The organism is Klebsiella sp., assembly GCF_027492335.1.
Classification (GTDB): Bacteria; Pseudomonadota; Gammaproteobacteria; order Enterobacterales; family Enterobacteriaceae; genus Klebsiella; species Klebsiella huaxiensis.
Window position 1 is genome coordinate 1 of sequence record NZ_JAPUEW010000063.1, and the last position, 54,500, is coordinate 54,500.

The 54,500-nt window shown below is 54.4% G+C and carries 52 protein-coding genes, 1 other RNA gene and 2 pseudogenes; 24 read left to right on the top strand and 31 right to left on the bottom strand.

The genetic code is table 11. The annotated features are described in order from the left end of the window. From recJ to xerD, 3 genes are all read right to left on the bottom strand, one after another. Nucleotides 1–1,216: single-stranded-DNA-specific exonuclease RecJ (gene recJ, locus QVF11_RS18685; protein WP_287858658.1), on the bottom strand; the 1,216-nt coding region annotated here is incomplete at its 3' end. Nucleotides 1,217–1,221: 5 nt separating this feature from the next. Further along, a complete protein-coding gene (gene dsbC / locus QVF11_RS18690) occupies nucleotides 1,222–1,935 on the bottom strand; it encodes a bifunctional protein-disulfide isomerase/oxidoreductase DsbC (protein WP_112216525.1) in 714 nt (237 codons plus the stop codon). A 23-nt stretch (nucleotides 1,936–1,958) separates the two neighbouring features. Then, nucleotides 1,959–2,855: a site-specific tyrosine recombinase XerD gene (gene xerD, locus QVF11_RS18695; protein WP_112216526.1), complete on the bottom strand. Its 897-nt coding sequence runs from the start codon at nucleotides 2,853–2,855 to the stop codon at nucleotides 1,959–1,961. Nucleotides 2,856–2,976: 121 nt separating this feature from the next. Between xerD and fldB the strand changes: the two genes are divergently transcribed. Continuing rightward, nucleotides 2,977–3,498: a flavodoxin FldB gene (gene fldB, locus QVF11_RS18700; RefSeq protein WP_112216527.1), complete on the top strand. Its 522-nt coding sequence runs from the start codon at nucleotides 2,977–2,979 to the stop codon at nucleotides 3,496–3,498. Nucleotides 3,499–3,506: 8 nt separating this feature from the next. Here the strand turns inward: fldB and QVF11_RS18705 are convergent, their stop codons facing one another. Both QVF11_RS18705 and sdhE read right to left on the bottom strand, forming a co-directional pair. Continuing rightward, a complete protein-coding gene (locus QVF11_RS18705) occupies nucleotides 3,507–3,917 on the bottom strand; it encodes a protein YgfX (RefSeq protein WP_287858660.1) in 411 nt (136 codons plus the stop codon). Further along, nucleotides 3,898–4,164: an FAD assembly factor SdhE gene (sdhE, locus tag QVF11_RS18710; protein WP_112216528.1), complete on the bottom strand. Its 267-nt coding sequence runs from the start codon at nucleotides 4,162–4,164 to the stop codon at nucleotides 3,898–3,900. The genes QVF11_RS18705 and sdhE overlap by 20 nt, the downstream gene beginning before the upstream one ends. A 243-nt stretch (nucleotides 4,165–4,407) precedes the next feature. On the opposite strand from sdhE, the gene ygfZ reads away from it, so the two are divergent. The 8 genes from ygfZ (at nucleotide 4,408) to dagF (ending at nucleotide 13,087) form a co-directional block, all read left to right on the top strand. Continuing rightward, nucleotides 4,408–5,391: a tRNA-modifying protein YgfZ gene (gene ygfZ, locus QVF11_RS18715; RefSeq protein ID WP_287858662.1), complete on the top strand. Its 984-nt coding sequence runs from the start codon at nucleotides 4,408–4,410 to the stop codon at nucleotides 5,389–5,391. Between the two features lie 258 nt (nucleotides 5,392–5,649). Continuing rightward, complete coding sequence (gene dagR, locus QVF11_RS18720; RefSeq protein WP_287858663.1) at nucleotides 5,650–8,448, top strand: transcriptional regulator DagR; 2,799 nt, start codon at nucleotides 5,650–5,652, stop codon at nucleotides 8,446–8,448. Nucleotides 8,449–8,568: 120 nt separating this feature from the next. Beyond that, nucleotides 8,569–8,994 (top strand): PTS sugar transporter subunit IIA, encoded by a 426-nt coding sequence (locus QVF11_RS18725; RefSeq protein WP_181484937.1) that lies wholly within the window; start codon nucleotides 8,569–8,571, stop codon nucleotides 8,992–8,994. A 12-nt stretch (nucleotides 8,995–9,006) separates the two neighbouring features. Beyond that, the gene (locus QVF11_RS18730; RefSeq protein ID WP_110276707.1) at nucleotides 9,007–9,492 is read left to right on the top strand and encodes a PTS system mannose/fructose/N-acetylgalactosamine-transporter subunit IIB; all 486 of its coding nucleotides are present in this window, start codon (nucleotides 9,007–9,009) and stop codon (nucleotides 9,490–9,492) included. A gap of 145 nt (nucleotides 9,493–9,637) precedes the next feature. Further along, complete coding sequence (locus tag QVF11_RS18735; protein ID WP_110276708.1) at nucleotides 9,638–10,387, top strand: PTS mannose/fructose/sorbose/N-acetylgalactosamine transporter subunit IIC; 750 nt, start codon at nucleotides 9,638–9,640, stop codon at nucleotides 10,385–10,387. Further along, nucleotides 10,384–11,244 carry a PTS system mannose/fructose/sorbose family transporter subunit IID gene (locus tag QVF11_RS18740; protein WP_167492726.1) on the top strand — a complete coding sequence of 287 codons (861 nt, stop codon included), beginning with the start codon at nucleotides 10,384–10,386 and terminating at the stop codon, nucleotides 11,242–11,244. Before QVF11_RS18735 ends, QVF11_RS18740 begins: the two co-directional genes overlap by 4 nt. A 3-nt stretch (nucleotides 11,245–11,247) precedes the next feature. Continuing rightward, entirely contained in the window at nucleotides 11,248–12,357 is a 1,110-nt protein-coding gene (dgaE, locus tag QVF11_RS18745; protein ID WP_287858666.1) for a D-glucosaminate-6-phosphate ammonia lyase, read from the top strand. After that, nucleotides 12,344–13,087: a 2-dehydro-3-deoxy-phosphogluconate aldolase gene (dagF, locus tag QVF11_RS18750; RefSeq protein ID WP_287858668.1), complete on the top strand. Its 744-nt coding sequence runs from the start codon at nucleotides 12,344–12,346 to the stop codon at nucleotides 13,085–13,087. Before dgaE ends, dagF begins: the two co-directional genes overlap by 14 nt. A gap of 242 nt (nucleotides 13,088–13,329) precedes the next feature. Here the strand turns inward: dagF and trhA are convergent, their stop codons facing one another. Both trhA and yqfB read right to left on the bottom strand, forming a co-directional pair. Continuing rightward, a complete protein-coding gene (gene trhA, locus QVF11_RS18755; RefSeq protein ID WP_287858669.1) occupies nucleotides 13,330–13,989 on the bottom strand; it encodes a PAQR family membrane homeostasis protein TrhA in 660 nt (219 codons plus the stop codon). Between the two features lie 161 nt (nucleotides 13,990–14,150). Next, nucleotides 14,151–14,462 carry a N(4)-acetylcytidine aminohydrolase gene (gene yqfB / locus QVF11_RS18760; protein ID WP_110276712.1) on the bottom strand — a complete coding sequence of 104 codons (312 nt, stop codon included), beginning with the start codon at nucleotides 14,460–14,462 and terminating at the stop codon, nucleotides 14,151–14,153. Between the two features lie 50 nt (nucleotides 14,463–14,512). On the opposite strand from yqfB, the gene QVF11_RS18765 reads away from it, so the two are divergent. The 6 genes from QVF11_RS18765 to QVF11_RS18790 all read left to right on the top strand — a co-directional run bounded on the left by QVF11_RS18765 (nucleotide 14,513) and on the right by QVF11_RS18790 (nucleotide 20,432). After that, on the top strand, nucleotides 14,513–15,241 hold the full coding sequence (locus QVF11_RS18765) for a MurR/RpiR family transcriptional regulator (RefSeq protein ID WP_110276749.1): 729 nt from the start codon (nucleotides 14,513–14,515) through the stop codon (nucleotides 15,239–15,241). 121 nt (nucleotides 15,242–15,362) lie between these two features. Then, on the top strand, nucleotides 15,363–16,796 hold the full coding sequence (bglA, locus tag QVF11_RS18770; protein WP_287858671.1) for a 6-phospho-beta-glucosidase BglA: 1,434 nt from the start codon (nucleotides 15,363–15,365) through the stop codon (nucleotides 16,794–16,796). 126 nt (nucleotides 16,797–16,922) lie between these two features. Then, the gene (locus QVF11_RS18775; protein WP_287858672.1) at nucleotides 16,923–17,282 is read left to right on the top strand and encodes a copper resistance protein; all 360 of its coding nucleotides are present in this window, start codon (nucleotides 16,923–16,925) and stop codon (nucleotides 17,280–17,282) included. 48 nt (nucleotides 17,283–17,330) lie between these two features. Continuing rightward, the gene (locus QVF11_RS18780; RefSeq protein ID WP_287858673.1) at nucleotides 17,331–19,340 is read left to right on the top strand and encodes a protein-disulfide reductase DsbD family protein; all 2,010 of its coding nucleotides are present in this window, start codon (nucleotides 17,331–17,333) and stop codon (nucleotides 19,338–19,340) included. Nucleotides 19,341–19,342: 2 nt separating this feature from the next. Next, complete coding sequence (locus QVF11_RS18785) at nucleotides 19,343–19,942, top strand: DsbA family protein (RefSeq protein WP_110276717.1); 600 nt, start codon at nucleotides 19,343–19,345, stop codon at nucleotides 19,940–19,942. Further along, nucleotides 19,932–20,432, top strand: a complete 501-nt coding sequence (locus QVF11_RS18790) for a protein disulfide oxidoreductase (RefSeq protein WP_287858674.1) — start codon at nucleotides 19,932–19,934, stop codon at nucleotides 20,430–20,432. The genes QVF11_RS18785 and QVF11_RS18790 overlap by 11 nt, the downstream gene beginning before the upstream one ends. Before the next feature lie 187 nt (nucleotides 20,433–20,619). Here QVF11_RS18790 and QVF11_RS18795 read toward each other — a convergent pair whose 3' ends face one another. From QVF11_RS18795 to QVF11_RS18830, 8 genes are all read right to left on the bottom strand, one after another. After that, the gene (locus tag QVF11_RS18795) at nucleotides 20,620–21,363 is read right to left on the bottom strand and encodes an SDR family oxidoreductase (protein ID WP_287858676.1); all 744 of its coding nucleotides are present in this window, start codon (nucleotides 21,361–21,363) and stop codon (nucleotides 20,620–20,622) included. Between the two features lie 60 nt (nucleotides 21,364–21,423). After that, nucleotides 21,424–24,297 carry an aminomethyl-transferring glycine dehydrogenase gene (gene gcvP, locus QVF11_RS18800; protein WP_142512820.1) on the bottom strand — a complete coding sequence of 958 codons (2,874 nt, stop codon included), beginning with the start codon at nucleotides 24,295–24,297 and terminating at the stop codon, nucleotides 21,424–21,426. Nucleotides 24,298–24,544: 247 nt separating this feature from the next. Further along, nucleotides 24,545–24,934: a glycine cleavage system protein GcvH gene (gene gcvH / locus QVF11_RS18805; RefSeq protein WP_110276721.1), complete on the bottom strand. Its 390-nt coding sequence runs from the start codon at nucleotides 24,932–24,934 to the stop codon at nucleotides 24,545–24,547. A gap of 23 nt (nucleotides 24,935–24,957) precedes the next feature. Beyond that, nucleotides 24,958–26,052: a glycine cleavage system aminomethyltransferase GcvT gene (gcvT, locus tag QVF11_RS18810; RefSeq protein WP_142512821.1), complete on the bottom strand. Its 1,095-nt coding sequence runs from the start codon at nucleotides 26,050–26,052 to the stop codon at nucleotides 24,958–24,960. Nucleotides 26,053–26,472: 420 nt separating this feature from the next. Next, nucleotides 26,473–27,675 (bottom strand): FAD-dependent 2-octaprenylphenol hydroxylase, encoded by a 1,203-nt coding sequence (ubiI, locus tag QVF11_RS18815; RefSeq protein WP_112216544.1) that lies wholly within the window; start codon nucleotides 27,673–27,675, stop codon nucleotides 26,473–26,475. A gap of 10 nt (nucleotides 27,676–27,685) precedes the next feature. Further along, a complete protein-coding gene (gene ubiH, locus QVF11_RS18820; protein WP_287858677.1) occupies nucleotides 27,686–28,858 on the bottom strand; it encodes a 2-octaprenyl-6-methoxyphenyl hydroxylase in 1,173 nt (390 codons plus the stop codon). Continuing rightward, entirely contained in the window at nucleotides 28,855–30,171 is a 1,317-nt protein-coding gene (pepP, locus tag QVF11_RS18825) for a Xaa-Pro aminopeptidase (protein WP_287858678.1), read from the bottom strand. The genes ubiH and pepP overlap by 4 nt, the downstream gene beginning before the upstream one ends. A gap of 51 nt (nucleotides 30,172–30,222) precedes the next feature. Continuing rightward, entirely contained in the window at nucleotides 30,223–30,801 is a 579-nt protein-coding gene (locus QVF11_RS18830; RefSeq protein ID WP_130624346.1) for a YecA/YgfB family protein, read from the bottom strand. A 163-nt stretch (nucleotides 30,802–30,964) separates the two neighbouring features. Here QVF11_RS18830 and zapA point away from each other — a divergent pair, with 163 nt between their 5' ends. The 3 genes from zapA (at nucleotide 30,965) to QVF11_RS18845 (ending at nucleotide 32,227) form a co-directional block, all read left to right on the top strand. Beyond that, nucleotides 30,965–31,294: a cell division protein ZapA gene (gene zapA / locus QVF11_RS18835; protein ID WP_110276727.1), complete on the top strand. Its 330-nt coding sequence runs from the start codon at nucleotides 30,965–30,967 to the stop codon at nucleotides 31,292–31,294. 41 nt (nucleotides 31,295–31,335) lie between these two features. Beyond that, a non-coding RNA gene (gene ssrS / locus QVF11_RS18840) (6S RNA) lies at nucleotides 31,336–31,519 on the top strand. Nucleotides 31,520–31,630: 111 nt separating this feature from the next. Continuing rightward, complete coding sequence (locus QVF11_RS18845; RefSeq protein ID WP_112216548.1) at nucleotides 31,631–32,227, top strand: 5-formyltetrahydrofolate cyclo-ligase; 597 nt, start codon at nucleotides 31,631–31,633, stop codon at nucleotides 32,225–32,227. Between the two features lie 379 nt (nucleotides 32,228–32,606). Here the strand turns inward: QVF11_RS18845 and serA are convergent, their stop codons facing one another. After that, the gene (gene serA, locus QVF11_RS18850) at nucleotides 32,607–33,839 is read right to left on the bottom strand and encodes a phosphoglycerate dehydrogenase (RefSeq protein ID WP_112216549.1); all 1,233 of its coding nucleotides are present in this window, start codon (nucleotides 33,837–33,839) and stop codon (nucleotides 32,607–32,609) included. 269 nt (nucleotides 33,840–34,108) lie between these two features. Further along, nucleotides 34,109–34,768, bottom strand: a complete 660-nt coding sequence (gene rpiA, locus QVF11_RS18855) for a ribose-5-phosphate isomerase RpiA (protein WP_110276730.1) — start codon at nucleotides 34,766–34,768, stop codon at nucleotides 34,109–34,111. Between the two features lie 168 nt (nucleotides 34,769–34,936). Here rpiA and argP point away from each other — a divergent pair, with 168 nt between their 5' ends. From argP to QVF11_RS18880, 5 genes are all read left to right on the top strand, one after another. Continuing rightward, entirely contained in the window at nucleotides 34,937–35,830 is an 894-nt protein-coding gene (argP, locus tag QVF11_RS18860) for a DNA-binding transcriptional regulator ArgP (RefSeq protein ID WP_110276731.1), read from the top strand. Nucleotides 35,831–36,030: 200 nt separating this feature from the next. Beyond that, the gene (scpA, locus tag QVF11_RS18865) at nucleotides 36,031–38,175 is read left to right on the top strand and encodes a methylmalonyl-CoA mutase (RefSeq protein ID WP_287858681.1); all 2,145 of its coding nucleotides are present in this window, start codon (nucleotides 36,031–36,033) and stop codon (nucleotides 38,173–38,175) included. Continuing rightward, nucleotides 38,168–39,160: a methylmalonyl Co-A mutase-associated GTPase MeaB gene (gene meaB, locus QVF11_RS18870; protein ID WP_287858683.1), complete on the top strand. Its 993-nt coding sequence runs from the start codon at nucleotides 38,168–38,170 to the stop codon at nucleotides 39,158–39,160. The genes scpA and meaB overlap by 8 nt, the downstream gene beginning before the upstream one ends. A 13-nt stretch (nucleotides 39,161–39,173) precedes the next feature. Next, nucleotides 39,174–39,959, top strand: a complete 786-nt coding sequence (gene scpB / locus QVF11_RS18875) for a methylmalonyl-CoA decarboxylase (RefSeq protein ID WP_287858685.1) — start codon at nucleotides 39,174–39,176, stop codon at nucleotides 39,957–39,959. Between the two features lie 10 nt (nucleotides 39,960–39,969). Beyond that, the gene (locus tag QVF11_RS18880; protein ID WP_142512827.1) at nucleotides 39,970–41,436 is read left to right on the top strand and encodes an acetyl-CoA hydrolase/transferase family protein; all 1,467 of its coding nucleotides are present in this window, start codon (nucleotides 39,970–39,972) and stop codon (nucleotides 41,434–41,436) included. Here the strand turns inward: QVF11_RS18880 and srsR are convergent. The 7 genes from srsR to epd all read right to left on the bottom strand — a co-directional run bounded on the left by srsR (nucleotide 41,433) and on the right by epd (nucleotide 48,589). After that, on the bottom strand, nucleotides 41,433–42,329 hold the full coding sequence (gene srsR / locus QVF11_RS18885) for a LysR family transcriptional regulator SrsR (RefSeq protein ID WP_287858686.1): 897 nt from the start codon (nucleotides 42,327–42,329) through the stop codon (nucleotides 41,433–41,435). The two genes, QVF11_RS18880 and srsR, sit on opposite strands and share 4 nt — an antisense overlap. A 120-nt stretch (nucleotides 42,330–42,449) precedes the next feature. Beyond that, complete coding sequence (locus QVF11_RS18890) at nucleotides 42,450–43,217, bottom strand: oxidative stress defense protein (protein WP_142512829.1); 768 nt, start codon at nucleotides 43,215–43,217, stop codon at nucleotides 42,450–42,452. A 90-nt stretch (nucleotides 43,218–43,307) separates the two neighbouring features. Beyond that, on the bottom strand, nucleotides 43,308–43,943 hold the full coding sequence (gene argO, locus QVF11_RS18895; protein ID WP_287858689.1) for an arginine exporter ArgO: 636 nt from the start codon (nucleotides 43,941–43,943) through the stop codon (nucleotides 43,308–43,310). 189 nt (nucleotides 43,944–44,132) lie between these two features. After that, nucleotides 44,133–44,990 carry a small-conductance mechanosensitive channel MscS gene (mscS, locus tag QVF11_RS18900; protein WP_112216557.1) on the bottom strand — a complete coding sequence of 286 codons (858 nt, stop codon included), beginning with the start codon at nucleotides 44,988–44,990 and terminating at the stop codon, nucleotides 44,133–44,135. A gap of 187 nt (nucleotides 44,991–45,177) precedes the next feature. After that, nucleotides 45,178–46,257, bottom strand: coding sequence for a class II fructose-bisphosphate aldolase (gene fbaA, locus QVF11_RS18905; RefSeq protein ID WP_112216558.1), 1,080 nt, complete (start codon nucleotides 46,255–46,257; stop codon nucleotides 45,178–45,180). Nucleotides 46,258–46,354: 97 nt separating this feature from the next. Beyond that, entirely contained in the window at nucleotides 46,355–47,518 is a 1,164-nt protein-coding gene (gene pgk, locus QVF11_RS18910) for a phosphoglycerate kinase (protein ID WP_112216559.1), read from the bottom strand. A gap of 51 nt (nucleotides 47,519–47,569) precedes the next feature. Then, nucleotides 47,570–48,589, bottom strand: coding sequence for an erythrose-4-phosphate dehydrogenase (gene epd / locus QVF11_RS18915; protein WP_287858692.1), 1,020 nt, complete (start codon nucleotides 48,587–48,589; stop codon nucleotides 47,570–47,572). A 274-nt stretch (nucleotides 48,590–48,863) separates the two neighbouring features. Between epd and QVF11_RS18920 the strand changes: the two are divergent. Continuing rightward, nucleotides 48,864–48,953 (top strand): annotated as a pseudogene (locus tag QVF11_RS18920) (prohibitin family protein); the annotation flags it as partial. A gap of 47 nt (nucleotides 48,954–49,000) precedes the next feature. On the opposite strand, the gene QVF11_RS18925 reads toward QVF11_RS18920, so the two are convergent. From QVF11_RS18925 to QVF11_RS28720, 7 genes and pseudogenes are all read right to left on the bottom strand, one after another. Further along, nucleotides 49,001–49,717 carry a nucleoside/nucleotide kinase family protein gene (locus tag QVF11_RS18925; RefSeq protein WP_287858694.1) on the bottom strand — a complete coding sequence of 239 codons (717 nt, stop codon included), beginning with the start codon at nucleotides 49,715–49,717 and terminating at the stop codon, nucleotides 49,001–49,003. After that, on the bottom strand, nucleotides 49,714–50,223 hold the full coding sequence (locus tag QVF11_RS18930; protein ID WP_112216562.1) for an MltR family transcriptional regulator: 510 nt from the start codon (nucleotides 50,221–50,223) through the stop codon (nucleotides 49,714–49,716). Before QVF11_RS18930 ends, QVF11_RS18925 begins: the two co-directional genes overlap by 4 nt. Before the next feature lie 15 nt (nucleotides 50,224–50,238). Then, nucleotides 50,239–50,960: pseudogene (locus QVF11_RS18935) on the bottom strand (fructose-bisphosphatase class II). Further along, nucleotides 50,957–52,234, bottom strand: a complete 1,278-nt coding sequence (locus tag QVF11_RS18940) for a zinc-binding dehydrogenase (protein WP_287858695.1) — start codon at nucleotides 52,232–52,234, stop codon at nucleotides 50,957–50,959. The pseudogene QVF11_RS18935 and the gene QVF11_RS18940 overlap by 4 nt, the downstream one beginning before the upstream one ends. 25 nt (nucleotides 52,235–52,259) lie before the next feature. Further along, the gene (locus QVF11_RS18945; protein WP_142512833.1) at nucleotides 52,260–53,636 is read right to left on the bottom strand and encodes a PTS mannitol transporter subunit IICB; all 1,377 of its coding nucleotides are present in this window, start codon (nucleotides 53,634–53,636) and stop codon (nucleotides 52,260–52,262) included. Between the two features lie 27 nt (nucleotides 53,637–53,663). Beyond that, entirely contained in the window at nucleotides 53,664–54,107 is a 444-nt protein-coding gene (gene cmtB, locus QVF11_RS18950) for a PTS mannitol transporter subunit IIA (RefSeq protein WP_287858697.1), read from the bottom strand. Between the two features lie 328 nt (nucleotides 54,108–54,435). Then, nucleotides 54,436–54,500: hypothetical protein (locus QVF11_RS28720; protein WP_369816290.1), on the bottom strand; the 65-nt coding region annotated here is incomplete at its 5' end.

A 54,500-nucleotide genomic window follows, 5' to 3' on the forward strand; every position in this document is an offset into this window, starting at 1 on the left:
GCCCCTGAATCGACCGACCGGAGCCTTTTAGCAGTCCGTCTCCGGTGGGCGCAAAGGCGATGACCGGACGATGAAAACGCTCTTTGATGCGTGAAGCCAGGATGCCGACCACGCCCTGATGCCACTGCGGGTGGTACATTGCCAGCCCGCCGGGCAGCGTCTCGCTGCTGCGTTCCAGCTTTTCGCACAAGGTCAGCGCTTCCGCCTGCATTCCCTGTTCTATCTCTTTACGCGTCTGATTTAGCGCATCAAGTTCATTCGCCAGCATTCGCGCTTCGCCGGTGTTGTCACACAGCAGCAGCGCCACACCAACGGACATATCGTCCAGCCTTCCAGCCGCGTTTAGACGCGGGCCGAGAGCAAAGCCGAGATCGCTTGCCGCCAGCTTTTGCGGGTCGCGGTTAGCGATTTCCAGCAGCGCTTTAATCCCCGGACGGCATTTCCCCGCCCGAATACGGCTTAGCCCCTGCCAGGTCAGAATACGGTTGTTGGCATCCAGCGGAACGACGTCCGCCACGGTACCCAGCGCCACCAGGTCGAGTAAATCAGCCAGATTCGGTGGCGTAATACCGCGTTCCTCAAACCAGCCTTTATCACGCAGGAAGGTGCGCAGCGCCAGCATCAGATAAAAGGCCACGCCAACTCCGGCCAGCGATTTCGACGGGAACTCGCAGTCACGCAGGTTAGGGTTAATGATTGCTTCCGCTGCAGGCAGCGTATCTCCCGGCAGGTGGTGATCGGTCACCAGCACCGGAATACCCAGCGCATGAGCATGATCGACGCCAGCGTGGGACGAAATGCCGTTATCAACGGTCATAATCATCTGCGCGCCGCGGGCGTGAGCCTGATCGACCACTTCCGGACTTAGGCCATAACCGTCTTCAAAGCGATTAGGGACCAGGTAAGAGACGTTTCCGTAGCCCAGCGCGCGCAAGGCAAGCACGCTCAACGCCGTACTGGTGGCGCCGTCGGCGTCAAAATCGCCAACCACCACGATGTGCAGTTGTTGCTTAAATGCGCCATAGAGCATTTCTACCGCTTTTTCGACGCCGGTCAGTTGCGCCCACGGCAGCATGCCTTTCACGCCGCGTTCCAGCTCCTGCGCACTGCGCACGCCCCGGCTGGCGTACAGCCGTTGCAGGAGCGGAGGAAGGTCTGGAGGTAAGTCGACGCCGTCAGCCGCCTCCCGGCGGCGTAGTTGTATCTGTTGTTTCACGCGAATCAGTTACCGCTTGTCTGTTTTTGATGCTCATCAAGGAGCGCTTTCAGGTCTTTAGGATCGCGATAGCCCGGCATAAGGGTCCCGTCGCTCAGCACCATCGCCGGGGTGCCGTTAACACCAAGCTGCACGCCGAGTGTGTAGTGTTTAGCGATATCGACATCGCAGCTGGCAGCCTCTACGGCTTTGCCACTCATGGCGTTATCCAGCGCTTTGTTAGGATCTTTGGCGCACCAGATAGCCTTCATATTCTGCTCAGCTTCGCTTTGCAGTCCCTGGCGCGGGAAGGCCAGGTAGCGCACGGTGATGCCCAGTGCGTTGTAGTCGCTCATCTGCTCGTGCAGCTTGTGACAATAGCCACAGGTAATGTCGGTGAAGACGGTGATGACGTGTTTTTCCTGCGGCGCTTTGTAGACAATCATCTCTTTTTCCAGCGCGTTGAGCTTACCGGCCAACAGCGTGTTGGTGACGTTCACCGGGCGCGCGCCGCTAACATCGTACATCGGGCCCTGGATGATGTGCTTACCATCATCAGTGACGTACAGCACGCCGCTATCCGTCAACACGGTGCTGATGCCCTTGACCGGCGAAGACTGCACGTCCGTGCTCTGCACACCCAGCTTAGCCAGCAGCTGTTTAATCGCCGCGCTATCGGCATGTGCTGCACCGGATAAGGTGGTCGCCAGCAGGGTGAACATCAGTAAACCTTTTTTCATACTCAATCCTTTTTATTCAGCACTCACGCACGAGGGTGATGCTGTTGATGAAGTTGTCGCAGACGCTCGGTCGCCACGTGGGTGTAGATCTGCGTCGTGGAGAGATCGCTGTGTCCTAACAGCATCTGCACCACGCGTAAGTCTGCGCCATGGTTAAGTAAATGCGTAGCGAACGCATGGCGCAACACGTGCGGGGAGAGCTTGTCGCTGTCAATCCCCGCCAGTACGGCATAGTGCTTAATCCGATGCCAGAACGTCTGGCGCGTCATCTGCTGCGCACGCTGGCTGGGAAAAAGCACATCGGACGCCACGCCGTTCAGCAGCCAGGGACGCCCGTACTCAAGATAATTCTCAACCCACAGTACCGCCTCTTCGCCTAACGGTACCAGTCGTTCTTTATTGCCTTTACCAATCACGCGCACAACGCCCTGGCGCAGGCTGATGTCGCTCATGGTCAGACCCACCAGTTCTGAGACGCGCAGACCCGTCGCGTACAGTACTTCCAGCATCGCTTTATCGCGCAGCTCCAGCGGTTGTTCAACCACCGGAGCCTGCAGCAGGCGCTCGACCTGAGCCTCGCTCAGATCCTTCGGCAACCTCTGCGGCAGCTTTGGCGATGCCAACAGCGCGCTGGGGTCGTCCTGGCGGATTTTCTCCCGATAAAGATGCTGGAAGAAGCGGCGTACGGCGCTTAGCAAGCGTGCGGTGCTGGTGGCTTTATAGCCGCCGGTTTGCCGCTCCGCCAACAGAGACTGAAGGTCTTCACCGCTGACGCTGGCAAGCGACAGCTCGCGATGATGCAGCCATTCGACCACCATCGTCAGGTCCCGACGGTAGGCGCTTAGCGTGTTCTCCGCCAGATTACGCTCCAGCCATAAAGCATCGAGAAACTGCTCGATTTGTGCGAGATCCTGTTCCACTCCGGCCTCTTTGCTTATTAAAACGGCGTCATTATACCCTAAATAATTCGGGTTGCAGGCTGGCGCAGCCTTTCTGGTAGACTAAGCACAAAGTCACAACAAGAATTGAGACATTTTTGCGATGAACATAGGTCTTTTTTACGGTTCCAGCACCTGCTATACCGAAATGGCAGCGGAAAAAATCCGCGATATCATCGGCCCTGAACTGGTGACGCTGCACAACCTGAAAGATGATTCCCCTGCCCTGATGACGCAATATGACGTGCTGATCCTCGGCATTCCAACCTGGGATTTCGGTGAAATCCAGGAAGATTGGGAGGCCGTCTGGCAACAACTCGATACGCTGGATCTGCAAGATAAGATCGTCGCGCTATACGGTATGGGCGATCAGTTAGGCTACGGCGAATGGTTCCTTGATGCGTTGGGTATGCTGCACGACAAGCTGGCAACCAAAGGCGTGAAATTCATCGGCTATTGGCCAACCGAAGGCTATGAGTTTACCAGTCCGAAACCGGTTATCGCTGACGGGCAGCTGTTTGTTGGGCTGGCGCTGGATGAAACTAACCAGTACGACCTGAGCGATGAACGCATCCAGAACTGGTGCGAGCAAATCCTCGGCGAAATGGCTGAGCAGTTCGCCTGAGGCTTGACTTAATCTTGCGCCGATTTCTGTAACACCAGTCGGCGCAGGTCGCGCCACTCTCCCGCGTCCATACTATCTGCCGCAACCCACAGATGCTGGGTACGGAGGTTTTTTGTATCCCGCAGACGCAACAGCATTCCGCTATTGATCACCCATGGGGTACCGACGATTTCCCACTCCGCTTTTTGCCAGCGCAGTCGGGAGTCCATCAGCAGTTTTATTTCGCCCTGACGGGCGTGAATCCGCCTCTGGCTGCGCACGCAATCAAACACCACCAGCGACAGCAGTATCAGCCATAACGGGGTGTAGCTGAGCGGCCAGGGCATCAGCAGCACGAGTGCCGCCACAACGCCGTGCAGCAGCAGTGAGAACCACTGCGCTCGCCATGAGATGCGTAAATCAGATTGCCACAGGACCACGTTCCCGATTCCGTATCTGAATTAATTTTACCATCCGTTGCATTTCCGCATCAGCCGGTTCGCCATGGTTCATTAACCAGTTGAACAGATCCGGATCGTCGTTTTCCAGCAGGCGGATGAACAACAGCTTGTCGCCATCGCTGAGCGTATCGTACTCGTACTCAAAAAACGGCATGATGGAGATATCGAGTTCACGCATCCCCCGGCGACACGCCCAGTGGATACGAGCTTTATTGTTAATATCCATGTTTACTTCCTACTTATAAATATTTCTTAGTTTAACCCGTTTTCGCCACTGACTTCACAGGAATATCAAGATTCGCGAGCGCGCCTCCATGAAAACCCTAAAATAATCAGGTCTTTCATTATTTCCTGCGGTCTAGCTTCCCGCCATTGAGGGCACAAATGGCTTGCCGAAAGCGCTTGCATTGCACTCTAGCTCTTTTACCATTAGTCACACACTCTGCGTTAAGCTATTCGGGATATGACTATGGCTTTTACACCTTTTCCTCCGCGTCAGCCTTCCTCTTGCGCGCGTCTGCCGTTAACGCTGATGACGCTGGATGACTGGGCGCTGGCGACGATTACCGGTGCGGATGGCGAAAAATATCTGCAAGGGCAGATTACCGCTGATATCAGTCAACTGACCAACGAGCAGCACCTTCTTGCCGCGCATTGCGATGCTAAAGGCAAGATGTGGAGCAACCTGCGCGTTTTCCGTCGTAACGAGGGGTTTGCGTGGATTGAACGCCGCAGCCTGCGCGACGCGCAATTGACTGAACTGAAAAAATACGCGGTGTTCTCTAAAGTGACGATCGCCGCTGATGATGAACTGGTGCTGCTGGGCGTCGCCGGTTTCCAGGCTCGTGCCGCGCTGGCACCGCTGTTTAGCGAACTGCCGAATGCCGACAAACAGGTTGTCAGTGAAGTATCCACCAGCCTGCTGTGGTTTGAGCATCCGGCCGAGCGTTTCCTGCTGGTGACCGATGAGACAACCGCCACCCGCGTCACCGAGGCCTTGCGCGGTGAAGCACAGCTTAACAACAGCCAGCAGTGGCTAGCGCTGAATATTGAAGCCGGACTGCCGGTTATCGACAGCGCCAACAGCGCACAGTTTATTCCGCAAGCGACTAACCTTCAGGCATTGGGCGGCATCAGCTTTAAGAAAGGCTGCTACACCGGTCAGGAAATGGTTGCCCGCGCAAAATTCCGCGGTGCCAACAAGCGTGCTCTGTGGTCCCTGGCGGGGAAAGCCAGCCGCGTGCCGGAAGCCGGGGAGGACCTTGAGCTGAAAATGGGTGAAAACTGGCGCCGTACCGGTACCGTTTTAGCCGCCGTGCAGTTAGACGATGGTCGCCTGCTGGTGCAGGCGGTGATGAATAACGATATGGAGCCCGATAGCGTATTCCGTGTGCGCGATGATGCCGGTAGCCTGAGCATCGAACCGCTGCCGTATTCGCTGGAAGAAGGTTAAGCCTCAATTAAGCCGTCTCCCCGGAGGCGGCGCAATGCGCCTGTCCGGGCTACCCGACAGCAGACGGCTGTGAACTTGTAGCCGGCCATATAGTAACCCCGCCGGGGAATCTCCCGAAAACAATACCGCATCCCGTCATCTCTCAACGGCCATGTCCGTCTTTGAGCTAATGCACCATCTCTGGCCCCAGGCCACTTTCTTGCATAGCAGAATAGTGTATGTTCTGAACAATCATTTATTTCTTAAGCGGTAAAGAGAATGAGACGGATTGAGGTAATACAGGGAGAGCTGGCGCGGCTGACGAGCGGCTTGAGTCTTGCGGATTTAGCGCAGGAGACGGCGTTTACGGCAGAAGCCATCGGCTTTAACCTTGGGCTGGCGCGTAACTCAGTGAGTAAAGATCTCAATCAGTTGTGGAGCGACGGTTTGGTCATTAAGAGCCGTGGCCGTCCGGTGTTCTTCCTGCACCGTCAAGCGGTGGAAACGCTACTGGGACGCACGCTGGAGGAGTCCGAGCGTGAAGTGCGCACAGTTGCCGATCTGCTCCCCCATCAGGAAGATCACTCGACTGATGACCCCTTTAGTGGCCTGATTGGTTATGACCGTAGTCTGCGTGACGCGGTGGAAAAAGGTCGCGCTGCGGTACTTTATCCCCACGGGTTGCATGTACTGTTGACCGGCCCTTCCGGCGTTGGCAAAACCTTCTTTGCCGAACTGATGCATCGCTTTGCCTGCGAACATGCAACGGGAACTACGCCGCCGCTGGTCTACTTTAACTGTGCAGAATATGCCCATAACCCGGAACTGCTCTCCTCGCACCTGTTTGGTCATCGACAGGGAGCATTTACCGGAGCAAACGAGAATAAACCCGGTTTGGTTGAACAGGCCGACGGCGGCTATCTACTACTCGATGAGGTCCACCGTCTGCCGTATGAAGGGCAGGAAAAGCTATTCTCCATTCTCGACAAAGGCCAGTATCGCCCGCTCGGCTCGAGCGCCACTGCGCGCTCAATTTCAGTACGCCTGATTTGTGCGACGACTGAACCGGTCAGCTCGGCGCTGCTGCGCACCTTCCAGCGGCGTATTCAGGTCTGCATCGATCTGCCCGGTATTCGCCAGCGCTCGGTGGAAGAGCAGGTTGAATTGATTGTCGGCTTCTTACAGCGTGAGAGCCGTAAAATCGAGCGCACAATAAGCATCGACAAAACGCTGCTGCTCTGGCTGTTAAATAAACCGCTGGAAGGCAATATTGGCCAGCTCAAGAGTGATATTCAGTTCCTGTGTGCCCAGGCGTGGGCATCAGGGATGACGGAGCATAGCGATACGCTACAGTTGGATAAACGGCTGGCGGAGATGCCGTTTAACGCCGCGCCGGAGCAGCGTCTGCTGGTCGATACGCTATTTGACGGTAAAGAGCGGCTAAGTGTTGATGCGCGCACGCTGCCGGCGTTGAAAACCTCGCTGGCAACGGGAGCGGAGATTGAAGAGAGCGATCTGTTTTACAGCTTCCTGACCCGTGAATACGTCAATCTGCGCAACAGCAACGTCCCGCCAGCTGAAACGCTGGCAATCCTGAAAAATAAGCTCAGTTCAATTTTTGAATATGGTCTCTACAGCCGCGACAATATTGCCCATCCGCCGCGCTATGGCGATCAGATTGAGGAGCGCGTGACGCTGCTGATTGGCTGCGTGGAGCAGGTGCTTACGTTTACGCTGCCAGAAAACCTGGTGAATCCACTGCGTAAGCACTTTCTGGCACTGATTGGCTACGTGCAGCGTGGTCTTATCCCGCAGCTTTACTCCTCCAGCCTGATCCTCGACCGCTGTAAAGATGAATACGACAACGCCACGCTGCTGTGTCGAAAAATCAACGAACTACTGCATATCCAGTGCCCGGCGACGGAAGTGGTCTGGCTATGCCTGTTCCTGAAAGAGTGCCGCCATTACCGTCAGCGCATCGACGCCAGCCCGGACTGCGGGGTGATTTTGATTGCCCATGGTTCGACGACAGCCACCAGCCAGGCGCAGTACGTGAACCGGGTGCTAGAGCGCGAGCTGTTTAGCGCCATCGACATGCCGTTTGAGCAGTCGGTGCATGATACCCTCGAAACGTTAATCCAGATGATCCAGGCCCGACGCTGGCAGCGGCTGATATTGATGGTAGATATCGGTTCACTGATTCATTTTGGCAGTACGATCAGCAAGTTATTTCAGATTGACGTCCTGCTGATGCCCAATATCACTCTGACCAGCCTGCTGGAGTTAGGGCTGGATTTAAGCTATGAAACCAGTGAGTTACCACAGCTGGCGGCGTTAATGCAGAGTAAAGATATCCCCTGCCAGCTCTGCACGCCGCAGCAGGAGAACGGCGGCAAAGTGCTGGTGATCTCCTGCATTACCGGTATGGGCACAGCGGAGAAAATCAAAAAGGTGCTGGAGGAAAGCTTTGGCGAACTGATGTCACAGGACACGCGGATGGTGATCCTCGACTACAACGAGGTGCGCAGTCTGGAGCGGGTCCAGCAGGCGATTAACCCCAGCGAACGGCTGGCGGGAATTGTCGGCACCTTCCAACCCGGCCTGCCGGATATTCCGTTTATCTCACTGGAAGAATTGTTCTCCGAACAGGGGCCGGAGCTGGTGCTAAGCCTGCTGACACCGGATCTCTCAAGCAGTGAACGCCGCCTGGAGATGGAGCGCAGCGCGATGCGTTTTATCAGCGCGCTAACCATGGAAAGCATCATCAACCATATTTCGGTGCTCAATCCTCAGCGCATTCTCAAAGAGATGGAAGGCGTGCTCAACCATCTGACCTCCTCACTTTCGCTGAAACCGAGCCGCCAGGTGACACTGCGCTTCCTGATCCACTGCTGCTGTATGGTCGAGCGTATCGTGATCAACCGCAAACCGTTACAGATGTCGCTGGAGAACAAGCCCGATCTGGATGCCCGGGCGTTTAGTGTCATTAAATCCGCCTTCCTGCCGATCGAAGAGGCTTATGCCATCCGTTTATCCGACGCGGAATATTTTTATATCTACGAACTATTGTATCGCTAACTCCTTATCTGGCGTGGCTCTGCGCCTCGCCAGCCTTCTCTTCTCCCCCATGTGACACAAATTCTGGCACAGCCTTTGCTCTTACTACGTGTGTAAACGTAATAGAGCCAGGAGGCCATTTTGACTACCACTGAACCCTTGTCCCAGATCCTGCTGCTGACGCATGGCGGCTGGGGGCAACAGCTTTGCAACAGCCTGTGCATGGTGACGGGCGAAATCAAAGGCGTGACGGAAATTGCGCTGATGCCCGTCGATACGCTGGGCGAATTTTACCAGCGTGTCGAAGCCGTTGTGAAAACCATGCCTGAAGGCTCACTCATTCTGACCGATTTTGTTGGCGGTACCACCTCAAACGTGGCGGCGCGACTGAGTGCGGATTATCCGGTGGCGGTGGTTTCCGGGCTAAATGCCTCGCTGTTGCTGGAGGCGCTGGACAGGCGTGAAGAGGGGCCGCTCTCTGCCTGCGTGGCCGACCTGGTGGAAGCCGCACGCAGCAGCTGTCTGGACGTTGTCGCCCACGTTCGTCAATTACAACAACCAAAATAAGGGAAAAATATTATGGCTAACATCGTGTTATGTCGCATTGACAGCCGTCTGATTCATGGACAAGTGGTGACAAAGTGGGTCGGACAATCTCAGGCCAACCGGATTGCGGTGGTCAGTGATGAGCTGGACGCCGATCCGTTTATGAAAAACATCTATCTGATGGCCGCACCGCCAAACATTAAAGTGGATTGCTACAGCAATCAGAGCTTTGCGGCATCGTGGAAAGAAAATCAGCTTGGCGATGGCAACGTGCTGGTGCTGTTCCCTTCTCTGGCGGCGATTCAGGAAGCCGTACAGCTGGGGTTTGATGTCTCCGCTATTCAGGTGGGTGGTTTAGGCGGCGGGCCGAACCGCAAAGTCGTTTTCCAGAACATCACGCTGGATGAAAAAGACGTTGGCATTCTTAACGAACTGAAAAGTCGCGGGATTAAGGCAGTATTCCAGACCATTCCGGAAGATAAGCCGCAGTCTCTGGACGATATCCTGAAAAAATTCTAACCATTTAACATACACAAAATCATTCTGGATGCATCGAGGCGGCAACTGAGTGAATTCCCTTGAGCTTACTAAAGTAAGTGACTGGGGTGAGCGAAGGTAGCCAACAAAGAGGCAGCCTGAAGGATGAAGTGTATAGGAAAATATTATGGATACTTTAGTCTTTGCAAGCCTGATGGGATTGTATTACTGGTTTGCCCGATTACGCCTTGGCTACACCTTCTCCGCCATGCTGCTTCAGCCGGTGGTTATCGCCGTCTTCGTCGGCTTGCTGCTCGGCAATATGCAAACGGCAATGATTATTGGTGCGGGCATGCAGCTCGTCTATCTCGGCGTAACTTCGACGCCGGGCGGTAACGTGCCGTCGGACCCGGCGCTGGCCGCCTGTATTGCTATTCCCATTGCCGTGAAGGCCGGGATGGATCCGAACCTGGCAATAGCGCTGGCGATTCCGTTTGGCGTTATCGGCGTATTCCTCGACCAGTTGCGTCGTACGCTGAACGCCGCCTGGGTACATATGGCGGATAAACATGCGGAAACGGCGAATATGGCGGGCATTATGCGCTGCGCCTTCCTCTACCCGGCGCTGCTTGGGCTGGTACTGCGCTTCCCGGTGGTATTTGCCGCCAACTATTTCGGCCAGAACGTGGTGGAAAGTTTCCTCAAGCTGATGCCGCACTGGCTGACCCACTCCTTTGAAATCATGGGCGGGATCCTCCCAGCGCTGGGCTTCGCCATCACCATTATGGTGATCGGTAAAAAGAGCCTGTTGCCATGGTTTATTGGTGGATTCTTCGCGGTGCTCTATCTGAAGGTAGACATCATGGCGATGGCCATCTTCGGCACCTGCGTGGCCTTCCTGATTAAAGGCCTGGCGAAAAATGAAGGAGCAGCATGATGAGCAGCGACGTAATGCAGAATGAACTGGTCGAACGCGCACGAGTAAGCGGCACGCTGACCAAAGCCGATATCACCAAAGCCTGGTTTATCTACTGGTTGGGTGCGGAAGTTTCCAGCTCCTATGAGCGTCTGCAAAGCCTGATTTTCTGCGCCTCGATGACGCCGATCATCAAAAAGCTCTATCCGCAAAAGGAGGAGCAGGTGGAAGCGCTAAAACGCCATCTGAACTTCTTCAACTCGGAACAGACCTTTGGTGCGGTGATTCAGGGGATCTCCATAGCAATGGAGGAGCAAAAAACTCGCGGAGAGCCGATTAGCGACGCCTCGATCACCGGGATTAAAACCGGCCTGATGGGGCCGCTGGCCGGGATGGGCGATTCCATTATCTGGGCCGCCGTGATGCCGCTGTTGATTGCTATTTTTATTCCGTTCGCCGCCAACGGCAGCGCAATGGGCGGTATTGTGCCCTTAATTCTCTATCCGGCGATTACGCTGGCGATCAGCTACGGCATGGTTCATAAAGGCTACACGCTGGGTCGTGACTCAATAATCGGCCTGCTGCAAGGGGGGCGAATTAAAGAACTGATCTACGGCGCGAACGTGCTGGGTTTGATCATGATGGGCGCGCTTTCTGCGAGCTACGTCAAAATCACCACGCCGTTAAAAATCAGCGCCCTGAAAGGCTCTGAGGTGGTCGTCCAGCAGATCCTTGACTCCATCGCTCCGGGCCTGCTGCCGCTGGCAGCGGTATTCGCGGTCTACTTCTACCTGCTGAAGAAAGGGCCGCGTTACACCACCATTTTGCTATCGATTGTCGCGCTGAGCGTGGTCTGTTCGCTGCTGGGAGTACTGTAAGCCATGACGCAGAACATCTATCAACAGCTGGGGCTAAAGCAGGTTATTAACGCCTGCGGCAAGATGACGATTCTGGGCGTCTCCAGCGTCGCGCCACAGGTGATGCTGGCCACGGCTCGGGCGGCTTCAGCCTTTGTGGAAATCGACAGACTGGTGGACCGTACTGGCGAGCTGGTTTCCCGCTTTACCGGCGCTGAGGACAGTTACGTCACTTCCTGCGCCTCGGCGGGCATCGCCATTGCCGTCGCCGCCGCCATTACTCGTGGTGACCAGGCCAGAGTCACGCAGATACCGGACAGCTCCGGTATGGCCAACGAAGTCGTGATGCTGCGTGGGCATAACGTCGACTACGGTGCGCCGATTACCAGCGCCATTCGCCTCGGCGGCGGGCGTGTGGTGGAGGTGGGTTCGAGCAACCTGGCGGCCCGCTGGCAACTGGAGAGCGCGATTACTGACAACACCGCCGCGCTGCTGTATGTGAAATCACACCACTGCGTGCAGAAAGGGATGTTGAGCATTGAAGACTTTGTGCAGGTCGCACAGGTTCGCAACCTGCCGCTGATTATTGATGCCGCCGCCGAGGAGGATTTGCACGCCTGGGTGGCGAGCGGAGCGGATATGGTTGTCTACAGCGGGGCAAAGGCCTTTAACGCGCCCACCTCCGGGTTTATCACCGGTAAGAAACCGTGGATCGCTGCCTGTAAAGCACAGCACCACGGCATAGCCAGGGCGATGAAAATCGGTAAGGAGAATATGGTTGGGCTGGTGTACGCACTGGAAAATTATCATCAGGAGCAGGCGGTAGTGACTGCCGAACAACTGCAGCCAGTGGCGGAGGCAATTTCCGCGATTCGCGGGCTGAGCGCCGATATTGAGCAGGATGAAGCAGGGCGCGCCATCTGGCGTATTCGTATCCGGGTGAATGCGCAGGCGTTAGGTATTGACGCCCGTGAAGTGGAAGCGCAACTGCGCGGCGGCGATATCGCCATTTATGCCCGACGCTATAACCTTCATCAGGGCGTATTTAGCCTTGATCCGCGGACGGTTGCAGAAGGGGAAATGGCATTAATCGTGGCGCGACTTAAGGAGATTGCAGACCATGCAGCAGATTAATTTTTATCGTCAACGTGTGGCGATCAACGTGCTGGCGAAAGATATTGCCAATGCCAGGGAAATCTATGATGCCGCAGATGGCCATGCGGTAATCGGCGTGCTCTCCGCGCAGTTTGCCTCAGTGGAAGACGGCGTTCAGGAGATCAAACGCTGGATGGCGGAGGTGCCGTCCATCTCCGTGGGGCTGGGAGCCGGGGATCCGGCGCAGTATTACAAGGCAGCGATGATCGCGTCGAAGGTACATCCGGCGCACGTCAACCAGACCTTTACCGGCTGCGGTTTCGCGGCAGGGGCACTGGCGGCGACGGGCGGCGAACAGACGCACATCAACGCGCTGGTCAGCCCGACGGGAACACCGGGCGAAGTGCTGATTTCAACAGGAGTCAGCAGTAGTCAGGGAACACCCGCCCGCGTTTCCTGCGATGCGGCGGTACGTATGATGCAGGATTCAGGGGCGCATGCGGCGAAGTTCTTTCCGATGGGCGGTGAGAAGTCGCTACCGGAGCTGTATGTGCTGGCGACAACCGCGGTGCGTAACGGCATGACGCTGATAGAACCAACCGGCGGAATCGATCTCGATAACTTTGGCATTATTTTGCAAAGCTGTCTGGAAGCAGGCGTACCTCGCGTGATGCCTCATGTTTACAGCTCGATAATCGACCCGCAAACCGGCAATACACGACCAGAAGATATCCGCAGATTAATGGATATCGTGAAAGCCGTAGTCTAAATAAAAAACACCAAGCCGTAGCCCTGGCAAGCAAGCCATCACCAACGGAGAATGTCCCGGAGGCGGCGCTGACGCGCCTGTCCGGGCTACCGGACAGCAGACGGCTGCGAACTTGTAACCCGGTCAACGCAGCACCACCGGAAAGATGGCCGCAGGGGATTGGGGACAGTGGAGATTCCCGGAGGCGGCGCTGGCACGCCTGTTCGGGTTACAAAACCACAGCCGGGAAGGCTTCCCGAAATTTAAACCTGCCCGACGTACAGATAAATCGCCAGGAAGTGGCAGACGCTGCCGCCCAATACAAAGCCGTGCCAGATTGCATGGTTGTATGGAATGCGCTTGCAGACGTAGAAAATCACCCCCAGCGAATAGACCACTCCGCCAACGGCCAGCAGCGTCACGCCGCCGACCGCCAGCTTAATCGCCAGTTGATAAACTACAATTAGCGACAGCCAGCCCATGGTCAGGTAGGTCACTAAAGAGAGGATCTTAAAGTGATGCGCGATGGTCAGCTTAAACAGGATCCCCAGCAGCGCCAGGCTCCAGATAACAATCATCAGCCCGCGCGATAGCGGTGAATTTAGCCCCACCAGCAGGAACGGCGTGTAGGTCCCGGCAATCAGCAGATAGATGGCACAGTGGTCGAATTTTTTCAGCCACAACTTAGCCCGCTGATGCGGAATCGCGTGATAGAGAGTGGAGGCGAGGAACAGCAAAATCATGCTGCCACCGTACAGGCTGTAGCTGGTGATAGCCGTTGCGCCAGCGTTGCTATCTACCGCCTGCACCAACAACAACACCAGACCGACGATACCAAACACCAGCCCGATCCCGTGGCTGATGCTGTTGGCAATTTCCTCTGCCAGAGAATATCCCTGAGTGATTAATGGTTTGCGAACCATATTTGACTCCGAAAACAAGTACGCTTTTTGTGCTCACTTAGGTTAACTGAGAATGATTCCAGTGAACACCTGTTAGCTAAAATAAAAAGATGAATATTTATGAACACTATAAAATCATAGTGTTACAGTTAAATTTCAACTAACAGTCGTTCACTATTTTATTAAAGCGTTTCGAATTCAATGACATAAAACTGCTGTTCACCCGGATAGATCTCCGCAATCACGTCTCGTAGTTGCGTCAGCGTCATATTCTCCTGCTGCGCATGCAGATCGGTCAGCGTCTCCAGGGTTACCGTTGAAGTCGCCACTACGCGGATGGTGCAAAAATAGCCGTTATCTTCGTAGCGGCCAACGCGCAGGATATCGCCCACTTTAAAGTGCGATTCGGCAGCATCGCGGATAGTAATGGTTTTACGCCCGGCAAGGATGTCGTCCTGAAAGCGCTGAAAAAAGGTAATGTCATTCTGCTGCATGATATAATTCCGTCCTGGTCATTATGAATTGTGAGTTTGCCACTGTGAGTATCTTCTCCCACGCTGCTATCGCCAGTCTCAACAATCTTGAGATGATGGTCTATCACTACGTTATTAAGAATCGTGACAAAGTGATGTATATGACCATCCGCGAACTGGCGGAAGCCGTCGGAGTCTCTACGACAACCGTCCTGCGCTTCTGCCGTAAGCTGCAGTGCGAAGGCTACTCAGAGTTTCGCGTACGCTTTAAATTATATCTGGAGCAGAATGAGCCTCAACAGGCAAATATCGGTGCCAGTGAAATAATGAGCTTTTTCAAAAGCGTCAATAACGATGAATTTGATGACTTACTGGAACAGGCCGTCGATATTATTCTCTCTTCTGAGCGTATTATTTTCGTTGGCGCGGGGACTTCCGGCGCATTGGCGAAATATGGTGCCCGCTTCTTTTCTAACGTTGGGAAATTCAGCAATCATATCGATGACCCTTATTTCCCGGTCACCAATGATATGGCGCGCAATGCACTGGCGATCGTGCTGTCGGTCTCCGGTGAAACCGAAGAGATCCTGCGTTTCGCCAGCCAGTTCAGCCTGCATCGCTGCAAAGTGATGTCCATCACCAGCCACGAACACTCGCGACTGGCAAAGCTTGCGGACTTTAATCTCTCATGGCACGTCCCGCAAACGCGCATCGGCGGCGTCTACGATATTACGACGCAGATCCCGGTTATTTATATTCTTGAAAGCCTCGGGCGTAAATTAGCGCGTAAACTCGCCTGAAAATAACACCCTGTTTTTTCGATGTAACAAATTCCACAACTGGCAAATTGTTATATCGTGACATTTATATCCCCTTTGCTAGACTCGAAACCAACAAGTAATTATGACGAGATCAGCAAAGATGAAAAAAATACCTTTACCGAAAGACTTTTTATGGGGTGGCGCGGTAGCTGCGCACCAGGTTGAAGGCGGCTGGAATAAAGACGGCAAAGGCCCAAGCATCTGTGATGTGCTGACCGGTGGCGCGCACGGCGTACCACGCGAGATAACCCAGCAGGTTGAGCCGGGTAAATACTACCCGAACCACGAAGCCATCGACTTCCACGGCCACTACAAAGAAGACATCAAGCTGTTTGCCGAGATGGGCTTTAAGTGCTTCCGTACCTCTATCGCCTGGACCCGCATCTTCCCGTTAGGCGACGAAACCCAGCCGAATGAAGAAGGCCTGAAGTTTTACGATGACATGTTCGATGAACTGTTAAAGTACAACATCGAGCCAGTTATCACCCTTTCCCACTTTGAAATGCCGCTGCATCTGGTTCAACAATACGGTGGCTGGACCAACCGCAAAGTGGTCGATTTCTTTGTGCGCTTCGCCGAGGTGGTCTTCGAGCGCTATAAGCACAAAGTGAAATACTGGATGACCTTTAACGAGATCAATAACCAGCGTAACTGGCGCGCGCCGCTGTTTGGCTACTGCTGCTCTGGCGTGGTCTATACCGAGCATGAAAACCCGGAAGAGACCATGTATCAGGTGCTACACCACCAGTTCATGGCCAGCGCGCTGGCGGTAAAAGCAGCACGTCAAATCAACCCGGATATGCAGGTTGGCTGCATGCTGGCGATGGTCGCCCTCTATCCGTTCTCCTGTAAGCCGGAAGACGTGATGTTCGCTCAGGAGTCAATGCGCGAGCGCTACGTCTTTACCGACGTTCAGCTACGCGGTTACTACCCAAGCTACGTCCTGAACGAGTGGGAACGTCGCGGTTTCAATATCAAAATGGAAGACGGCGATGCGCAGATCCTGCGTGAAGGCACCTGCGCTTACCTCGGATTCAGCTACTACATGACCAACGCGGTGAAAGCGGAAGGTGGCACCGGCGACGCGATTTCTGGCTTTGAAGGCAGCGTACCGAACCCGCACGTCAAAGCATCCGACTGGGGCTGGCAGATTGATCCGGTGGGCCTGCGCTATGCTCTGTGTGAACTGTATGAACGCTATCAGAAACCGCTGTTCATTGTGGAAAACGGCTTCGGAGCTTACGACAAAGTAGAAGAAGACGGCAGCATCAACGACGACTACCGTATCGACTACCTGCGTGCGCACGTCGAAGAGATGATCAAAGCGGTGACCTATGACGGCGTGGAACTGATGGGCTACACCCCGTGGGGGTGCATCGACTGCGTCTCCTTCACCACCGGCCAGTACAGCAAACGTTACGGCTTTATCTACGTCAATAAACACGACGACGGCACCGGCGATATGTCGCGCTCGCGTAAGAAAAGTTTCAACTGGTACAAAGAGGTTATCGCCAGCAACGGTGAAAAACTGTAATGCTTCTGCCCTCTCCCGGTCGGGAGGGGGCAAAAAACCCAACGATTACGACACTTCTTTACAGCATTAACATTGCCAAAACGCTTTCGCCCGATAAGATAGGCCACGTGAATAATTGAGGCGATCATGATCAAGCGACAACGCAAAGCCATCCTTCTTGTAGCCCTTGCCTGTCTGGTGGTGCTGATATGCACCGCGCAGCGTATGGCCGGGATGCATGCGCTTGTCATGAATGCGACTACCGCCACTCAATTGGTACTGCAGGGTCAAAGTAATAGCGATGAGCCGGTGACGCCCTGCGAACTGAGCGCCAAATCGCTGATGGCCGTTCCGCCGATGCTGTTCGAAGGCGCGCTATTTGCCATCGCCCTGCTGCTGGCGGTGCTGGCGGCAAGCCCTGCGCGTATTGAGCGCCTCTGGCCTCCCCGCGAAATTTCACCTCCCCGGTTACGGGTACATCTCCGATTATGTGTTTTCCGTGAATGAGCACTGGCCTGACGGTTCAGGTTAATCATTCATTTACGGAGAAAATTTATGCTTATGGTATTCAGGCGACTACTGGTCTGCCTGCTTTGGCTATGGCTGCCCGTCAGTCAGGCCGCCGACAGCGGCTGGTTACGCGCCGCCGATAATCAACACGCCAGCGTCAGGCTGCGCGCGGAAAATGAGAGCAGCGGCGAAACGCGCCTGCTGCTGGACGTCGCGCTGGAAAAGGGCTGGAAAACCTACTGGCGCTCGCCGGGTGAGGGGGGAATTGCTCCAGCAATAACCTGGTCAAAACCACTTGATGTCAGTTGGCACTGGCCAACGCCGCAGCGCTTTGACGTCGCCGGAATTTCTACTCAGGGCTATCACGGCAACGTCAGTTTCCCACTGGAGATTCGCGGCCCGCTGCCGGAAACCCTGCGCGGCGTGCTGACGCTATCCACCTGTAGCAACGTCTGTATTCTCACCGACTATCCCTTCTCGCTGGATATGACCTCCCCCGCTGGAAGCGATTTTCGCTACGACTTCACCCGGGCGATGGGCACTCTGCCGCTGACGGACGGCCTGACCTCGCAGCGTAGCGCCAGCTATATCAGCGGTAAGTTAACGGTCACCGCCGTTCGCGAAGCAGGCTGGCAGCAGCCTTCGCTATTTATCGACAGTATGGATGACGTGGATTTCGGCAAGCCCGCCTTCGCCATCAAGGGGAAAACGCTTATCGCCACGCTGCCGGTCACCGATAGCTGGGGCGATGCTGCGCCAAACCTCAGCGGTAAGACTTTGTCGCTGGTGCTTACCGAGGGCGGTCAGGCCGAGGAGAGCCGGGTTGCCATTGTTCAGGGGACCGCCGCACCGGAGTTGTCTCTGTGGTGGGTGCTGCTGATGGCGCTGGCCGGGGGCCTGATCCTCAACGTGATGCCCTGCGTGCTGCCGGTACTGGCCATGAAGCTGGGCACGCTGGTGCAAAGCGCTAACCAGCAGCGCGGGGTAATAAGACGCCAGTTCCTGGCATCCGTTGGCGGGATTATCGCCTCTTTCCTCGTTTTGGCGCTGATGATGACCCTGTTAAGGCTGGGCAATCAGGCGCTGGGCTGGGGCATTCAGTTCCAGAATCCGTGGTTTATCGGTGCGATGGCGCTGGTGATGGTGCTGTTCAGCGCCAGCCTGATGGGGCTGTTTGAGTTTCGCCTCTCCTCTAACACCAGTACGTTTCTCGCCACCCGCGGCGGCAGCGGTTTATTGGGCCACTTCTGGCAAGGGGCATTCGCCACGCTTCTCGCAACGCCGTGTACCGCGCCGTTTCTCGGTACTGCCGTATCGGTGGCGCTCGTTGCGCCACTGCCGCTGCTGTGGGGGATCTTCTTCGCGATGGGTCTGGGAATGAGCCTGCCGTGGTTGCTGATTGTCGCCTGGCCCGGTTTCGCCCGACATCTTCCTCGCCCAGGCCGTTGGATGAACCGCGTTCGGGTCATTCTCGGGCTGATGATGCTCGCCTCGTCGCTGTGGCTGGTAAGCCTGCTGACGGTGCACATAGGCCGTCTGCCGGTGCTCGCACTGTTGGTGATTCTGGCTCTCGTTCTGCTGCTGGCGACGGCCTGGCGCTACCGCTGGCGTACGGCGCTACAGGCCGCAGCGCTAGCCCTGGTGATTGCGGTCGCGGTTGCTTTGATTTCACCACCGGAAGGCCAGGGTTCGCGCCGCGATCGCGTCAACTGGCAACCGCTCAGTGAACAGGCGATTGCCGACGCGCTGGCGAATCATCAGCGAGTGTTTGTCGATGTAACCGCCGACTGGTGCGTGACCTGTAAAGCCAATAAATACAACGTATTGCTTCGTGATGAGGTGCAGGAGGCGCTCTCAGCCCCGGATGTGGTGGCGCTGCGCGGCGACTGGAGTCGACCGTCGGACACCATTAGCCAGTTTCTGACCGCTCGCGGCAGCGCCGCCGTACCGTTCAATCAGGTTTATGGACCGGCGTTACCGCAGGGCCAGACGCTGCCTGCGCTATTAAATCGAGAAGAGCTTCTCGCCACCCTATCCGCTGCGAAAGGAAAATAATCATGAGAATCATCACCGCATTACTGCTGCTGTGCATAGCAACATTTAGCATGGCCGCGCCGGAATCGTCCACCGATGACCAGCTCGCCAGGCTGCTGTTTAACGATCCCTTAAGCCCGCGTATGGGAGCCAAAGAGCCGAAACTGACCATCGTCTCATTCACGGATTACAACTGCCCTTACTGCAAGCAGTTCGACCCAATGCTGGAGAAAATCGTCCATGATAATCCTGACGTTTTACTGATTGTGAAGCTACTGCCGTTTAAGGGGCAAAGTTCGGTCAACGCCGCAAAAGCCGCGCTCTCAACCTGGCAGCAGCAGCCAGATAAGTTTTGGGCGCTGCATCAGCGGCTAATGGCGAAAAAGGGCTATCACGATGATGTCAGCATTCACGCCGCGCAGCAGAAGACCGCCACTGACGGGGTGAAGATCGATGAGAAAACCATGGAGTCGCTGAAGATGAACCTGATTTTATCGCAGGTGCTGAATATTCAGGGCACACCGGCCACCATTATCGGCGACGAGATGGTAGCGGGCGCAATCCCCGAGGCAGATCTGGAGGCGCTGGTGAAAGAACAGCTGGCGAAAGCGGATGCACAGTAAATTAACGCGCTGGCTGCGCGAGGGGATCGTCTTGCTATTGATTGGGGTGGGGATAAGCCTGGCGGTGGATTACATACGTAAACCCGCATTGCCGCAAAATTTCACCAGCACGCCGCTGCAAACCCTTGATGGTCGGACGATCGATCTGGCGGCGATGAGCCACGAACGTCCGCTGCTGCTGTACGTCTGGGCCACATGGTGCGGCGTATGTCGTTACACCACGCCATCGGTGGCCGCATTGGCTGACGATGGCGGTAACGTTATAACCGTGGCGCTGCGCTCCGGCGATAACGCCGCCCTGGAGAAATGGCTGGTGCATAAAAAGATGGCGTTACCGACGATCAACGACGCCAGCGGTCAGCTCTCACGGCAGTGGGATGTGCAGGTGACGCCAACTCTGGTCGTAATTTCGCGCGGCGAGGTGAAGTCGGTTACCAGCGGCTGGACCAGCGGTTGGGGGATGCGCCTGCGGCTGTGGATGGCGTCGTAGCGCATCTCCCCCGCTCGCAGAGCTACGGGTCGATGCGGTCTGAACGTCTGGTAACCCGGAAATTCACAGTGTAATGGATCACAAAACTCCCGGTGGCGCTGCGCTGACCGGGCTACAAGTTCACAGTTGTCTGCGAGCGGGTAGCCCGGACAGGTGCGCAGCGCCGCCTCCGGGAAGGCGTTGTGGATTATCTTCCGCCCGCCAGCTCCAGAAAGCTGCCGGTTACGTAGGAGGCTTTGTCGCTCAGCAGCCAGGCAATGGCCTGGGCGACCTCTTCCGGCTGACCGCCGCGCTGCATCGGCAGCATCGACTTCATGCGATCCACGCGCCCCGGTTCACCGCCGCTGGCATGCATTTCAGTATAAATTAGGCCAGGACGAACCCCGTTGACCCGAATTCCCTGTGCCGCAACTTCCAGCGACAGGCCAGTAGTCAGGGTATCTACCGCGCCTTTTGACGCGGCATAATCCACATATTCCCCCGGTGCGCCCAGGCGCGAGGCCGCTGATGAAACGTTAACAATCGCCCCACCCTTACCGCCGTGCTTGTGCGACATCCGCTTTACCGCCTCCCGGCAGCAAAGAAAATAGCCAGTGACGTTGGTCGCCAGTACCCGGTTAATCCGCTCGGCGCAAAGGCTTTCAATCGTCCCCTGGGTAAACAAAATGCCAGCGTTATTGACCAGCGCCGAGAGCGGTTCGCCAAGGCGATCGACAGCCTCAAACATCGCCACCACCTGCGTTTCATCACTGACGTCCGCTTGCAGCGCAACGGCCTTTCCCCCGCTGGCGAGAATCTCTTTCACCACGCCGGTCGCAGCTTCACTGTTCTGGTGATAATTCACCACCACGGTATAACCTTCCTGCGCCAGCAGCAGCGCCGTCGCTTTACCTATTCCGCGGCTGCCGCCCGTCACTAATGCTATCGTCATGCCATTCCCCCAAAAAATAAAGGCGCCGCAGCGCCTTTAAAAGATAGTCTAATCAGCAAATTACTGATATTCGCTCATCGGTACGCAAGAGCAGAACAGATTACGGTCGCCGTAAACATCGTCCAGACGCTTCACGGTCGGCCAGTATTTATTGTTCAGCCCTGCCGGGAATACCGCCAGCTCACGGGTGTAAGGGTGATTCCACTCGCTCACCAGTTCGCCCTGGGTATGCGGAGCGTTAACCAGCGGGTTGTCTTCCAGTGGCCACTCACCGGCTTTCACACGGTCAATCTCGCCGCGAATCGCCAGCATCGCATCGATAAAACGGTCCAGCTCGGCTTTGCCTTCCGATTCGGTCGGCTCAACCATCAGCGTACCTGCTACCGGGAAGGACATCGTCGGTGCGTGGAAACCAAAGTCAATCAGGCGCTTAGCGATGTCCAGCTCGCTGATGCCGGTCTCTTCTTTCAGCGGACGAATATCAAGAATGCATTCGTGCGCCACGCGACCGTCGCGTCCGGTATACAGCACCGGGAACGCGTCTTTCAAGCGGGTGGCGATGTAGTTGGCATTCAAAATCGCCATCTGGCTCGCCTGTTTCAGCCCTTCTGAGCCCATCATGCGGATATACATCCAGCTGATCGGCAGAATCGAGGCACTGCCGAATGGTGCGGCGGAAACCGCGCCCTGACGGGTCAACATACCTTCGATTTGCACCACGCTATGGCCCGGAACAAACGGCGCCAGATGTGATTTCACGCCAATCGGCCCCATACCCGGGCCGCCGCCGCCGTGCGGAATGCAGAAGGTTTTATGCAGGTTGAGATGCGATACGTCCGCGCCGATAAAGCCAGGAGAGGTAATGCCGACCTGCGCGTTCATGTTCGCGCCGTCGAGGTAAACCTGGCCGCCGAACTGATGCACGATTTCGCACACTTCGCGGATCGTCTCTTCGTAGACGCCGTGGGTGGACGGATAGGTGACCATAATGCAGGAGAGGTTGTCAGCGTGCTGCTCCGCTTTTGCCCGCAGATCTGCCAGATCGATGTTGCCATTTTTATCACAGGCCACTACGACCACCTGCATCCCCGCCATCTGCGCGGAAGCCGGGTTGGTGCCGTGGGCAGAAGCCGGGATCAAGCAGATATCGCGATGCCCTTCGTTACGGCTCTCATGGTAATGACGGATCGCCAGCAGGCCCGCGTACTCGCCCTGTGCGCCAGAGTTCGGCTGCATACAAACGCTGTCGTAACCGGTCAAGGTGACCAGCCAGTCGGCAAGCTGGGCGATCATTTGATGATAACCTTCCGCCTGCTCGATCGGGCAGAACGGGTGCAGCTCGGCAAATTCTGGCCAGGTGATCGGGATCATCTCAGCGGCAGCGTTCAGCTTCATGGTGCAGGAGCCCAGCGGGATCATCGCCTGATTCAGCGCCAGATCCTTGCGTTCCAGCGAGTGCATATAGCGCATCATCTCGGTTTCGCTGTGATAGCGATTAAATACCGGATGGGTCAGGATCGCATCGTCACGCAGCATGCTGGCCGGGATCGAGCGGCTATCGAGCGCCACGTCTTTATCAAGGGTGTCGATATCCAGACCATGATCATCGCCAACGATGGCACGGAACAGGTTCTGCAGGTCTTCGCGGGTGGTGGCTTCATCCAGCGTGATGCCGACGGCGTTGTGAATATCGCTGCGCAGGTTGATCTGCAGCGCTTGCGCCCGCGCCAGCACCGCTGCTTTATCAGCTACTTCCACACACAAGGTATCGAAGTAATGTGCGTGACGCAGCTTGAGGCCTTTTTTCTGCAGGCCATCGGCCAGAATATCGGTCAGGCGATGAATACGGCTGGCAATACGTTTCAGGCCTACCGGGCCGTGGAATACAGCGTACAGGCTGGCGATGTTAGCCAGCAACACCTGGGAAGTACAGATATTGGAGTTCGCTTTCTCGCGGCGAATATGCTGCTCACGAGTCTGCATCGCCATGCGCAACGCAATATTGCCCGCCGCATCTTTCGATACACCGATAATACGGCCCGGCATGGAGCGTTTGAATTCATCTTTTGCGGCAAAGAAGGCCGCATGCGGGCCGCCGTAGCCCATCGGTACGCCGAAGCGCTGAGCGGAGCCGAAGACAATGTCCGCGCCCTGCTTGCCCGGAGCGGTCAGCAGAACCAGCGTCATAAAATCGGCGGCGACGCTGACAATCACTTTGCGCGCTTTCAGTTCCGCGACCAGCTTGCTGTAATCATGCACTTCACCCGTGGTGCCGACCTGTTGCAGCAGTACGCCGAAGACATCCTGGTGGTCGAGGACTTTATCAGCATCATCGACAATCACGTCAAAGCCAAAGGTTTCCGCACGGGTGCGCACCACGTCCAGGGTTTGCGGATGGATATCGGCGGCAACGAAGAAGCGGTTGGCGTTTTTCAGTTTACTCACGCGTTTGGCCATCGCCATTGCTTCAGCCGCGGCGGTGGCTTCATCCAGCAACGAAGCCGAGGCGATATCCAGGCCCGTCAGGTCGAGCGTCACCTGCTGGAAGTTCAGCAGTGACTCCAGACGCCCCTGGGAAACTTCCGGCTGATAAGGCGTATAGGCGGTATACCAGCCCGGATTTTCCAGCATATTGCGCTGAATGACCGGCGGCAGCTGCACGGCGCTGTAGCCCATGCCGATGTACGACTTGAAGCGCTTGTTACGACCGGCAATCGCCTTCAGTTCCGCCAGCGCGGCGAATTCGGTAGTTGCTTCGCCCACCTGCGGCGGCGTCGCCAGCTGGATATCCTGCGGCACAATCTGGCCAATCAGGGCGTTAAGCGAATCGGCGCCAACAGTTTTCAGCATCTCCTGCTGTTGCTGTGCATCCGGGCCGATGTGACGTTCAATAAAGGCGTCACGGTTTTCAAGTTGGCCTAAAGTCTGGGTCATGAGCGATGGTTCCTGAAACGTGCGGTGAATCGTAGGTGTCTCTACTTATCTGAATACGCAAACTAATTCGCGTTGCAGGCAGGTGGCAAGCCAGTGACAAATTCGTCGGGAACGAATTTGATCAGCCGAAGGCTGGCCTCCGGTGAGAGGCAGGAGCCTCTCATTAATCCCCAAGAGCGTACATAAGTACGTAACTGGGGTGAACGACCGCAGCCAACACACCTGCAACGTGAAGAATGAAACGTATTTATTCGTCTTCTAACAGCGCTTCGTATGCAGTGGCATCCAGCAAAGCGGCAACCTGAGCTTCGTCGCTGGCTTTGATTTTGAAGATCCAGCCGTCGGTGTACGGCTCGCTGTTCACCAGCTCAGGAGAGTCATTCAGCTCTTCGTTAACGGCAACGATTTCGCCGCTAATGGGTGCATAGATATCGGAAGCCGCTTTCACAGACTCGGCAACCGCGCAGTCAGCACCTGCTTCGACGATGGCGCCCACTTCCGGAAGGTCAACGAAGACCATATCGCCAAGCAGCTCCTGTGCGTGTTCGGTGATCCCGACGGTATAGGTGCCGTCAGCTTCTTTACGCAGCCATTCGTGTTCTTTGCTGTATTTCAGTTCTGCTGGTACGTTGCTCATCAATTCATCTCCAAAAGGGGAAATCACACCACGGCTTTGCCGTTGCGTACAAAAACAGGTTTAGTCACTTTTACCGGCATTTCACGGTTGCGAATCTGCACCACGGCGGTTTCGCCGATGCCTTCCGGTACGCGTGCCAGCGCAATACTGTAGCCCAACGTTGGGGAGAAGGTGCCGCTGGTGATAATGCCTTCTTTCTGATTACCATCGGCATCGCTAAAGCGCACCGGCAAGCCGCCGCGCAGGACGCCTTTGTCTGTCATCACCAGGCCAACAAGCTGCTCAGTGCCTTTTTCACGCTGTAACTCCAGCGCTTCGCGGCCGATAAAATTACGCTCGGCAGGCTCCCAGGCAATGGTCCAGCCCATGTTCGCCGCCAGCGGAGAAACGCCTTCGTCCATCTCCTGGCCGTACAGGTTCATCCCTGCTTCCAGACGCAGCGTGTCGCGTGCGCCCAGGCCGCATGGCTTAACGCCTGCATCCAGAAGACCGCGCCAGAAATCCACCGCCTGTTCGTTCGGCAGCGCAATTTCATAACCCGCCTCGCCGGTATAGCCGGTGGTGGCGATAAACAGGTCGCCCGTCTGCACGCCAAAGAACGGCTTCATGCCTGCAACCGCCTGGCGCTGCTCATCGGTAAACAGCGTCGCTGCTTTCTCTTTCGCCTTCGGACCCTGTACGGCAATCAGTGAAAGATCGTCACGCACGGTCATTTCAAGGCCATAAGATTCAGATTGCTGAGTTATCCAGGCAAGGTCTTTTTCACGGGTGGCGGAGTTAACAACGAGGCGGAAATAATCTTCAGAAAGGAAATAGACAATCAGGTCATCGATGACGCCGCCAGAAGCGGTTAGCATCCCACTGTAGAGCGCTTTGCCCGGCGTGGTGAGCTTATTCACGTCGTTAGCCAGCAAATAACGCAGGAATTCACGGATGCGACTGCCGTGGAAATCAACGATGGTCATGTGCGACACATCGAACATTCCGGCATCGCCACGCACCGCGTGATGCTCATCAATCTGGGATCCGTAATGCAGCGGCATCATCCAGCCATGGAAATCCACCATGCGCGCGCCGCACAGCGTGTGTTGTTCAAACAACGGAGTCTGTTGAGCCATCTTTTCCTCATCGAATAAAACGGAACCAGCCACTATTTTTGGCGATTTTGCGCCGCGAAATCCGCCGTCGACATCGCTGACGGACGCCGACGCAAACGTTCTCTTCGGCCAGAACTTACCACCGATACCGGGAGTAAACCATAAGCTGAATCAGGACATCACATTAGCTTATGACCAAAATCCGCCGATGAACCTACAGAGTTATTAACTAAATAAAAGCGACAAATGCCACATAAAAACAATGTAATAAACCTTAAAGGCAGAGGGTAATGATATTTTATGCGAAATTACGTACCTAATTTCTATAACAAAAAAAAGGTAACATTAATAAAACTAATGCGAAAAAAGAGGTGAGATTAGATTATTTCAAATGAGCCGGGAGACCCGGCGCGATGGCCGGGAAAGAGAAGTGTGATGGGCTTAACGTAACCAGGCAGGAAGGTCGTTTAGTCCCATTGCCTGACGGATAAGCTGCGGCTTCACACCGGGCAGCGTGTCCGCCAGCTTAAGGCCGATATCGCGCAGCAGCTTCTTCGCCGGATTGCTGCCGGAGAACATCTCGCGAAAACCCTGCATTCCTGCCAGCATCAATGCGGCGCTATGCTTGCGGCTGCGCTCATAGCGACGCAGATACAAATGCTGACCAATATCTTTTCCCTGCGCATGCAGGCGTTTGAGCTCATCAATCAGCTCGGCGGCATCCATAAAGCCAAGATTGACGCCCTGCCCCGCCAACGGATGAATGGTGTGAGCAGCATCGCCAACCAGCGCCAGACGATGGGCGGCGAACTGACGCGCATAGCGGCCCGTCAGCGGGAAAACCTGACGTTCGCTTTCCACCGAGCACAAGCCAAGGCGGTTATCGAAAGCAATATTCAACGCCTGGTTGAAAGCGGCTTCGTCCGCCTGCTGCATCCGCTTCGCGTCTTCAGGAGACAGCGACCAGACAATAGAGCAGAGATGCGGATCGCTGAGCGGCAAGAACGCCAGAATCCCTTCGCCGTGGAACGCCTGACGCGCAATCGCTTCATGCGGCTCTGCGGTACGAATAGTGGCAACCAACGCATGATGATGATAATCCCAGTAAGTCAAAGGAATATCGGCTTTGTTGCGCAACCATGAATTGGCACCGTCAGCGCCAACCACCAGCCGGGCGGTTAACATACTGCCGTCCTGCAGGCTCAGAAAAGCCTCATTCTCGCCCCATGCGACCTGCTGCAGTTGGGCCGGGGCCAACAGAGTGACATCGGAACAGCGCTGAGCTTTCTGCCACAGGGCATGGTGCACCACGGCGTTTTCGATAATATGACCGAGGTGGCTGAACCCCATGCTCTGGTCATCAAAGCTGATATGGCCAAAACTGTCTTTGTCCCACACTTCCATACCGTGGTAGCGGCTAGCGCGCTGGGCGATAATATCCTGCCAGACATCCAGTTTGCTCAGCAGCTTCTCGCTGGCGGCGTTAATCGCCGATACCCGCAACGCCGGTGGCGCATCCATACCCAGCGGCTGAGGAGTTGCCTGTTCCAGCACCGCCACGCGCAGCCCGCTCCCCTGCAAACCGCAGGCAACCGCCAGGCCGACCATCCCACCGCCAACAATGGCGACATCAACACTTTGCACGTTTAACTCCTTAACGGGGGACCCAACCGAGGGTACGCTGCGCCAGCGCATCTCGCGCCGGGGTAAATAATTCCATCGCCATCAGGCCCAGGTTGCGCCCCGCGACCAGCGGCACCCAGCGATTGGCGAACAGATGCACCAGCCCGTCAGTCACACCAATGGTGGCAGCTTTGTCATCGGCACGCCGCGCCTGATAGCGGCTCAGAAGTGAATAATCACCCGGATCCTGACCAGCGGCCTGCGCCAGCATTTCCGCCAGGCTCATCACATCGCGCAGACCGAGATTAAAACCCTGTCCGGCAATAGGATGTAACGTTTGTGCCGCATTGCCGACCAGCGCCAGACGATGCGCAACCGTGCGGGTGGCCGAAGTCAGCGATAGCGGATAAACGCTGCGCTTTCCGGCATGGGTAATTTGGCCGAGTCGCCAGCCAAACGCTTGCTGAAGCTCATGGCAAAAACGTTCGTCAGACCAGCTCAGCACCTCTTCTTGCCGCGACTGCGGATGACACCACACCAGCGAGCAGCGCCCCTGCGACATCGGCAGCATCGCCAGCGGGCCGTATTGGGTAAAGCGTTCGAAGGCGCGGCCGTTGTGAGGCAGGGCAGTACTAACGTTGGCAATAATTGCCAACTGTTCATAGGGTTGCTGCTGCCAGCTGATGCCACAACGAGCCCCCAGAGTGGAGCGAGAGCCGTCTGCCGCCACCAGCAGTTTACCGTGGAGAACCTCGCCGCTGTCCAGGGTGAGGCTTACGCCCTCCTCGCTGCGGCTGACGTCTTCCACTTTTGCCGGGCAGTGCAACGTAATGCCCGGCGCTTTGCGCAGTTGCGCAAACAAGCGCTGGCCCACATCATGCAGCTCAACCACCTGGCCTAATGCCGCCAGGCCATACTCCTGAGCATCGAGCGTCACAAAGCCCGCATGACCGCGATCGCTGACGTGGACACGCTGAATAGGCGTAGCGCAGTCGGCAATCTCTTGCCAGATACCCACCCGAGCCAGCTGTTGGCAGGTGCCGGCGGCCAGGGCGATAGCACGGGCATCAAAGCCAGGGTGCTGCGCGGATTCCGGCGCTGTCGCTTCCACCAGATGCACCGGCAACGTGCCGCTGGTGAAGCGAGAAATGGCTAACGCCAGCGTCGCGCCGGTCATTCCGCCGCCAACGATCAGCACGCTCATAGCTCGCGCGCCGCCGCCATCAGCGCCTCAATATCATCGGCTTTTTTCACGACGCCTGCGGTGAGATTTTCATTGCCGTCTTCGGTGATAACAATGTCATCTTCGATGCGAATGCCGATACCGCGATACTGAGCCGGAACATCGGCATCCATCGCAATATAGAGTCCCGGTTCGATGGTCAGCACCATCCCCGGTTCGAGGATGCGCGAACGGTCTACGTCATAGTTGCCGACATCATGCACGTCGAGACCAAGCCAGTGGCTCAGACCATGCATAAAGAAAGGACGATGGGCGTTGTTGGCAATCAACTCGTCGATATCCCCTTTGAGGATCCCCAGACGCACCAGGCCGGTAATCATAATCCGCACGACCTGCTGGCTAACCTCGTGAATTGAGGTGCCGGGACGATAGAGCTTCAGCGAGGTTTCCAGCGATTCGAGGACGATATCGTAAATCTCGCGCTGCGCCGGGCTGAACTTGCCGTTAACCGGGAAAGTTCGGGTGATGTCGCCCGCGTAGCCGCGATATTCACAACCTGCGTCGATCAGTACCAGATCGCCGTCGCGCAGTTCACATTCGTTTTCAGTGTAGTGCAGGATGCAGCCATTTTCGCCGCCACCAACGATGGTGTTGTAGGAAGGGAAGCGCGCGCCGTGGCGGTTGAATTCGTGAAGGATTTCGCCTTCAAGGTGATACTCAAACATGCCCGGGCGACATTTTTCCATAGCGCGGGTATGGGCCAGCGCGGAAATTTCACCAGCGCGACGCATCACCTCAAGTTCTTCCGCCGACTTAAACAGGCGCATTTCATGCACCATCGGCCGCCAGTCAATCACCGAGTTCGGCGCTTGCAGATTCTGGCGCACGCCTTTGCGCAGTTTTTCCAGCGCGTTGAACACGATTTCGTCTGCGTAAGCGTATTCACCCTGTGCAAAATAAATAGCATCGAGGCCGTTAAGTATCTGGAATAACTGCTGATTGATTTCACTAAACGCCAGGGCGCGATCGACGCCGAGTTTTTCCGGCGCAGCGTCCTGACCAAGACGACGACCAAACCAAATTTCCGCCGTCAGATCGCGGACGCGGTTAAACAGTACGCTGTGATTATGCGTTTCGTCGCTTTTAATCAAGATAAGGAGCGCTTCTGGCTCGTTAAAGCCGGTGAAGTACCAAAAGTCGCTGCTTTGCCGGTAGGGATATTCCGAATCTGCACTGCGTACCGCTTCCGGTGCGGCGAAAATTAGCGCTGCGCTGCCTGGCTGCATCTGTGCCAGCAGAGCCTGGCGACGAGAGAGAAATTCCTGCTGAGTCATGACGCCCCCTGAACGATTTAATCAATAATTAGAGCCTATCCCAGCAGGCTCTTAGTGTAATGTCGGCTTTTGAACTTCCGGCGCAGTAGGCTTTTGCGAAGAGAAGGTATCGTGGCACAAAAGCGCGGCAACGCGTACGTACTCGATAATCTCTTCGAGGGACATTTCCAGCTCTTCCTGGTCTTCATCCTCGTCGTAGCCTAACTGGGCAATGTTGCGCAGATCGTCGATGGCTTCGCCGGTTTCATCTTTGACCTTATCTAACTTAGGCTGCGTCACGCCCAACCCGAGCAGAAAATGGTTCACCCAACCCGCCAGCGCATCAGCGCGATCGAAAACGCTCACCGCGTCGCCATCCGGCAAATAGAGCTGGAACAGAAAGCCGTCATCTTCCAGCGCATCGCTGGTGGCGGAATGCATGCTACGCAGCGCCTGTGCCAGCTCATGACCAAAAGCAAGACCTTCGTTGGTCAGGTCATGTACCAACGGCTGCCAGCTGCTGTCTTTATTGCCGCCGCACAGGATCCCGCTGATCAAACCGTGCATTTCGGCAGGGGTTAATCCCACCCCTTGTTGGTTCAGTAACTGGTCTACGTCGTTGTAACCAGGCATTTCGTTCTGTATAGACATGCGCATTCGTCATCGTTGGGAGGAATTCATGATATGCTACCACTTTGGACCCTGGTGAACCAGAATGGGGCTTGTATCTTCATTCCAGGGTAGCTATAGTGTCGCCCCTTCGCAGACCCGGGCAGGGCGTGAAGGCAGCGCAGTCAATCAGCAGGAAGGTGGCATGTCTGCACAACCCGTAGATCTCCAAATTTTTGGCCGTTCACTACGAGTGAATTGCCCGCCTGAACAAAGGGATGCCTTAAACCAGGCAGCTGACGACCTGAATCAGCGGTTGCAAGATTTAAAAGAACGCACTAGAGTCACAAATACTGAGCAGTTGGTTTTCATCGCCGCGTTGAACATCAGCTACGAATTGGCTCAGGAAAAAGCGAAAACCCGTGACTACGCCGCCAGCATGGAACAGCGTATTCGGATGCTTCAGCAGACCATAGAACAAGCGTTGCTTGAGCAAGGTCGCATAAGCGAAAGACCCGGGCAGAAGTTTGAATAACACTTTGCATTTAACTGTGTTAGAGTAATCGCAAGAACAAAATTTCTCTGAGATGTTTGCAAGCGGGCCAGTCCCCTGAGCCGATATTTCATACCACAAGAATGTGGCGCTCCACGGTTGGTGAGCATGCTCGGTTCGTCCGAGAAGCCTTAAGACTGTGACGACACATTCACCTTGAACCAAGGGTTCAAGGGTTACAGCCTGCGGCGGCATCTCGGAGATTCCCTTCTTTATCGTTCCATTCCCCCTGTTTCATTTTCGGCTTTTGCCACCTGGTGTATTACACTTGCTTCGTTCGTCTCCTTTGCTCTCGTAACGCTTTTCAGGCAGCCCGGTATGACTCAAATTTCAGATATCCCACTAAGCCGACAACAAATTCGCCAGCAGACTCGCCTGCGCCGACGTGCATTAACGCCAGAGCAGCAAACGCAGTTTGCGCTTCAGGCCGCGGACCGAATGATGGCCTATCCACCGGTTTTACTGGCGCATACCGTGGCAGTGTTTCTCTCATTTGATGGAGAACTGGATACACAACCGCTGATTGATCAGCTGTGGCGGGCGGGTAAGCGAGTTTATCTTCCGGTGCTCCACCCTTTCAGCCCGGGTAATCTTCTGTTTCTGCACTACCATCCGAGCAGCAACCTGGTAGTGAATCGCTTGAAAATCCGCGAGCCAAAGCTTGATGTGCGCGACGTCCTCCCCCTTAGCCAACTGGATGTTCTGATTACGCCGCTGGTGGCATTTGATGCCGTCGGGCAGCGACTGGGTATGGGCGGTGGATTTTATGATCGGACGCTGCAAAACTGGCGGCAGTATCATCTACAGCCGGTCGGCTACGCCCACGACTGCCAGCAGGTCGAAGCGTTACCAGCGGAGCCGTGGGATATCCCGCTGCCCGCAGTGGTTACGCCAGCAAAAACCTGGGTGTGGTAGAGCGTCGGCCCCATTGACATTGCTTTTTTTTTAACCTAAATTCTCAGGTAAAGGGTGAGGGAGGCGAACCTCCCTCCTGCTTCCTCTCTGTTAATATGCTGGGTAGGCGATGATTAACAGGATAAGCAACATGATGAATAGTCTCATCATCGTCCCTTTCCTTTTAGAGCCCCTGCTTCGGTAGGGGCTTTCCCGTTTCAGCCTCATGCTGCGCCCTTATCGTAATTCCCTTTCTTTCAGGCACAACGACATCTATCGGCTTTAATCACCGTTTGCGGCAAGCCTCGCAAAGAGTTTGTATGAGCGCGGGAAATTTCAGAAATGAGGGGCTCGGAAAGGAAAAAGGGCAGGTCAACAACCTGCCCACTGACAAAAATGATTAGAACAACAGACGTGCGCGAATCGTACCAGGAATAGCTTTCATTGCCTGCAGCGCCTGCTGCGCGACATCTTCTTCCGCTTCAATATCAATAACCACATAGCCCATCTGCGGGGTGGTTTGCAGATACTGAGCCGCAATGTTAATGCTCTGAGCGGCAAAAATCTGGTTGAGAGCAGTCAGTACGCCCGGACGGTTTTCATGGATGTGCAGCAGACGGCGACCGCCGTGCAGCGGCAGCGACACTTCCGGGAAGTTAACCGCAGAAAGCGTTGAACCGTTATCGGAGTACTTCGCCAGCTTGCCAGCGACTTCCAGACCGATATTTTCCTGTGCTTCCTGGGTTGATCCGCCAATGTGCGGAGTCAGGATCACGTTGTCGAATTCGCACAGCGGCGAATTGAACGGGTCGGTGTTGGTCGCCGGTTCCGTCGGGAATACGTCAATCGCTGCGCCCGCCAGGTGTTTGCTCGCCAGCACATCACACAGCGCCGGGATATCAACTACAGTACCGCGAGAGGCGTTAATCAGCAGCGCACCTGGTTTCATCAGCGCCAGTTCTTCTGCGCCAATCATGTTCTTGGTGGAGGCGTTTTCCGGCACGTGCAGGCTCACCACATCGCTCATATTCAACAGATCAGAGAGATGCTGAACCTGAGTGGCATTACCTAATGGCAGTTTGCTTTCAATATCATAGAAATAAACGTGCATTCCCAGCGATTCTGCCAGAATACCCAACTGGGTACCGATATGGCCATAGCCGATAATACCCAGTTTTTTGCCGCGCGCTTCAAAGCTGCCGACAGCCAACTTGTTCCAGACACCGCGGTGCGCTTTGGCGTTTGCCGCCGGTACGCCACGCAGCATCAGCAGCAGTTCGCCGATCACCAGTTCAGCAACAGAGCGGGTATTTGAGAACGGCGCGTTAAACACCGGAATACCGCGTTTTGCCGCCGCATTCAAATCAACCTGATTGGTACCGATACAGAAACAACCGACCGCAACCAGCTTTTCCGCCGCCGCGAAGATCTCTTCAGTCAGGTGAGTACGGGAACGCAGGCCGATAAAATGGGCATCACGGATCGACGCTTTCAGCTCTTCGCTGTCCAGCGCGCCTTTGTGAAATTCGATGTTGGTGTAGCCTGCTGCGCGGAGGTTATCCACCGCTTTTTGATGCACACCTTCAACCAGTAGAAATTTAATCTTGTCTTTTTCCAGTGATACCTTAGCCATTTCCCCGTCCTGTTTTTGTCTTATCTGATGTCGTGCGGAACGAAAGTTCTTCTCAGCAACATATCAAAAAAAACTATTGCGGCAATATGAACGTTTGCGTCGACGACCTGAAGAAATATCACACAGAGGGAAATGACAGGACAAAACACCAGAAAGTAAAAGAAAGGTAGATTGTTAATGACACCAGCCGCATAAATGTGACAGAAGTCACCAAAATCGTCCTGACAAAAAAATATTTACGAGGGAGCCATTCACTCCCCCTGATCAGACTATTTAGTGATAGTTTTTACACCATCGGCGGTTCCGATCAACGCCACGTCAGCGCCACGATTGGCGAACAAACCAACGGTAACGACGCCTGGAATGCCGTTAATCGCATTTTCCAGCGCGATAGCATCCAGAATCTCCAGGCCAAATACATCGAGGATCACGTTGCCGTTATCAGTCACCACGCCCTGACGATATTCAGGACGACCACCAAGCTTAACCAGTTCACGCGCGACGGCACTACGCGCCATCGGAATCACTTCAACCGGCAGCGGGAATTTGCCCAAAATATCGACCTGTTTAGACGCATCAGCGATACAAATAAACTTATCCGCAACCGAGGCGATAATCTTCTCACGCGTCAGCGCTGCGCCACCACCTTTGATCATCTGCATATGGCCGTTGATTTCATCAGCACCGTCAACGTAAACGCCAAGACTATCCACTTCGTTGAGATCAAACACATGAATGCCGAGGCCTTTCAGTTTTTCAGTCGAAGCATCAGAGCTGGAAACCGCGCCTTCAATCTGCCCTTTCATGGTGCCCAGCGCATCAATAAAATGCGCCGCCGTGGAGCCAGTGCCGACTCCAACAATGGTGCCAGGTTGTACATACTGCAATGCCGCCCAGCCTACCGCTTTTTTCAGTTCATCTTGCGTCATGATTATGGTCCGAGATGTGAATTCCTGTGGCGCATTATAGAACATCAAAGGTGCCATTGTCCCTGCGACGGGGATCACACAACTGAGTAGATCATTTTTCGTCTTCATCAAAAACAAATTTATGTCATAGTGCAAGTTAACGAAAAGTACTAGGGGTACGCCAGATCAATGAAACGACCGGACTACAGAACACTACAAGCGCTGGACGCGGTAATCAGGGAACGAGGGTTTGAGCGCGCCGCTCAGAAGCTTTGTATTACACAGTCCGCCGTCTCCCAGCGTATCAAACAGCTGGAAAATATGTTTGGGCAGCCTCTGCTGGTGCGTACCGTCCCGCCGCGTCCGACCGAACAAGGGCAAAAGCTATTGGCCCTGCTGCGCCAGGTTGAGCTGCTGGAAGAAGAGTGGTTGGGCGATGAGCAGACCGGTGCTACGCCGCTGCTGCTGTCATTGGCGGTCAACGCCGACAGCCTGGCGACCTGGCTGCTGCCCGCGCTTTCCAGCGTACTTTCCGACTCGCCTATTCGTCTGAATCTGCAGGTCGAAGATGAAACCCGGACTCAGGAACGCCTGCGCCGTGGCGAAGTGGTTGGTGCGGTCAGTATCCAGCCGCAGGCGCTGCCAAGCTGTCTGGTCGATCAACTCGGGGCTCTGGACTACCTGTTCGTCGCCTCCAAAGAATTTGCACAACGCTATTTCCCTAACGGCGTGACCCGCTCGGCGCTGCTCAAAGCCCCGGTAGTCGCATTCGATCATCTTGATGATATGCATCAGGCCTTTTTGCAACAGAACTTCGACTTACCACCTGGTAGCGTACCCTGCCATATCGTTAACTCCTCTGAGGCCTTTGTGCAACTGGCCCGTCAGGGGACGACCTGCTGTATGATCCCGCACTTGCAGATTGAGAAAGAGCTGAACAGCGGCGAGCTTATTAACCTCACCCCTGGCCTGTTCCAGCGCCGGATGCTCTACTGGCACCGTTTCGCGCCAGAAAGCCGCATGATGCGCCGGGTCACCGATGCGCTGATCGCTTACGGCCACAAAGTGTTAAGGCAAGATTAAGCCTCGCCAGCAGGTCGGATCCATCCGGCCTGCTTGACCCACCATCCCTACACCACGTCTTTGAAATACATCACAAAATAAAATATTCCATGCGGCAAAAAACGACGCATTGATGGCTATTTTTTGCTGGCGACAAGGATCGTTAAAAAGCTCACCGTATTCGCAATACCTTATTTTAATTGTGGAATACGGAGCACAAAATGTCAGACTTGCAGGAGTGGCGGACACTCGCCAATAAGGAACTGAGTCGGCGGGAAAAAACCGTTGAGTCTTTGGTAAAACAGACGGCAGAAGGGATTGCCATCAAACCACTGTATACCGAAGCCGACCTCGATAATCTGGAGGTCACTGGCACGCTTCCCGGCCTGGCACCTTACGTTCGCGGCCCGCGGGCCACCATGTATACCGCCCAGCCATGGACCATCCGCCAGTACGCCGGTTTCTCCACCGCCAAAGAGTCCAACGCCTTTTACCGCCGCAACCTCGCCGCCGGGCAAAAAGGGCTTTCCGTCGCTTTCGATCTCGCCACCCATCGCGGTTACGACTCCGATAACCCGCGTGTGGCGGGCGACGTTGGTAAAGCGGGCGTCGCCATCGATACCGTCGAAGACATGAAGGTGCTGTTCGACCAGATCCCGCTGGATAAGATGTCCGTATCGATGACCATGAACGGTGCAGTGCTGCCGGTGCTGGCGTTTTACGTCGTGGCGGCGCAGGAGCAGGGCGTGGCGCCGGAACTGCTTACCGGGACGATCCAGAACGATATTCTGAAAGAGTACCTGTGCCGCAACACCTATATTTACCCGCCGAAGCCGTCGATGCGCATTATCGCCGACATCATCGCCTGGTGTTCAGACAACATGCCGCGCTTTAACACCATCAGCATCAGCGGCTATCACATGGGCGAAGCGGGCGCTAACTGCGTACAACAGGTGGCGTTCACCCTCGCCGACGGCATCGAGTACATCAGGGCCGCACTCTCCGCCGGGCTGAAAATCGACGATTTCGCCCCGCGCCTGTCGTTCTTCTTCGGCATCGGCATGGATCTGTTTATGAACGTCGCCATGCTGCGCGCCGCACGCTATCTGTGGAGCGAGGCGGTCAGCGGTTTTGGCGCGACCAATCCAAAGTCGCTGGCGCTGCGCACCCACTGCCAGACCTCTGGCTGGAGCCTAACCGAGCAGGATCCGTACAATAACGTGATCCGCACCACCATCGAAGCACTCGGCGCTACGCTTGGTGGCACCCAGTCGCTGCACACCAACGCCTTCGACGAGGCGCTCGGTTTGCCCACCGACTTTTCCGCCCGCATCGCACGCAATACGCAGATCATCATTCAGGAGGAGTCGGAGATCTGCCGCACCGTCGATCCGCTGGCCGGTTCTTACTACGTGGAGTCGCTGACCGATAACATCGTCAAGCAGGCGCGGGCGATTATCCGCCAGATCGACGAAGCGGGCGGCATGGCAAAGGCCATCGAAGCGGGCCTGCCGAAGCGGATGATCGAAGAAGCGTCCGCCCGCGAGCAGTCGCTGATCGACCAGGGCAAGCGCGTTATCGTCGGCGTCAACAAGTACAAACTGGAGAAAGAGGACGAAACGGCGGTACTGGAGATCGACAACGTTAAAGTGCGCAACGAGCAAATCGCCTCGCTGGAACGCATTCGCGCCACCCGTGACGATACGGCAGTAAAATCCGCGCTGAGCGCCCTCACCCACGCCGCACAGCATAATGAAAACCTGCTCGCCGCCGCCGTTAACGCCGCCCGCGTTCGCGCCACGCTCGGTGAGATTTCCGACGCGCTGGAAGCCGCGTTTGACCGTTATCTGGTGCCCAGCCAGTGCGTCACCGGAGTCATTGCGCAAAGCTACCACCAGTCGGATAAATCCGCCGGCGAGTTTGACGCTACTGTTGCGCAAACTGACCAGTTCCTGGCAGAGAACGGCCGCCGTCCGCGTATTCTAATCGCCAAGATGGGCCAGGACGGCCACGATCGCGGGGCCAAAGTGATCGCCAGCGCCTATTCCGATCTCGGCTTCGATGTCGATCTCAGCCCGATGTTCTCCACGCCCGATGAGATCGCCCGTCTGGCGGTAGAAAACGACGTGCACGTGGTTGGCGCGTCGTCACTGGCGGCGGGCCACAAAACGTTGATTCCTGAACTGGTTGCCGCACTGAAAAAATGGGGTCGTGATGATATCTGCGTCATCGCCGGCGGCGTGATCCCGCCGCAGGATTACGCCTTCCTGCATGAGCATGGCGTAGCGGCCATTTACGGCCCCGGCACGCCGATGCTGGAGAGCGTGCGCGACGTGTTGACGCGGATTAGCCAGCATCATGATTAACGAATCCACCCTTGCTGATGCCATCCGTCGACTGCTGCTGGGGGAGCGCGCCACGCTCGCCCAGGCCATGACGCTGGTAGAAAGCCAACATTCTCGGCATCAGGCGCTGAGTACGCAACTGCTGGACGCCATTATGCCGTTCACCGGTAACGCCCTGCGTTTGGGCATCACCGGTACGCCGGGAGCCGGAAAAAGCACCTTTCTGGAAACCTTTGGCATGTTGCTAATCCGTGAGGGGTTAAAGGTGGCGGTAATTGCCGTTGACCCCAGCAGTCCGGTTAGCGGCGGCAGCATTCTCGGCGATAAAACCCGGATGGTCGAGCTATCGCGCTCAGACAGCGCGTTTATTCGGCCGGTTCCCTCCGGCGGGCACCTTGGCGGCACAAGCCAGCGCGCTCGGGAATTAATGCTGCTGTGCGAAGCAGCGGGTTACGACGTGGTGATCGTCGAAACCGTCGGCGTTGGGCAGTCAGAAACAGAGATCTCCCGCCTGGTGGACTGCTTTATCTCACTGCAAATCGCCGGTGGCGGCGACGACCTCCAGGGTATCAAAAAAGGCATCATGGAGATGGCGGATCTGGTGGTCATTAACAAAGATGACGGTGATAACCGCGCCAGCGTCGCCATCGCCCGCCATATGTACGAATCCGCGCTACATATATTGCGTCGAAAATACGCTGAGTGGCAGCCGCGCGTTCTGAGCTGTAGCGCGCTGGAAAAACGCGGTTTAGAAGAAATCTGGCTCGCCATCCTTGACTTCAGAACGGCACTGACCGCCAGCGGAAGTCTGGAAAAACTGCGTCAGCAGCAGGCGGTGGAGTGGCTGCAAAAGCAGACCGAAACGGAAGCGCTGCACCAGCTCTTTGCCCGTACCGACTTCGAGCACTACTTCCAGCAGACGCTACAAGCCGTCAAAAATAACAGCCTCTCGCCGCGTACCGGACTGCGGCAGATCAGCGAATTTCTCCAGAATCATTACTTTTAATGCAAGGATATTTATGTCTTATCAATATGTTAATGTTGAAATCATCCAGAAAGTTGCGGTCATTGAGTTCAACTACACCCGCAAGCTCAATGCCCTGAGCAAGGTGTTTATCGACGATCTGATGCAGGCGCTAAGCGATCTCAACAAGCCGGAAATTCGCTGCGTGATTTTACGAGCCCCGAGCGGAGCGAAAGTCTTCTCCGCTGGTCATGACATCCACGAATTACCCAGTGGACGCCGCGATCCGCTCTCTTATGACGATCCGCTACGCCAAATCACCCGCATGATCCAAAAGTATCCGAAGCCGGTGATCTCAATGGTTGAAGGCAGCGTCTGGGGCGGTGCGTTTGAGATGATCATGAGTTCCGATCTGATTATTTCTGCCAGCACCTCAACCTTCTCAATGACCCCGGTCAACCTCGGCGTACCGTACAACCTGGTCGGCATCCACAACCTTACCCGCGACGCAGGTTTCCATATCGTTAAAGAACTAATTTTCACCGCCCTGCCGATTACCGCCCAGCGCGCGCTGGCGGTCGGCATTCTCAACCACGTCGTGGAGGTTGAAGAGCTGGAAGATTTCACCCTCCAGATGGCGCACCACATCTCGGAAAAAGCGCCACTGGCGATTGCGGTAATAAAGGAGGAGCTGCGCGTGCTTGGCGAAGCGCACACCATGAATTCCGACGAATTCGAACGAATTCAGGGGATGCGTCGCGCCGTTTACGACAGTGAGGATTATCAGGAAGGTATGAGCGCGTTTATAGAAAAACGTAAACCTAATTTTGTCGGCCATTAAGGAGAGCAAAATGAAACGGATGAGCGCCGATGAAGCGGCGGAGATTATCCAGCACGACCAGATGGTTGCGTTCAGCGGGTTCACGCCCGCCGGTTCGCCCAAGGCCCTGCCTGCTGCCATTGCCCGCCGCGCCAGCGAACTGCATCAGGCGCAACAGCCTTTTCAGATTCGTTTGCTAACCGGGGCGTCAATTAGTGCAGTGGCGGATGATGCCCTATCAGAAGCCGACGCCGTCTCGTGGCGCGCACCGTATCAGACCGCCTCAGGCCTGCGGCAAAAAATCAATCAGGGGAGAGTGAAATTTGTCGACCTGCACCTGAGCGAAGTGGCGCAGATGGTCAACTACGGCTTCTTTGGCGATATTGACGTTGCGGTGATCGAGGCTTCAGCCATTGCGCCGGATGGGCGAGTCTGGCTCTCCAGCGGGATCGGCAATGCACCAACCTGGCTGCTGCGGGCAAAAAAAGTGATCATTGAGCTTAATCACTACCACAGCCCGCGGGTTGCTGAGTTGGCTGATATCGTGATCCCCGGCGCGCCGCCGCGTCGCAATAGCGTCTCTATTTTTCACACCATGGATCGCGTAGGCAGCCAGTACGTACAGGTCGATCCGAAAAAGATTGTCGCGGTAGTGGAGACCGATCTGCCCGATGCCGGTAACGCACTGGAGAAGATCAACCCTTTCTGCCAGCAAATCGCCGACAATGTAGTGACATTTTTGCTCAATGAGATGGCGCAGGGACGGATCCCGTCTGAGTTTCTACCGCTGCAAAGCGGAGTTGGCAATATCAACAACGCGGTGATGGCGCGGCTTGGCGAAAACCCGGATATTCCGCCGTTTACGATGTATTCAGAGGTTTTGCAGGAGTCGGTGGTACATCTGCTGGAAAGCGGAAAAATCACCGGGGCCAGCGCCTCCAGCCTGACGGTCTCCGCCGATTCGCTGCATAAGATTTACGACAATATGGACTTCTTCTCCAGCCGCATCATACTGCGCCCGCAGGAGATCTCCAATAATCCGGAGATCATTCGCCGTTTGGGGGTTATCGCCCTGAACGTCGGGCTGGAGTTTGATATCTACGGTCACGCCAACTCCACCCACGTGGCCGGGGTGAATCTGATGAACGGCATCGGCGGCAGCGGCGATTTCGAGCGCAACGCGTATCTCTCCATTTTCATGGCACCGTCAATTGCCAGAGACGGGAAAATCTCGACGATTGTGCCGATGTGCAGCCATGTTGATCACAGCGAGCACAGTGTGAAAGTCATCATCACCGAGCAAGGGATCGCCGATCTGCGTGGGCTATCGCCGCTACAGCGGGCGCACACGATTATCGAAAATTGCGCGCATCCGCTCTATCGAAACTACCTGCATCGCTATCTGGAAAATGCGCCCGGCGGGCATATCCATCACGACCTCCGCCACGCATTCGATCTGCACCGTAACTTAATCGAATACGGCTCGATGCTCGGCTAATTCGCCGTGCCGTCGCGATCTTCAGTAATGTGCTGAAGCATTGCGGCGGTATAGCGATGGTTTTTCAGCGAGTAGAGATACTCCTGCATATACATTGGGCTACCGGGCGCGTCGAAGTACTTCAGCTTCGCCGGGTTCACCAGACGCCAGGCAAAATGCGGGATCACCGTCAGAAACTGTCCGCGCTCCACGGCGCTGATCTTGACCATAAAGCTGTAAGGCCGATAGATGACCGTGGGATTAATTCCGCATGGGCGCATATAAGCATCCAGCATCGCCTCAAAATTCGCTCGGTTCTGGAAGCGCATTTGCAACCAGGGTAGCTCACGCAAAAGCTCTTGCGGTGGCTTATCTTCGTAACGACGGGAAACAAGAAACCCCAGCCGCAAAGGTGCAAGCTCGGTGATGGTCAGATTTTCTAGCTCCTGAACGCGAGCGGAAACGTGCTGTGGCGAGATAATAAAATCGAGCTGATGGTCAAACAGATTATCAATCACCCCATTTTCGCTGAACTCCACCGCCTGCGCGGTGACGCCGTCGTATTTGTCGCCGAGGCTTATCAGCTGATCAAAAATAATGGTGGGATACGTGTTGTCGATACCGATGACAATATTGCGCGAACGGTGCGTCGAGTGATGGATTTCGTTATCAATTGCCGATAAGCGCTGATAAATCGGAAACAGCTTCTGATAAAGCTCCTGCCCCGCTTTGTTCAGACTGATACTGTTATCTTTGCGGGTAAACAGCGTATAGCCAATTTGATCCTCAAGCGCAGCGATGCTTTTGCCAAACGGGGAGGCGGTCATGTGTATTTTTTCCGCCGCTCTGGCGATGTTATTGGTCTGCGCCAGCAGGATAAAATTACGCATTTTTTTCGAAATAAAGATATCCATGTTTACCTCGTAAAAGGACAGGGATATATCCTCACTTCATCAGGAGAAAAGACTTTTGCCGTGCTCTCATTTTTACAGATGGTCACAGAAAAAACCCGGCACGAATGCCGGGTAACGGAATTACTGTGCCGCTTTTGGCTCTTCAGCGGGTTTCGCTGGCGCAGCGGGTGCTGGCGTAGACTGGGTCGGTTGCAGTTCAAACACCACATCAACCTGGTCATCAAACTGAATGGTCGCCTGCTCGTAGGTTTCCTGAGCAGAAACCGGTGCGGCATCGGCTTTCATCATCCGCACCATCGGGCTTGGCTGATAGTTGGAGACATGATAACGCACGCTATAAACCGGCCCCAGTTTACCATGGAAGCCTGTCGCCAGCTCTTGCGCCTGATGAATGGCATCATCAATCGCCGCTTTACGCGCTTTGTCTTTGTAAGCATCCGGCTGCGCAACGCCCAACGACACGGAGCGAATTTCATTCAGACCGGCTTTTAACGCCCCATCCAACAGGCCGTTCAGCTTATCTAACTGACGCAGCGTGACCTCAACGGTACGCACTGCGCGGTAGCCCTTGAGAATGCTTTTGCCATTCTGATAATCATAATCAGGCTGGGTGCGCAGGTTGGCCGAGTTAATATCTTTTTTTCCAATGCCGCTCTTTTCCAGGAAGGAAAGATACTGAGCCACGCGCTCATCGGCCTGTTTCTTTGCCGATGCCGCGTCTTTCGCGGAAACGTTGACTTCAATCGCCAGAGTTGCGATATCAGGAACCGCAGCGACGCTGGCGGTGCCTGAAGTGACAATATGTGGGCCGTTTGGCAATTCATTTGCCTGAACTGCCATTACGCTAAATCCGAGTGCCGCCGCCAGGGCCATGACTTTTAACTTCACTGTCGTATCTCCATCTTACATTGGTCGTCCATACACAGACGCATGCCTGCAAGCTTAGCGCGTACACGCGGAAAGTCCATCGGACAAGACTTAGTTAAGCAGCATCTGCACATGCACCAGGCCGTCTTTCGCCAGCTGTAGCGCAATCACCCACATCACCAAGCCGACCAGCACATTGATAATGCGCTGTGCCTTTGCCGTGCGCAAACGCGGGGCCAGCCAGGCGGCCAGCAGAGCCAGACCAAAAAACCATAAAAATGAAGCGCTGATGGTACCTAACGCGAACCAGCGCTTTGGCTCCATTGCTAACTGTCCGCCCAGGCTGCCGAGCACCACGAAAGTATCAAGATAAACGTGCGGGTTGAGCCAGGTCACCGCCAGCATCGTGACGATGATTTTCCAGCGTCCCTGCTTCATGACTTCCGCACTGGCCAGCTCCAGATTGCTGCTAAAAGCCGTTCTCAACGCGCCGAAACCGTACCACAATAAAAAGGCCACGCCGCCCCAGGTTACCAACGCTAACAGCCACGGAGACTGCATCAACAGCGCGCTGCCACCAAATATACCGGCGCAGATCAGCAGCAGATCGCTGATAGCGCATAGCAGCGCAATCATCAGATGGTACTGGCGGCGAATGCCCTGATTCATCACAAACGCATTTTGGGGTCCGAGAGGCAAAATCATTGCCGCTCCCAGGACAAGCCCCTGAAAGTAATAAGATAACATGTTGAATATTTCCGCTAAGGTCGTTAATGCGGCTGACTATAGCGCGATATCATTATTAGCGGAAATTGATATTATTAATCATTAATTAGCCAGACTAATAACTGAGTGTTTCCCATAATTTGACTCTGCAAACTAAAAAGGCTCACCATCTGGGACGGCGAGCCTTTATCGCTAAACCTGGCGTGAAAATTACTCCGCCGGGTCTTTTATCTGCTTCAAATTCACATCCATCTGCGGATACGGGAAGCTGATACCGTTAGCGTCAAAATCGCGCTTAATACGTTCCAGAACATCCCAGTAAACGCTTTGCAGATCGCTGCTTTTACTCCAGACGCGTACTACATAGTTCACTGATGAAGCGCCCAGTTCATTCAGGCGAACGGTCATTTCACGATCTTTCAGGATACGCTCGTCCGACTCAATGATATTGGTCAGTAGCTGTTTCACCTTGTCTATATCAGCGTCGTAGGCCACGCCAATCACAAACTCGTTGCGACGGACCGGCTCACGGGAGAAGTTGATAATGTTTCCGGCAATAATTTTACCATTCGGCACCACCACAATCTTGCCATCCGCGCTACGAAGGGTTGTGGAGAAAATCTGCACGTTCAGCACGGTACCCGCGATACCGCCAAGGTCAACGTATTCACCCGCACGGAATGGGCGGAATACGACCAGCAGAACACCAGCAGCAAGGTTAGAGAGCGAACCCTGTAGCGCCAGGCCGACTGCTAAACCGGCAGCGCCGAGAACCGCGATGACTGAGGCTGTTTGCACCCCGACGCGGCCCAAAGCGGCAATCAGCGTAAAGGCAATAACGGCGTAACGTACCAGCGCAGAAAGAAAATCGGCAACGGTGGCGTCAATATGTCGCGCCCGCATCAGGCGATTCACCGTATTGGACACAATCCGCGCCACGATCATACCAACAATGATAATCGCGATAGCCGCTACGATGTTGACGGCATAGCTCAGCAGTAATTCCTGATTGCGCACCAGCCACGAACTGGCGTTATTTATGCTATCGACAACGTTCAAATCTTCCATTTAACATTCCTTATGGATACCCGGACGGGAAATAAAAAACCAAACCTGAAATAACAGGTAGGTTAAGGGTAAACAAAAAGTGTACGTTTTGCCAAACTGATCACATTTATTTAGCAACATTTCATGTTGTTCAGATAATAAAAAAGCCCGCATTTCTGCGGGCTTCAGAGTAAGAAACAGCGTTTTCTTACAGAACGTCGATCGCGTTCAGTTCTTTAAATGCCTGCTCCAGACGTGCCACCATGGTCACCTGAGCAGCACGCAGCCATGCGCGCGGATCGTAGTATTTTTTGTTCGGCTGGTCTTCGCCTTTCGGGTTGCCCAGCTGGCCCTGCAGGTAAGCTTCGTTCGTTTTGTAGTAGCCCAGAATACCTTCCCAGGTCGCCCATTGGGTATCGGTATCAATGTTCATTTTCACTACGCCGTAGCTTACGGAGTCTTTGATTTCCTGAGCAGAAGAACCGGAACCGCCGTGGAAGACGAAGTTCAAGCTGTTGTGCGGCAGGTTATGTTTCTTAGAAACATAGTCCTGAGAATCGCGCAGGATAGTCGGGGTCAGTACTACGTTACCCGGCTTATAAACGCCGTGTACGTTACCGAAGGAAGCCGCGATGGTGAAACGCGGGCTAATTTTGCTCAACTCGGTGTAAGCGTAATCAACGTCTTCCGGCTGGGTGTACAGTGCAGAAGCGTCCATGTGGCTGTTATCCACACCATCTTCTTCGCCACCGGTGCAACCCAGTTCGATTTCCAGAGTCATGTCCATTTTAGCCATACGAGCCAGGTATTTAGAACAGATCTCAATGTTTTCGTGCAGAGTTTCTTCAGACAGGTCAATCATGTGAGAAGAGAACAGCGGTTTGCCAGTAGCTGCGAAGTGTTTTTCACCCGCGTCCAACAGACCGTCGATCCACGGCAGCAGTTTCTTAGCGCAGTGGTCAGTGTGCAGGATAACTGGAACACCGTAGTGCTCTGCCATCTGATGTACGTGATGCGCACCAGAGATAGCACCCAGGATTGCTGCGCCCTGAGGAACGTCAGTTTTCACGCCTTTGCCCGCGATGAACGCTGCGCCGCCGTTAGAGAACTGAACGATAACCGGAGAACGAACTTTTGCAGCTGCTTCCAGAACGGCGTTGATGGAATCAGTACCCACACAGTTTACTGCTGGCAGAGCAAAGTTGTTTTCTTTAGCTACCTGGAACACTTTCTGAACGTCGTCGCCAGTGATGACGCCCGGTTTTACGAAATCAAAAATTTTAGACATGTTACGTAGTCCTGTATCTGTATCTTCGACCGTTGAAGAAGGTTCGCGAGCGTTTAAGCGCGCTGAAAAACAGGCGGGTCACCCCGCCTGAACTGAATTACTTCTTAGCGCGCTCTTCGAGCATAGCTACTGCTGGCAGGACTTTGCCTTCCACGAATTCGAGGAATGCGCCGCCGCCAGTGGAGATGTAGGAGATTTTGTCAGCAATGCCAAACAGGTCGATTGCTGCCAGGGTATCGCCACCGCCTGCGATAGAGAAGGCTTCGCTATCAGCGATAGCGTTCGCAACGATTTCAGTACCTTTGCGGAAGTTCGGGAATTCAAACACGCCAACCGGACCATTCCACAGAATAGTTTTGGCATTTTTCAGGATTTCAGCCAGCTGCTGCGCGGAAGCATCGCCCAGGTCCAGAATCTGCTCGTCATCTTTAATGTCGTTAACAGATTTCAGGGTAGCGGCTGCGGTTTCAGAGAACTCAGTTGCCACGCGAACATCAGTCGGTACCGGGATATCACAGGTAGTCAGCAGGCGCTTAGCTTCGTCAACCAGGTCAGCTTCGTACAGGGATTTACCCACGTTGTGGCCTTGAGCGGCAACGAAGGTGTTGGCGATACCACCACCAACGATCAGCTGGTCAGCGATTTTAGACAGGGAATCCAGAACGGTCAGTTTAGTGGAAACTTTAGAACCACCCACGATAGCAACCATCGGGCGAGCAGGTTCTTTCAGCGCTTTACCCAGCGCGTCCAGCTCAGCGGCCAGCAGCGGACCTGCGCAAGCCACGTCAGCAAATTTACCGATGCCGTGGGTAGAAGCCTGTGCACGGTGAGCGGTACCGAATGCATCCATTACGAATACATCACACAGCGCAGCGTATTTTTTAGACAGAGCTTCATCGTCTTTCTTTTCGCCTTTGTTGAAGCGAACGTTTTCCAGAACAACCAGTTCACCAGCGGCGACTTCCACGCCGTCCAGGTAATCTTTAACCAGACGTACCGGGTTAGACAGTTTGTCTTTCAGGTAGTTAACAACCGGCAGCAGAGAGAATTCTTCGTTGTACTCGCCTTCGGTAGGACGACCCAGGTGGGAAGTTACCATCACTTTCGCACCCTGTTTCAGGGCCAGTTCGATGGTCGGCAGAGAGGCACGGATACGCGCATCGCTGGTTACTTTCCCTTCTTTAACTGGTACGTTCAGATCCGCACGGATAAAAACGCGTTTACCAGCAAGATCCAGATCGGTCATCTTAATTACAGACATGGTGAATCCTCTCGTTGATTCTTGATAAAGTTTTGCAAGCGCTTACGCGCCTTACCTGAAACCTTGTGCGGCCATCGCTAACGTGGTGTCGAGCATCCGGTTAGCAAAGCCCCATTCGTTATCGCACCAGACCAGCGTTTTGATCAAATGCGCGCCGCTTACCCGCGTTTGCGTACCATCAACAATGGCGCTATGCGGATCGTGGTTGAAATCTATCGAGACTAACGGTAATTCCGTATAGTCAACTATACCATGAAATGCACCCTGTGCTGCTTTTTGCAGCAACTGGTTGACTTCATTTGCTTTTACTGGTTTCTTCACCGTCACGCTGAGGTCGATAGCCGTCACATTAATAGTCGGCACACGCACCGCAATCGCTTCGAAACGATCGTTAAACTGAGGGAAAATACGCGTGATCCCCGCAGCTAGTTTAGTATCAACCGGGATGATCGACTGACTGGCCGCTCGCGTACGGCGCAAATCCGGATGATAAGCATCGATAACCTGCTGATCGTGCATAGCGGAATGAATCGTTGTTACCGTGCCGGACTCAATGCCGTAGGCATCATCTAACAGTTTAATGACCGGAATAATGCAGTTGGTCGTGCAGGAGGCATTGGAGACGATACGGTGCTCGGCTCGCAGTTCATCATGATTGACGCCAAAAACAACCGTCGCGTCGAGATCGTTGCCGCCAGGATGTGAAAAGAGCACTTTCTTCGCGCCAGCCTGAAGATGGGCTTCGCCATGTTCACGGCTGCCGTAAACGCCCGTACAATCAAGCACCACATCCACCGCCAGCTCACGCCAGGGCAACACCTCAAGGGAAGATTCATGCAGCAGGCGAATAGCATCATCGCCGACAAACAGCTGCTCTCTTTCCTGGCGTACATCCCAGGCAAAGCGCCCATGGCTGGTGTCATATTTCAACAAATGAGCGATGCCGGCAGCATCCGCCAGTTCATTGATTGCCACCACGGTGATTTCCGCACGACGCCCGGATTCATACAAAGCACGAACCACGTTACGCCCGATGCGACCGAAGCCATTAATCGCAATGCGTATGGTCATAGGTCTCCTGCAAGGCTGTCCATGAAATGAGGTGGCTGACAGAGTAATGCAGCTACGCTCTAAGGGAAACCTTACCTGTCGCAAACTGCGACTGATTGATTAATTGTCGAACATTTAGACGACTGAAACGCTTCAGCTAGAATAAGCGAAACAAGGAATAAAAGGAATGACTGTCCAGTTGAAGAAGCCATTTATCTGACTTACGTCACATTTTAAAAGGAATAGTTGCAACACGAGTAACGAATAGCAAGGACGGTGCGAGCAGACTTCCTGTCTTGTCGCTCTGACCACAGCGGAGCGCTGGGATGGCAAATTGCCGGATACCATGATTCATGGCGGCACTGCTCCCTTTATCTCGACTAAATACAAACAGGGCCGTTATCGCGGCCCTTTTTGCAACACTCGCCTGAGTCAAGGGCAGGCAATCTTATATGCACCGTCAGCCGTCATCTCTAACGTCAGGTTTGCAGCCCGGCTGTTTTCGAGCACACGGCGAACGTTCGGACCATCGGTACGCTCGTAAAACGCCTCGGCTTCAGCTTGCGACAGGCCTCCGGCCAGCTTGCGCCCAACCAGCCTGGCCCGCAAAGCGTTGGCTGGTGCTTTAATAAACAGTGAAAAATCGCAAAACTCCGCGAGTACGCGCCACTGCTCATCATCCAGCAGCAGCCAGTTGCCCTCAACGATAACAACGGGAGCATTTACATTAATGGCAGCTTCAACCGGGTCATGCTTTTGCCGATCGTATTGCGGCCAGTCGCCCTCACCCTCGCGAATCTGGCGAAGATTTTCCGCCAGTTTGGTCACATCGAACGTTTCCGGTGCCCCTTTCGAGCCACGTAACCCATGCTCTTCAAGCCAGGTGTTATAGTGGTGAAAACCGTCCATCGGTAGCGTCTGGATTGGTGTCAAATGCGAGTCCTGACACACTAAAAACTCCCAAAACGTCGTGAGCGTCGATTTCCCTGTCCCTGGCGGTGCACTGAGGAAAATAATGGTCCGCCGGTTCGGCGTTAAAGCATGTAATCGGGTAAAACGGTGCAGTAAAGGTTTATGGACGTTCTCAATTTCGTCATCACTGTACCGGGCATCAACATTCAGCCCATTAATACTCAGCGTTATATTCACGGCGTTAATTCCTTTAATATCGTCGTTATCGCCAACGCCAGCGCGGTTTTCACCATATTAATGAAGCGAATTTCTGACCACGCAGAGAAATCAGCAAACTTCATTGATTTCAACGCGCCGTATAATGCGGTGTTATTCGTAATGCTATTTACATTACAAATAAAATCCCAGGTCAACTCGTCCGCAAATCCGGGAAGATCGCATTGTTCAGTCAGATACTGATAAAACTGCGAAAAGTGGGTGATATCGGCATAGAGCCATTTGTCCATTTTCCCCAGCGCATATATCAGTCGTAACGCCACATCAATATCATCAAGCGGGCCGCTTTGCGCGAGTAACGGCTTCACTGCATATTCCACGATCTCTTCATCATTATTAACGAACAGCGAGGGCAGAAAACGCTTGATGGCCTGCAACAAGAGGGTATTTGCAGTCGCCATAAAGGAGAGTAAATCTTGCTGGGCATCCAATTGCTCCAGCACGTCATCTTCTGTTAGCGTCGTCATTCGTTTCTCGATAAATCACCAGGAATGCAGAGAGTCTACTATATTACACGTTTGGTCTATGCCACTGATCAGGATTGTTTGTGTGCGAACTCCGCCCTCGCCACGTTGAATTCCACGCAGCAGGTCACCTCCTGTGACGCCGGTTGCAGCGAACAGAACATCGCGGTGGCTCACGATATCATTAAGCCGATACACATGGTTGACCTTCACGCCCATCTCATCGCAACGGCTGCGCTCTTCCTGCGCTATCTTCTGGTGCTCAGACGAGTCGCCTTTCGCCTCACAAAAGTCGATAAGTTCCGCCTGCATATCCCCACCTAAAGCAGTCACCGCACACGCCGATATCACCCCTTCCGGCGCGCCGCCAATGGTGAACATCACATCGTAAGCATTGTCCGCCATGCAGGTCTGCACGCTGGCGCAAAAGCCATGACCGCCAGCGCATTACTTTGCCCCATCGCAACCATTCGGGTTCCTTCTATTGGATCGACGGCAATATCAGTAGCCAACCCCTCGCCGCGTCCAACCTGCTCGCCAATCCACAACATGGGAGCATGGTCGATTTCCCCCTCTCCGATGACGATCCGCCCCTGAAAATTAAGCTCATTAAGCGCCTGCCGCATTGCGCTTACCGCCAGGCCATCAATTTTGTTTTTATCCCCGCACCCCGTTTCGGGCCAGGCAGCAAGCGCTGCCTGTTCCGTAGTGCGTAGCAGCGGCCACGCCAGTGACTTCATTCCGCCACCTCGCCAATATCAACGCCAAAGTGTGCCAGAAGATACTTCTCGGCCTGCTCATTCCAGATCCCGTGCGTCTCTTCTACCAGTTCCGCCAATTGCTTAAACAGCGGGTCGGTTTTACCTTTCTCAGCAAAATCAGTAATCGCCGTTAGCGGCATCGTCACGCCGTTATAAATCAGCTTTTTGCCACCAGGAATGTTGGGCAGATTGAGCACCGTGTCCGGCACCGCATCCAGCCCGCCAATATGCGTCACCATAAATGAAGGCTGTAGTTGTCCAGTTGCGCTCAGGGCAATCGCTTCAAGCATGTCATCCGTTGAGCCACCTGAAGTCCCCACGACATGGGTACTGTTGTAATGCACGTTGTAGAAGTTAAACGGGACTTTAAAGTTTTTATCCGTAGGGCCAGCAAAGAAGTTCAGGCATCCATCTTCCGACAGCAGCTCATCCGCCATTTCCACGATGGCGGGAACGGCAGCATATACGAAGACATCGTCAAATCCTTCGTCATTCGTCAGCGCCCGCAGCGCCTGTACCGGATCTGCAACGTCCCGTGTATTGACATAAACCAGCTCAATCCCTTTACTGGCAGCCAGTTCTACCGGCAGGAGTTTTTGCGCCTGCACCAGGCGCTTTTCATCAATATCAACCACTACCACCCGCGCCGGGGCAATGTTGCCGTTGATAGCATAATCTATCGCGCCAATGCCCATCGGCCCGGCACATGCCAGCAGCGCCAGATTGCCGCCAGGCTTAATTCCCATCCGATGCTCATAGACATAAGGCGTGGTATGGAAATTGGCATTATATGCACCAATAATGCAGCACATAGGTTCGGCCAGCGACGCGGCGGCAAAATAAGAACCGTGATATGGCAGTACGCATCCCAGATTAATAGCCACCTCAGGGATAATCATATAGGTCGCGTTACCGCCGAAGTATTCATAGCTATAACCTGCTGAATATCCGCTTGGTAGCCCCATCGCCGGTTGCAGAACAAACCGCTGACCTTTTTTATATTTATCGGTAAGGTTTTTCCCCACCTCGACAATAATCCCCGCACATTCATGACCGGTAATAACCGGATGATTTTCTAAATCATCGGGAACGCGTTTATGTTCGCTGCCTAAAGCGGCGGCCTTCCAGGTAGATAAACACACGCTATCGGAGATTACGCTCACCAGCAATTCATTATCGGTAATTTGCGGAAGTTCGAATTCACGAATGCGGACATCCTGCTTGCCATAAATAGCGGCAACTTTGGTTTTCATATTAACTCCGTAAATTAATGAGCAATCAGGCACTGAGGTTTTTAAACAACTCATCCAGGTGCGGATCGCCGATATAGTTTTTAATCAGGATTAAAGGTTTATCACTGACGCGTTTAACACGGCCTTCCAGGCTGGCATGAGTGACGATAATATCCGCATCATCTGGTACATTTTCGATGGCATAGTGGGTGACAGTAATAGCCAGCCCCGCTTTTTCCAGACGTTTACGGAAAGTTGTAGCACCCATCGCGCTGGAGCCCATACCCGCATCGCAAACGAAAGCAACGCGTTTAACCTGCTTGTAAGAAAACGATCCTTCGCGTTTCATCGCTTTTACCGCTTTAGCAGATTCGCTAAATGTATCTTCTTTTTCGACTTCGATGCTTTTATCCATCTTCAGAATAAAAGAAGTAATGATAAAGGTCACCAGAGCTCCTGCAGTTACACCTGCGATGGTGGCGATAAACGACCCTTTCGGTGTTAATGCCAGGTAGGCGAAGATTGAGCCAGGACTCGGTCCAGCAACCAGGCCGCCACCCAACAGATTAAAGACCCAGGTACCGGTCATTCCACCGCCGATCATGGCAATCAGCGTTAACGGCTTCATCAACACATAAGGGAAATAGAGCTCATGGATACCGCCAAGGAAATGGATAATCATGGCGCCCGGAGCGGACTTTTTACTCATGCCTTTACCAAAGATGGCAAACCCGAGCAGCAGGCCCAGCCCTGGACCGGGATTAGAGGCCACCATAAAGAAGATCGATTTTCCGGTCTCAGCAGCCTGTTGCATACCCAGCGGATAATAGACGCCCTGATCGATGGCATTGTTTAGAAAGAGAATTTTCGCAGGTTCGTTGATAACCGAGAGCAACGGCAGATACCCCGCATGCACCAGAGCTTCAATACACTCCTTCACAAAATTATTCGCAACGAGAACCGCCGGGCCAATAATTTCAAATCCCAACAGGCACAAGATCATGCCAGCGATACCGAGAGAGAAGTTATTGATGACCATTTCAAAACCGGCAGGAATACGTTTTTCCAGCAGGCGGTCAATATGTTTAATTACCAGGCCGCCGAGCGGCCCCATGATCATAGAACCAAGGAACATTGGAATATCAGCGCCAACAATCACGCCAATGGAACCAATGCCGCCCATTACCGCTCCGCGCTTGCCGCCAACCAGGTGACCGCCGGTTGAGCCAATCATTACCGGTAATAAATAGGTGATCATCGGGCCGACAATTTTGGCAAAATGCTCATTGGGCATCCAGCCAGTAGGAATAAATAATGCGGTAATAAACCCCCAGGCAATAAATGCGCCGATATTGGGGATGACCATGGCAGTCAAAAACCCACCAAAAGCCTGGACCTTTGCACGAGCAGACTTGTTTTCCATATTAATATCCTGAAAGGAGGGAGTAGATTATGCGCGGGAGATAATATCCGCTAATTGTTTCTCAGATTTAGCCGCCAACAACGCAGCCAGGTTTTCCTCTTCACACAATAATTCACTTAATGCCTGAATCGCACCAATATGCGAATCTGAATCGGCAGCAGACAACCCAATTAATAACTTAATGGGTTCATTACCCTCGCCAAAGCTGACGTGGTTTCGCAATAGCGTTAATGACATCCCTGTTTTTAACGCACCGTATTCAGGACGCGCATGAGGCATTGCCACTTCGGGAGCCAGAATATAATAAGGCCCGTTAGCTAACGTAGACTCTTTAATTGCCTGAACATATTGCGGGCTAACATAATGATTAGACAATAAAGCTGACATTGAAAAATCAACCGCTTCTTGCCAGCTTGATGCTGAATTCTTTATCGATATTGATGCTTCTGGGAAATAATCAATCAGTCGCATAGGTCATCCTTTTATTTTATTTCTAGGGTACAGTTTATCGTTAAAAACAAAATACTCGGGAGGCACAGTGAAATCAATAAGCGACAAAAGAGAGGCGAACTGGCTGAAGGTTTTTACGAAATGAATAAAAACAACAAGTTGATAATTAAAAAAATAAAATCAACTATATATTTGTGATTTCAATTGCAAATATGAAAAATCACTAAATTAACGTTTTGTGAAGCACATCACCATTAATGACTTGATGATAACTAACAAAAAAAGCTAGCGCTGTCTCAATCAAAAGAAACGGGCCGCCTGAGCGACCCGTTTATTATCATAAAAATGATTACAGCAGTGCTTTCGCTTTGGCGACAACGTTATCCACGGTGAAGCCAAACTCTTCAAACAGCA

Excerpts from the sequence above, each read along its gene's own strand:
- dsbC (WP_112216525.1), bottom strand. The coding sequence starts at position 1,935 with ATGAAAAAAGGTTTACTGATGTTCACCCTGCTGGCGACCACCTTATCC.
- fldB (WP_112216527.1), top strand. The coding sequence starts at position 2,977 with ATGAACATAGGTCTTTTTTACGGTTCCAGCACCTGCTATACCGAAATG.
- sdhE (WP_112216528.1), bottom strand. The coding sequence starts at position 4,164 with ATGGATATTAACAATAAAGCTCGTATCCACTGGGCGTGTCGCCGGGGG.
- ygfZ (WP_287858662.1), top strand. The coding sequence starts at position 4,408 with ATGGCTTTTACACCTTTTCCTCCGCGTCAGCCTTCCTCTTGCGCGCGT.
- dagR (WP_287858663.1), top strand. The coding sequence starts at position 5,650 with ATGAGACGGATTGAGGTAATACAGGGAGAGCTGGCGCGGCTGACGAGC.
- QVF11_RS18730 (WP_110276707.1), top strand. The coding sequence starts at position 9,007 with ATGGCTAACATCGTGTTATGTCGCATTGACAGCCGTCTGATTCATGGA.
- QVF11_RS18735 (WP_110276708.1), top strand. The coding sequence starts at position 9,638 with ATGGATACTTTAGTCTTTGCAAGCCTGATGGGATTGTATTACTGGTTT.
- QVF11_RS18740 (WP_167492726.1), top strand. The coding sequence starts at position 10,384 with ATGATGAGCAGCGACGTAATGCAGAATGAACTGGTCGAACGCGCACGA.
- dgaE (WP_287858666.1), top strand. The coding sequence starts at position 11,248 with ATGACGCAGAACATCTATCAACAGCTGGGGCTAAAGCAGGTTATTAAC.
- dagF (WP_287858668.1), top strand. The coding sequence starts at position 12,344 with ATGCAGCAGATTAATTTTTATCGTCAACGTGTGGCGATCAACGTGCTG.
- trhA (WP_287858669.1), bottom strand. The coding sequence starts at position 13,989 with ATGGTTCGCAAACCATTAATCACTCAGGGATATTCTCTGGCAGAGGAA.
- yqfB (WP_110276712.1), bottom strand. The coding sequence starts at position 14,462 with ATGCAGCAGAATGACATTACCTTTTTTCAGCGCTTTCAGGACGACATC.
- bglA (WP_287858671.1), top strand. The coding sequence starts at position 15,363 with ATGAAAAAAATACCTTTACCGAAAGACTTTTTATGGGGTGGCGCGGTA.
- QVF11_RS18775 (WP_287858672.1), top strand. The coding sequence starts at position 16,923 with ATGATCAAGCGACAACGCAAAGCCATCCTTCTTGTAGCCCTTGCCTGT.
- QVF11_RS18780 (WP_287858673.1), top strand. The coding sequence starts at position 17,331 with ATGCTTATGGTATTCAGGCGACTACTGGTCTGCCTGCTTTGGCTATGG.
- QVF11_RS18785 (WP_110276717.1), top strand. The coding sequence starts at position 19,343 with ATGAGAATCATCACCGCATTACTGCTGCTGTGCATAGCAACATTTAGC.
- QVF11_RS18790 (WP_287858674.1), top strand. The coding sequence starts at position 19,932 with ATGCACAGTAAATTAACGCGCTGGCTGCGCGAGGGGATCGTCTTGCTA.
- QVF11_RS18795 (WP_287858676.1), bottom strand. The coding sequence starts at position 21,363 with ATGACGATAGCATTAGTGACGGGCGGCAGCCGCGGAATAGGTAAAGCG.
- gcvP (WP_142512820.1), bottom strand. The coding sequence starts at position 24,297 with ATGACCCAGACTTTAGGCCAACTTGAAAACCGTGACGCCTTTATTGAA.
- gcvH (WP_110276721.1), bottom strand. The coding sequence starts at position 24,934 with ATGAGCAACGTACCAGCAGAACTGAAATACAGCAAAGAACACGAATGG.
- gcvT (WP_142512821.1), bottom strand. The coding sequence starts at position 26,052 with ATGGCTCAACAGACTCCGTTGTTTGAACAACACACGCTGTGCGGCGCG.
- ubiH (WP_287858677.1), bottom strand. The coding sequence starts at position 28,858 with ATGAGCGTGCTGATCGTTGGCGGCGGAATGACCGGCGCGACGCTGGCG.
- pepP (WP_287858678.1), bottom strand. The coding sequence starts at position 30,171 with ATGACTCAGCAGGAATTTCTCTCTCGTCGCCAGGCTCTGCTGGCACAG.
- QVF11_RS18830 (WP_130624346.1), bottom strand. The coding sequence starts at position 30,801 with ATGTCTATACAGAACGAAATGCCTGGTTACAACGACGTAGACCAGTTA.
- zapA (WP_110276727.1), top strand. The coding sequence starts at position 30,965 with ATGTCTGCACAACCCGTAGATCTCCAAATTTTTGGCCGTTCACTACGA.
- QVF11_RS18845 (WP_112216548.1), top strand. The coding sequence starts at position 31,631 with ATGACTCAAATTTCAGATATCCCACTAAGCCGACAACAAATTCGCCAG.
- serA (WP_112216549.1), bottom strand. The coding sequence starts at position 33,839 with ATGGCTAAGGTATCACTGGAAAAAGACAAGATTAAATTTCTACTGGTT.
- rpiA (WP_110276730.1), bottom strand. The coding sequence starts at position 34,768 with ATGACGCAAGATGAACTGAAAAAAGCGGTAGGCTGGGCGGCATTGCAG.
- argP (WP_110276731.1), top strand. The coding sequence starts at position 34,937 with ATGAAACGACCGGACTACAGAACACTACAAGCGCTGGACGCGGTAATC.
- scpA (WP_287858681.1), top strand. The coding sequence starts at position 36,031 with ATGTCAGACTTGCAGGAGTGGCGGACACTCGCCAATAAGGAACTGAGT.
- meaB (WP_287858683.1), top strand. The coding sequence starts at position 38,168 with ATGATTAACGAATCCACCCTTGCTGATGCCATCCGTCGACTGCTGCTG.
- scpB (WP_287858685.1), top strand. The coding sequence starts at position 39,174 with ATGTCTTATCAATATGTTAATGTTGAAATCATCCAGAAAGTTGCGGTC.
- QVF11_RS18880 (WP_142512827.1), top strand. The coding sequence starts at position 39,970 with ATGAAACGGATGAGCGCCGATGAAGCGGCGGAGATTATCCAGCACGAC.
- srsR (WP_287858686.1), bottom strand. The coding sequence starts at position 42,329 with ATGGATATCTTTATTTCGAAAAAAATGCGTAATTTTATCCTGCTGGCG.
- argO (WP_287858689.1), bottom strand. The coding sequence starts at position 43,943 with ATGTTATCTTATTACTTTCAGGGGCTTGTCCTGGGAGCGGCAATGATT.
- mscS (WP_112216557.1), bottom strand. The coding sequence starts at position 44,990 with ATGGAAGATTTGAACGTTGTCGATAGCATAAATAACGCCAGTTCGTGG.
- fbaA (WP_112216558.1), bottom strand. The coding sequence starts at position 46,257 with ATGTCTAAAATTTTTGATTTCGTAAAACCGGGCGTCATCACTGGCGAC.
- pgk (WP_112216559.1), bottom strand. The coding sequence starts at position 47,518 with ATGTCTGTAATTAAGATGACCGATCTGGATCTTGCTGGTAAACGCGTT.
- epd (WP_287858692.1), bottom strand. The coding sequence starts at position 48,589 with ATGACCATACGCATTGCGATTAATGGCTTCGGTCGCATCGGGCGTAAC.
- QVF11_RS18930 (WP_112216562.1), bottom strand. The coding sequence starts at position 50,223 with ATGACGACGCTAACAGAAGATGACGTGCTGGAGCAATTGGATGCCCAG.
- QVF11_RS18940 (WP_287858695.1), bottom strand. The coding sequence starts at position 52,234 with ATGAAAACCAAAGTTGCCGCTATTTATGGCAAGCAGGATGTCCGCATT.
- QVF11_RS18945 (WP_142512833.1), bottom strand. The coding sequence starts at position 53,636 with ATGGAAAACAAGTCTGCTCGTGCAAAGGTCCAGGCTTTTGGTGGGTTT.
- cmtB (WP_287858697.1), bottom strand. The coding sequence starts at position 54,107 with ATGCGACTGATTGATTATTTCCCAGAAGCATCAATATCGATAAAGAAT.